This is a genomic window from Streptomyces sp. CNX435 (genome assembly GCF_059570575.1).
Genome location: NZ_JCANTA010000010.1, coordinates 114,318 through 171,217 on the forward strand (window position 1 = coordinate 114,318; position 56,900 = coordinate 171,217).

Annotated in this window: 52 protein-coding genes, 4 tRNA genes and 3 pseudogenes (2 of these 59 cut by a window edge); 27 read left to right on the forward strand and 32 right to left on the reverse strand. The window is 71.0% G+C overall.

Going from position 1 to position 56,900, the window contains the following annotated elements:
• Positions 1-892: the end of a 4-hydroxy-3-methylbut-2-enyl diphosphate reductase gene (locus tag T328_RS18425; RefSeq protein WP_496497169.1), read on the forward strand. Its footprint begins 1,157 nt before the window's first position; only the last 892 of its 2,049 coding nucleotides appear in the window; its start codon lies beyond the left edge, outside the window; it ends in the stop codon at positions 890-892.
• Between the two features lie 172 nt (positions 893-1,064).
• Here T328_RS18425 and T328_RS18430 read toward each other — a convergent pair whose 3' ends face one another.
• From T328_RS18430 to T328_RS18445, 4 genes are all read right to left on the reverse strand, one after another.
• Positions 1,065-1,577, reverse strand: coding sequence for a DinB family protein (locus T328_RS18430; protein ID WP_496497170.1), 513 nt, complete (start codon positions 1,575-1,577; stop codon positions 1,065-1,067).
• 77 nt (positions 1,578-1,654) lie between these two features.
• On the reverse strand, positions 1,655-2,359 hold the full coding sequence (locus T328_RS18435; RefSeq protein WP_496497171.1) for a class I SAM-dependent methyltransferase: 705 nt from the start codon (positions 2,357-2,359) through the stop codon (positions 1,655-1,657).
• Between the two features lie 61 nt (positions 2,360-2,420).
• Positions 2,421-3,215, reverse strand: a complete 795-nt coding sequence (locus T328_RS18440) for an SAM-dependent methyltransferase (RefSeq protein WP_496497172.1) — start codon at positions 3,213-3,215, stop codon at positions 2,421-2,423.
• Positions 3,216-3,251: 36 nt separating this feature from the next.
• Entirely contained in the window at positions 3,252-4,124 is an 873-nt protein-coding gene (locus T328_RS18445; RefSeq protein WP_496497173.1) for an SAM-dependent methyltransferase, read from the reverse strand.
• A 128-nt stretch (positions 4,125-4,252) separates the two neighbouring features.
• Here T328_RS18445 and T328_RS18450 point away from each other — a divergent pair, with 128 nt between their 5' ends.
• The gene (locus T328_RS18450) at positions 4,253-5,599 is read left to right on the forward strand and encodes a cytochrome P450 (RefSeq protein ID WP_496497174.1); all 1,347 of its coding nucleotides are present in this window, start codon (positions 4,253-4,255) and stop codon (positions 5,597-5,599) included.
• A 50-nt stretch (positions 5,600-5,649) separates the two neighbouring features.
• Here T328_RS18450 and T328_RS18455 read toward each other — a convergent pair whose 3' ends face one another.
• Positions 5,650-6,054, reverse strand: a complete 405-nt coding sequence (locus T328_RS18455; RefSeq protein ID WP_496497175.1) for a hypothetical protein — start codon at positions 6,052-6,054, stop codon at positions 5,650-5,652.
• Positions 6,051-6,332 (reverse strand): CopG family transcriptional regulator, encoded by a 282-nt coding sequence (locus tag T328_RS18460; protein ID WP_496497176.1) that lies wholly within the window; start codon positions 6,330-6,332, stop codon positions 6,051-6,053. The genes T328_RS18455 and T328_RS18460 overlap by 4 nt, the downstream gene beginning before the upstream one ends.
• A gap of 80 nt (positions 6,333-6,412) precedes the next feature.
• On the opposite strand from T328_RS18460, the gene T328_RS18465 reads away from it, so the two are divergent.
• Both T328_RS18465 and T328_RS18470 read left to right on the forward strand, forming a co-directional pair.
• Positions 6,413-6,634, forward strand: coding sequence for a type II toxin-antitoxin system VapB family antitoxin (locus tag T328_RS18465; protein ID WP_496497177.1), 222 nt, complete (start codon positions 6,413-6,415; stop codon positions 6,632-6,634).
• Positions 6,631-7,041 carry a PIN domain-containing protein gene (locus tag T328_RS18470; protein WP_496497178.1) on the forward strand — a complete coding sequence of 137 codons (411 nt, stop codon included), beginning with the start codon at positions 6,631-6,633 and terminating at the stop codon, positions 7,039-7,041. Before T328_RS18465 ends, T328_RS18470 begins: the two co-directional genes overlap by 4 nt.
• A 16-nt stretch (positions 7,042-7,057) precedes the next feature.
• Here the strand turns inward: T328_RS18470 and T328_RS18475 are convergent, their stop codons facing one another.
• Positions 7,058-7,609 (reverse strand): Uma2 family endonuclease, encoded by a 552-nt coding sequence (locus T328_RS18475; RefSeq protein ID WP_496497179.1) that lies wholly within the window; start codon positions 7,607-7,609, stop codon positions 7,058-7,060.
• Positions 7,610-7,928: 319 nt separating this feature from the next.
• Between T328_RS18475 and T328_RS18480 the strand changes: the two genes are divergently transcribed.
• Positions 7,929-9,512: an ATP-binding protein gene (locus T328_RS18480; protein WP_496497180.1), complete on the forward strand. Its 1,584-nt coding sequence runs from the start codon at positions 7,929-7,931 to the stop codon at positions 9,510-9,512.
• Between the two features lie 103 nt (positions 9,513-9,615).
• Here T328_RS18480 and T328_RS18485 read toward each other — a convergent pair whose 3' ends face one another.
• From T328_RS18485 to T328_RS18510, 6 genes are all read right to left on the reverse strand, one after another.
• The gene (locus T328_RS18485; RefSeq protein ID WP_496497181.1) at positions 9,616-9,882 is read right to left on the reverse strand and encodes a Txe/YoeB family addiction module toxin; all 267 of its coding nucleotides are present in this window, start codon (positions 9,880-9,882) and stop codon (positions 9,616-9,618) included.
• Positions 9,879-10,238, reverse strand: a complete 360-nt coding sequence (locus tag T328_RS18490) for a type II toxin-antitoxin system Phd/YefM family antitoxin (protein WP_496497182.1) — start codon at positions 10,236-10,238, stop codon at positions 9,879-9,881. The genes T328_RS18485 and T328_RS18490 overlap by 4 nt, the downstream gene beginning before the upstream one ends.
• A gap of 116 nt (positions 10,239-10,354) precedes the next feature.
• On the reverse strand, positions 10,355-11,788 hold the full coding sequence (locus T328_RS18495; RefSeq protein WP_496497183.1) for an ATP-binding protein: 1,434 nt from the start codon (positions 11,786-11,788) through the stop codon (positions 10,355-10,357).
• Positions 11,789-12,091: 303 nt separating this feature from the next.
• Positions 12,092-12,164: transfer RNA gene (locus T328_RS18500), tRNA-Glu, on the reverse strand.
• Positions 12,165-12,349: 185 nt separating this feature from the next.
• Complete coding sequence (locus tag T328_RS18505) at positions 12,350-13,756, reverse strand: GntP family permease (RefSeq protein WP_496497184.1); 1,407 nt, start codon at positions 13,754-13,756, stop codon at positions 12,350-12,352.
• Between the two features lie 214 nt (positions 13,757-13,970).
• Positions 13,971-14,465 (reverse strand): gluconokinase, encoded by a 495-nt coding sequence (locus tag T328_RS18510; RefSeq protein WP_496497185.1) that lies wholly within the window; start codon positions 14,463-14,465, stop codon positions 13,971-13,973.
• A gap of 159 nt (positions 14,466-14,624) precedes the next feature.
• Here T328_RS18510 and T328_RS18515 point away from each other — a divergent pair, with 159 nt between their 5' ends.
• Positions 14,625-15,437 (forward strand): FadR/GntR family transcriptional regulator, encoded by an 813-nt coding sequence (locus tag T328_RS18515; protein WP_496497186.1) that lies wholly within the window; start codon positions 14,625-14,627, stop codon positions 15,435-15,437.
• Between the two features lie 123 nt (positions 15,438-15,560).
• Here the strand turns inward: T328_RS18515 and T328_RS18520 are convergent, their stop codons facing one another.
• Positions 15,561-17,735 (reverse strand): MMPL family transporter, encoded by a 2,175-nt coding sequence (locus T328_RS18520; protein ID WP_496497187.1) that lies wholly within the window; start codon positions 17,733-17,735, stop codon positions 15,561-15,563.
• Between the two features lie 156 nt (positions 17,736-17,891).
• Between T328_RS18520 and sigJ the strand changes: the two genes are divergently transcribed.
• Entirely contained in the window at positions 17,892-18,839 is a 948-nt protein-coding gene (gene sigJ / locus T328_RS18525) for an RNA polymerase sigma factor SigJ (protein ID WP_496497188.1), read from the forward strand.
• A 240-nt stretch (positions 18,840-19,079) separates the two neighbouring features.
• On the opposite strand, the gene T328_RS18530 is transcribed toward sigJ, so the two are convergent.
• Positions 19,080-19,289, reverse strand: coding sequence for a hypothetical protein (locus tag T328_RS18530; RefSeq protein ID WP_496497189.1), 210 nt, complete (start codon positions 19,287-19,289; stop codon positions 19,080-19,082).
• A 234-nt stretch (positions 19,290-19,523) separates the two neighbouring features.
• Here T328_RS18530 and T328_RS18535 point away from each other — a divergent pair, with 234 nt between their 5' ends.
• Together T328_RS18535 and T328_RS18540 are read left to right on the forward strand one after the other, a co-directional pair.
• On the forward strand, positions 19,524-20,918 hold the full coding sequence (locus tag T328_RS18535; protein WP_496497190.1) for a sulfotransferase family protein: 1,395 nt from the start codon (positions 19,524-19,526) through the stop codon (positions 20,916-20,918).
• Positions 20,915-22,111 (forward strand): glycosyltransferase family 4 protein, encoded by a 1,197-nt coding sequence (locus tag T328_RS18540; RefSeq protein ID WP_496497191.1) that lies wholly within the window; start codon positions 20,915-20,917, stop codon positions 22,109-22,111. The genes T328_RS18535 and T328_RS18540 overlap by 4 nt, the downstream gene beginning before the upstream one ends.
• A 163-nt stretch (positions 22,112-22,274) precedes the next feature.
• Here the strand turns inward: T328_RS18540 and T328_RS18545 are convergent, their stop codons facing one another.
• On the reverse strand, positions 22,275-25,622 hold the full coding sequence (locus T328_RS18545) for a S8 family peptidase (protein ID WP_496497192.1): 3,348 nt from the start codon (positions 25,620-25,622) through the stop codon (positions 22,275-22,277).
• 176 nt (positions 25,623-25,798) lie between these two features.
• The gene (locus T328_RS18550) at positions 25,799-27,880 is read right to left on the reverse strand and encodes an ATP-binding SpoIIE family protein phosphatase (RefSeq protein WP_496497193.1); all 2,082 of its coding nucleotides are present in this window, start codon (positions 27,878-27,880) and stop codon (positions 25,799-25,801) included.
• Positions 27,881-28,041: 161 nt separating this feature from the next.
• On the opposite strand from T328_RS18550, the gene T328_RS18555 reads away from it, so the two are divergent.
• From T328_RS18555 to T328_RS18565, 3 genes are all read left to right on the forward strand, one after another.
• Positions 28,042-28,941, forward strand: coding sequence for an amidohydrolase family protein (locus tag T328_RS18555; RefSeq protein WP_496497194.1), 900 nt, complete (start codon positions 28,042-28,044; stop codon positions 28,939-28,941).
• 119 nt (positions 28,942-29,060) lie between these two features.
• Positions 29,061-29,138 (forward strand) — tRNA-Asp (locus T328_RS18560).
• A gap of 55 nt (positions 29,139-29,193) precedes the next feature.
• Positions 29,194-29,267: transfer RNA gene (locus T328_RS18565), tRNA-Phe, on the forward strand.
• 253 nt (positions 29,268-29,520) lie between these two features.
• Here T328_RS18565 and T328_RS18570 read toward each other — a convergent pair.
• Positions 29,521-29,721 carry a hypothetical protein gene (locus T328_RS18570; protein WP_496497195.1) on the reverse strand — a complete coding sequence of 67 codons (201 nt, stop codon included), beginning with the start codon at positions 29,719-29,721 and terminating at the stop codon, positions 29,521-29,523.
• Between the two features lie 59 nt (positions 29,722-29,780).
• Positions 29,781-30,557: pseudogene (locus tag T328_RS18575) on the reverse strand (ISAs1 family transposase); the annotation flags it as partial.
• 123 nt (positions 30,558-30,680) lie between these two features.
• Here T328_RS18575 and T328_RS18580 point away from each other — a divergent pair.
• The 3 genes from T328_RS18580 (at position 30,681) to T328_RS18590 (ending at position 32,375) form a co-directional block, all read left to right on the forward strand.
• Positions 30,681-31,091 carry a hypothetical protein gene (locus T328_RS18580; RefSeq protein ID WP_496497196.1) on the forward strand — a complete coding sequence of 137 codons (411 nt, stop codon included), beginning with the start codon at positions 30,681-30,683 and terminating at the stop codon, positions 31,089-31,091.
• Between the two features lie 233 nt (positions 31,092-31,324).
• Positions 31,325-31,990, forward strand: coding sequence for a hemerythrin domain-containing protein (locus tag T328_RS18585; RefSeq protein ID WP_496497197.1), 666 nt, complete (start codon positions 31,325-31,327; stop codon positions 31,988-31,990).
• Between the two features lie 256 nt (positions 31,991-32,246).
• Complete coding sequence (locus T328_RS18590) at positions 32,247-32,375, forward strand: hypothetical protein (RefSeq protein WP_496497198.1); 129 nt, start codon at positions 32,247-32,249, stop codon at positions 32,373-32,375.
• Positions 32,376-32,520: 145 nt separating this feature from the next.
• On the opposite strand, the gene T328_RS18595 is transcribed toward T328_RS18590, so the two are convergent.
• From T328_RS18595 to ureA, 6 genes and pseudogenes are all read right to left on the reverse strand, one after another.
• On the reverse strand, positions 32,521-33,309 hold the full coding sequence (locus T328_RS18595) for an urease accessory protein UreD (RefSeq protein ID WP_496497199.1): 789 nt from the start codon (positions 33,307-33,309) through the stop codon (positions 32,521-32,523).
• Between the two features lie 113 nt (positions 33,310-33,422).
• Positions 33,423-34,118: an urease accessory protein UreG gene (ureG, locus tag T328_RS18600; protein WP_496497200.1), complete on the reverse strand. Its 696-nt coding sequence runs from the start codon at positions 34,116-34,118 to the stop codon at positions 33,423-33,425.
• A 24-nt stretch (positions 34,119-34,142) separates the two neighbouring features.
• Complete coding sequence (locus tag T328_RS18605) at positions 34,143-34,820, reverse strand: urease accessory protein UreF (protein WP_496497201.1); 678 nt, start codon at positions 34,818-34,820, stop codon at positions 34,143-34,145.
• Between the two features lie 99 nt (positions 34,821-34,919).
• Positions 34,920-36,905, reverse strand: a complete 1,986-nt coding sequence (ureC, locus tag T328_RS18610; RefSeq protein ID WP_496497202.1) for an urease subunit alpha — start codon at positions 36,903-36,905, stop codon at positions 34,920-34,922.
• Positions 36,902-37,315, reverse strand: coding sequence for an urease subunit beta (locus tag T328_RS18615; protein WP_496497291.1), 414 nt, complete (start codon positions 37,313-37,315; stop codon positions 36,902-36,904). The genes ureC and T328_RS18615 overlap by 4 nt, the downstream gene beginning before the upstream one ends.
• Positions 37,295-37,645 (reverse strand): annotated as a pseudogene (gene ureA / locus T328_RS18620) (urease subunit gamma); the annotation flags it as partial. The pseudogene ureA and the gene T328_RS18615, both read right to left, overlap by 21 nt.
• Before the next feature lie 655 nt (positions 37,646-38,300).
• Between ureA and T328_RS18625 the strand changes: the two are divergent.
• Positions 38,301-38,510 (forward strand): annotated as a pseudogene (locus tag T328_RS18625) (transposase family protein); the annotation flags it as partial.
• Between the two features lie 64 nt (positions 38,511-38,574).
• On the opposite strand, the gene T328_RS18630 reads toward T328_RS18625, so the two are convergent.
• A complete protein-coding gene (locus T328_RS18630) occupies positions 38,575-38,724 on the reverse strand; it encodes a hypothetical protein (protein ID WP_496497203.1) in 150 nt (49 codons plus the stop codon).
• A 100-nt stretch (positions 38,725-38,824) separates the two neighbouring features.
• Here T328_RS18630 and hrpA point away from each other — a divergent pair, with 100 nt between their 5' ends.
• The 3 genes from hrpA to T328_RS18645 all read left to right on the forward strand — a co-directional run bounded on the left by hrpA (position 38,825) and on the right by T328_RS18645 (position 43,393).
• Entirely contained in the window at positions 38,825-42,850 is a 4,026-nt protein-coding gene (gene hrpA, locus T328_RS18635; protein WP_496497204.1) for an ATP-dependent RNA helicase HrpA, read from the forward strand.
• Positions 42,851-42,919: 69 nt separating this feature from the next.
• Positions 42,920-42,994: transfer RNA gene (locus T328_RS18640), tRNA-Asp, on the forward strand.
• A gap of 162 nt (positions 42,995-43,156) precedes the next feature.
• On the forward strand, positions 43,157-43,393 hold the full coding sequence (locus T328_RS18645; RefSeq protein ID WP_496497205.1) for a DUF6274 family protein: 237 nt from the start codon (positions 43,157-43,159) through the stop codon (positions 43,391-43,393).
• 384 nt (positions 43,394-43,777) lie between these two features.
• On the opposite strand, the gene bldC is transcribed toward T328_RS18645, so the two are convergent.
• Both bldC and T328_RS18655 read right to left on the reverse strand, forming a co-directional pair.
• Positions 43,778-43,984: a developmental transcriptional regulator BldC gene (bldC, locus tag T328_RS18650; protein WP_003949541.1), complete on the reverse strand. Its 207-nt coding sequence runs from the start codon at positions 43,982-43,984 to the stop codon at positions 43,778-43,780.
• A 594-nt stretch (positions 43,985-44,578) separates the two neighbouring features.
• Positions 44,579-45,412 (reverse strand): DUF8083 family protein, encoded by an 834-nt coding sequence (locus T328_RS18655; protein WP_496497206.1) that lies wholly within the window; start codon positions 45,410-45,412, stop codon positions 44,579-44,581.
• A gap of 193 nt (positions 45,413-45,605) precedes the next feature.
• Here T328_RS18655 and T328_RS18660 point away from each other — a divergent pair, with 193 nt between their 5' ends.
• A complete protein-coding gene (locus T328_RS18660; protein WP_496497207.1) occupies positions 45,606-46,688 on the forward strand; it encodes a Leu/Phe/Val dehydrogenase in 1,083 nt (360 codons plus the stop codon).
• A gap of 334 nt (positions 46,689-47,022) precedes the next feature.
• Complete coding sequence (locus tag T328_RS18665) at positions 47,023-47,289, forward strand: DUF3073 domain-containing protein (protein WP_496497208.1); 267 nt, start codon at positions 47,023-47,025, stop codon at positions 47,287-47,289.
• Between the two features lie 129 nt (positions 47,290-47,418).
• Here the strand turns inward: T328_RS18665 and purM are convergent, their stop codons facing one another.
• The 4 genes from purM to T328_RS18685 all read right to left on the reverse strand — a co-directional run bounded on the left by purM (position 47,419) and on the right by T328_RS18685 (position 52,978).
• Positions 47,419-48,513, reverse strand: a complete 1,095-nt coding sequence (purM, locus tag T328_RS18670) for a phosphoribosylformylglycinamidine cyclo-ligase (RefSeq protein ID WP_496497209.1) — start codon at positions 48,511-48,513, stop codon at positions 47,419-47,421.
• 66 nt (positions 48,514-48,579) lie between these two features.
• Positions 48,580-50,100, reverse strand: coding sequence for an amidophosphoribosyltransferase (gene purF / locus T328_RS18675; RefSeq protein WP_496497210.1), 1,521 nt, complete (start codon positions 50,098-50,100; stop codon positions 48,580-48,582).
• A 58-nt stretch (positions 50,101-50,158) separates the two neighbouring features.
• Positions 50,159-52,222 carry an ATP-binding protein gene (locus T328_RS18680; protein WP_496497211.1) on the reverse strand — a complete coding sequence of 688 codons (2,064 nt, stop codon included), beginning with the start codon at positions 52,220-52,222 and terminating at the stop codon, positions 50,159-50,161.
• Positions 52,223-52,474: 252 nt separating this feature from the next.
• Positions 52,475-52,978 carry a MarR family winged helix-turn-helix transcriptional regulator gene (locus T328_RS18685; RefSeq protein WP_496497212.1) on the reverse strand — a complete coding sequence of 168 codons (504 nt, stop codon included), beginning with the start codon at positions 52,976-52,978 and terminating at the stop codon, positions 52,475-52,477.
• A 294-nt stretch (positions 52,979-53,272) separates the two neighbouring features.
• Here T328_RS18685 and T328_RS18690 point away from each other — a divergent pair, with 294 nt between their 5' ends.
• From T328_RS18690 to T328_RS18715, 6 genes are all read left to right on the forward strand, one after another.
• The gene (locus T328_RS18690) at positions 53,273-53,575 is read left to right on the forward strand and encodes a hypothetical protein (protein ID WP_496497213.1); all 303 of its coding nucleotides are present in this window, start codon (positions 53,273-53,275) and stop codon (positions 53,573-53,575) included.
• A 98-nt stretch (positions 53,576-53,673) separates the two neighbouring features.
• Positions 53,674-54,618 (forward strand): NADP-dependent oxidoreductase, encoded by a 945-nt coding sequence (locus T328_RS18695; protein ID WP_496497214.1) that lies wholly within the window; start codon positions 53,674-53,676, stop codon positions 54,616-54,618.
• A gap of 29 nt (positions 54,619-54,647) precedes the next feature.
• A complete protein-coding gene (locus T328_RS18700) occupies positions 54,648-55,598 on the forward strand; it encodes an alpha/beta hydrolase (protein WP_496497215.1) in 951 nt (316 codons plus the stop codon).
• Positions 55,599-55,697: 99 nt separating this feature from the next.
• A complete protein-coding gene (locus tag T328_RS18705; RefSeq protein ID WP_496497216.1) occupies positions 55,698-56,198 on the forward strand; it encodes a cupin domain-containing protein in 501 nt (166 codons plus the stop codon).
• Positions 56,199-56,263: 65 nt separating this feature from the next.
• A complete protein-coding gene (locus T328_RS18710) occupies positions 56,264-56,485 on the forward strand; it encodes a hypothetical protein (RefSeq protein ID WP_496497217.1) in 222 nt (73 codons plus the stop codon).
• Positions 56,486-56,832: 347 nt separating this feature from the next.
• Positions 56,833-56,900: the 5' end (the start) of a hypothetical protein gene (locus tag T328_RS18715; protein ID WP_496497218.1), read on the forward strand. Its footprint extends 331 nt past the window's final position; 68 of the gene's 399 nt are visible here — the first part of the coding sequence; the start codon lies at positions 56,833-56,835; its stop codon lies beyond the right edge, outside the window.

Genomic DNA, 56,900 nt, shown 5'->3' on the forward strand with positions numbered 1-56,900 from the left:
CGGCAAGCGGCTGCGGCCGACGTTCTGCATCAGCGGCTACCTCGCCGCCGGCGGCGAACTCGACGGCTCGGAGGCGGAGGACGCGGTCGCCTCCGCGGGTGCCGCGCTGGAGCTGCTGCACGCCTTCGCCCTGATCCACGACGACGTGATGGACAACTCACCCACCCGCCGCGGCCGGCCGACCACCCACATGCAGCACGCCGGCATCCACGCGGAACACGGCTGGGCGGGCGAGGCCCGCCGCTACGGCGAGGGCGTGGCGGTCATCGCCGGCGACCTGGCGTTCGGCTACGCCCACACCGTCACCGAGAACCTGCCGGGCCCGGCACGGAAGGTGTGGAACCACCTCGGCACGGAGATGATCGTCGGCCAGCAGCTCGACATGGCCCTCGCCGCCGAACTCGCCCCGGACCCGGACCTGGCCCGCTACGTCGCGGTCTGCAAGTCCGGCCAGTACACGATCCACCGCCCCCTGGCCCTCGGCGCGACGATCGCGGGCCGCGACGACCTGCACACGGCCTTCGAGACGTACGGCGTGGCGGCGGGCGAGGCGTTCCAGCTCCGCGACGACCTCCTCGACGCCTTCGGCGACCCCGCGATCACGGGCAAGCCGGCGGGCCTCGACCTCAGCGAGCACAAGATGAACCTGCTGCTCGCCCTGGCCGCGACGAAGGACGCGGAGGTGGCGCGCCTGGTCGCGGACGGGCAGAACTGGGACGCGGAGCGCCTCCGCGAGGCGATGCTGGCGTCGGGGGTGCGGGAGGAAGTGGAGAAGCGGATCGACCAGCTGGTGGAGACGGCCCACAAGGCGCTGGAGAAGGCCCCGCTGGCGCCGGGCTGGCGGGAGCGGCTGGGAGAGATGGCGGTGAAGGTGTCGTACCGGGACCGCTGACGCACACCGCCTCGCTCCCGAGTCGATCGGGGGCGGGGCGGCTACGCCGGGATCGGTGCCGGCGTGGCCGGTGTCGCGCTCTTCGTCGGTCATGTGGCCGCCGGGCGACGGAGGTCCGGCTGAACCGCGCCGGCGCCCTCCGTACCGTCGGCATCCGTCTCCCGGATTCCGGCTAGTAATAGCCCTTCGTGCCGTCGATGATCTCCCGGACGATGTCCGCGTGCCCCGCGTGCCGCCCGGTCTCCTCGACGAGGTGGAGGAGGATCCAGCGGAGGTTCGCCTGGTTCCGGCCGGGGCGGCGCGCGACGTCGTCCAGGGACGCCGCGGCCACGATCTCGTCGCTGCGGGCGCACTGGGCCTCGTAGTCCGCGAGCAGCTGCGCCAGGGTCGCGCCCTCGGTGAGCCAGTCGGCGTCCTCGTCCGTGGACTCGTCGAACGCCGGGTTCGGCGCACTGTCCCCGCCGAGGAAGATGACGTCGAGCCAGGAGTGCTCGGTCCACCGCATATGGACGATGAGCCCGGCCATGGTCATCAGCGGCGAGGTGGGGACGACGGAGCGGCGGGCGTCCTCCTCGCTCAGGCCCTCGCACTTCCAGCGCAGGATCTTGCGCTGGAGTTCCAGCCAGCCGGTGAGGGCGGCGCGTTCGTCGGCCAGGAGCGGAGGACGTGCGAAGACATGCGACATGTCTGCCGACGCTAGCGCGCCCGGCCGCCGGGTGTCGCCGGTTTTTCGCGAGGGCGGGGGGGCGGGGTGGTGCGTCGTCACTCCGCCGGCTTCTGCGCCATCACCACCACGCCCGGCCCCGTCTGCCCGTCCCCCGGCAGCCGCAGCTCCGCCACCGGCCGCAGCCCGGCCCGCTCGATCAGGGCCACGTACGTCTCCGGCCGCCACCGGTGCGTCGTCCACCGGACGCCCGTGCTGCCGTACGCCTCCGTACGCACCACGTTCACGTCCTCGTCCGCCACGTGCGTCCCCGTCAGAAAGTGCCCGCCCGGCTTCAGGGCACGTGCGAACAGGGCCAGCACCTGGGGCAGTACGTCGCGCGGGAGGTTGAACAGCGACCACCACCCCAGCACCCCGCCCAGCGACCCGTCGGCGAGTTCGAGGTCGGTCGCGGAGGAGACGCTGAAGCGGCACCGCGGGTACAGGCGGCGGGCGTTCTCGATCATGCGCGGGGAGAGGTCCACGCCGGAGGCGTCGAGGCCGCGTTCGGCGAGGTACGCCGTCACCGTGCCCGGGCCGCAGCCGACGTCGAGGACGGGGCCGGAGTCGCCCACGGTGTCGGCGAAGGCGTCGACCGCGGCCTTGAGCCACGGGTGCCGGCGGATGTCGCCCATGCCCGTCGTCTGCACCAGGTGGGCGTAGTTGTCGGCGACCTGGTCGTAGGAGTCGCGGACGACGTCGAGGTCGGCCGGGCGGTCGATACGGGGCGCGGATGCGTCGTGAGGTTGAGCGTGAGCGTGCATCGGGCCAACATAGAACAGCCCTACGACAGTGCCCCGGCGTCTCAGCCGGCCCCCGCCCGCGTCAGTCCTTGCGGCCCACGCCCGCGTAGATGGCGATCTCCTTGTACCGCTCCGGCGGCGGCGTGTCCGGCCGCCAGAACGGGACCTGCACCAGCCCGGGTTCGGCCAGGGTGAACCCGTCGAAGAACGGCTCGATCTCCGCGTGCGGGCGCAGGGTCAGGCCGGCGGTCGCCTTGGAGTAGACGGCCTGGGCGTCCGTACGGTCGGCGAGGTCGCTGGTGGCGTGCGAGAGCACCAGGTAGCTGCCGGAGGGCAGCGCGTCGCGCATCGTGGCCACGATCTGCCGGGGCTGGTCCGCGTCCGTGAGGAAGTGCAGGACGGCCACCAGGAACACCGCCACCGGCTCGTCGAAGTCGAGCACGCGGCGGACGTCGGGGTGGTCCAGGATGGACTGCACGTCGCGCACGTCGGCGAGCACGACGCTGGTCGCGCCGGTGTCGGAGAGCAGCGCGTCGGCGTGGGCACGGACGATCGGGTCGTTGTCGACGTAGACGACGCGCGTGTCCGGCGCCGTCTCCTGGGCCGTCTCGTGCACGTTCGGGGAGGTGGGCAGGCCGGTGCCGATGTCCAGGATCTGGCGGATGCCGTTGCCGACGACGTGGCGTACCGCGCGCTGGAGGAAGGCGCGGTTGGCCCGCACGCCGATCCGCGCCTCGGGGGCGGCCACGACGAGATCCTCGCCGGCCTGGCGGTCGACCTCGTAGTTGTCCTTGCCGCCCAGCAGATAGTCGTAGATCCGCGCCGGATGCGGCTTGCTGACGTCTATCTCCTCGAAGCGGAAGCCCTCTGGCGTCACGCCGCACTCCTCTCGACTACCGCCAACTCTAGTCGCCTAGCCCGGCTTACGGCCGACTCCCGCCAAGATCCACTGGCGTTCGGCGCCGGGCCGCGCGGTCGTGTCCGGTGCCGCGGACCCCGGTGGGACGGACGCCAGGTCGGGGCGCCACAGCGACAGGGTGGTCAGGCCCGGGTCGAGCAGGTCGAAGCCGTCGAACAGCCGCAGGATCTGCGCGCGGTCGCGCAGCGTGAGGGGGGAGTTGGCCTTGCGGTAGACGTCGGCGGCCCGCTGGACCCGGCCGTCGGTGTCGAACTCGGAGGTCGAGTGCGAGACGACCAGGTGGCTGCCGGGCGCCATCGCGGCCCGCAGCCGGGCCACGATCCCCGGCGGGTCGTCCTCGTCCTCGATGAAGTGCAGCATGGCCAGCATGATCACGGCGACCGGCTCGTCGAGGTCGATGACGCCGCGCAGCTCGGGATCGGCCAGGATGTCCTCGGGCTGCCGGGCGTCGCCCTGGAGGACGGCCACCCCGGGCGACTTGCCGAGCAGCGCCCGGCCGTGGGCGGCCACGACCGGGTCGATGTCGACGTACGCCACGCGCGCCGGCGCGATGTGCTGGGCGATCTCGTGCACGTTCTCGTGCGCGCCGCCCTCGATGACGGGCATGCCCGAGCCGATGTCGATGAACTGCCGGATACCGGATGCGGCCAGGACCCGTACGGCGCGGCGCAGGAACGCGCGGTTCTCCCGCGCCATGTGGGGCGCGTCCGGAACGTGCCGCCGGACCTCCTCCATGATCTCCCGGTCGTGGGCGAAGTTGTCCTTGCCGCCGAGGAAGTAGTCGTAGATCCGCGGGACGTTCGGTTTCCAGAGGTTGAGTGAGTCCGCCGTCTCACGTTCGCCACCGTCCTTTGACGGCTCACTCATCGAAGCCTCCTGCCGGGTCGCGCAATGCATGGAACCATACGACCCTACTGATCGGCAGACGGAACCGCCCGGCCACGGCCGTGATCGGCAACGGACGCCGCCGGAACGTGACTTACGGAAGGAGTGCCATGCCGGACGACGGCATCGACCGGATTCCCGGCCCGCCCGCGGAGAGCGACGGCGTCAAGGCGATCACCGCGGCGGGAGGGCTGCACAACTATCAGTTGAAGCTGCACGCCGAGTACGGTCCGGTGGTGCGGTTCCCGTTGCCGGGGGCGGACGTGGCGGTGTCGGTCGCCGACCCGGTGCTGCTGGAGGCCACCGCGAAGATCAACAAGCGGCCGGAGCAGCTGTTCGCGTTCCTGGAGCCCCTCCAGGAGTCGGGCAACGTGCAGACGCTCCCGGCCGCCGAACATGTGCCCTGGCGGCGCGTGATGCTGTCGGTGCTCGCCGGCCGGCCCGCGCACGAGGCGCACTTCGCGCAGTTCGCCGCGCTGACGGCCGCGATGGCCGACCGGTGGGCGGAGCACGCGGTGCACGGCCCCGTCGAGCTGCAGAAGGACCTCAGCAAGCTGTCGCTGCAGATGGTCTGCGAATTCGCGCTGGGCAGCGGTCTGGCGTCAGAGGAGTCCGCGGGACGGGTCGTGTCGGCGTTCGAGGACCTGCTCACCGACCAACTGGCGCGGCTCTACCAGGTGGACGTGGGGGGTACGGAGGAGGAGCGCCGCACGCGCTCCGACGAGGCCCTGACCTACCTGCGCGGCACCGTCGACCAGGTGCTCGCCGCACACCGGACGCGCGGCACCGCCGAGCAGGCCGACGACAGCGACCTGATCGCGGCCCTGGTCGCCGCGGGCGAGTCGCCGGCGCGGATCCGCGACACGGTGCTGATGACCATGATGGCGGCCCACCACACCACCGGCGTCGCCATCTCCTGGGCGCTCTACCTGCTGTCCCGCCACGCCGAGGCGGCCGACCGGGTCGCCGGGGAACTCGACCGGGTACTCGGCGACCGCGCCGCGCCCGGCTACGGCGACCTCAGGCAACTCCCCTACCTGGACATGGTGCTCCGGGAGGCGATGCGCCTCTACCCGCCGGGCCCGTACGGCGCACGCGAGGCCACCGAAGAACTCCGGCTCGGCGACTACACCGTCCCCGCGGGCACGACCGTCTTCTACCCGTTCTGGGCCGTACACATGAACCCCGCCCACTGGCCCGACCCGGAGACGTTCAACCCGGACCGCTTCACGCCGGAGGCCACCGCCCGGCGGCACCGGCTCGCCTACATCCCGTTCGGCATCGGCCCGCGGAGCTGCGAAGGCGCCACGCTCGCGATGGTCGAGGCCAAACTCGTCCTGGCGGTCCTGCTGAAGCGCTTCCGGTTCGAGCTGGCCCCCGGCCAGACGGTCACGCCCATCGAACGCTTCGTACTCTGGGCCGCCGAGGACATCCGCATGAACCTCACCCCAAGGTGACCCGGCCGGGTCGGCGGGGAGTCGCATCCGGCCGGACCCGGAGGCCGGTGTCACACGCTGCGGACGACGATGCGGGGGTGGTCGGTGAGCAGGCGGGAGAGGTCGTCGGTGTCCGAGGTGAACACGGTGACGTTGCCTGGCTGTTCGGTGGCGGTGACGGCGAGGAAGGTGTCGGTGACGTACCTGTGGCCGTGCATGCCGGTGTCGCGGCGTAGCCGCTGTGCGGCGCGGCCCTGATCGGCCCCGATGGCGGCGGTGCGCAGTCGGGACAGCAGCCAGTCCCAGCGCGCCGCGTGCACCTTGCCGTCGTCGGCTTCGACCATGGTCATGGGGGTGATGGCGACGGGGATGCCCTCGGTGCGGGCGAGGTCGAGCAGTGCGAGCAGCTCGCGGTCGCCGCGCACCGCCTTCGACAGGGCCTCGCTGTCGAAGACGAAGACCTGCGGACCTGTCATGCGGCGGCCGGGCCAGCGCCGGGGCGGTGGCGGGCGGTCTGCTCGGCGCGGGTGCGTTCGATCTCGTCCAACTGCTGGCGGGCGCGCTCGCGTTCGGTGTCGGTGACGGGGCCGTGCTCCTCCTGGAGCCAGTCGACGAGCTCGGAGAGCCGGTCCATCTCGTCCTTGCGGGCCAGGGCCTCGGTGACGTAGGCGGACATCTCGCGGTCGCCGACGCGCTCACGGATGGCGTCGAGCAGCTCGGCCGGGACGGAGACGGTGATGCGCCGCGTTGTCATACTGGCAATCATACAGACGCGGGCGGTAGTATGTTGGTAGCAAACATCACGATGTACATGACCAACAGGGAGGTGTTCTGATGGCCGTCACGCAGATCAATCTCGACGAGGAGGCCTTGGAGAAGGTCATGGCCCTCTCCCACGTCAAGACCAAGCGGGAAGCAGTGAACCTGGCGCTGTCCTTCTACGCCTCGCAGCAGGAGCGTGCCGCACGGATCACCCGGCACTTCGAGCGTGCTCAGCAATGGGGCGCCGTCGCTGACGCGGAACGGCGCCATCGCGCCGAGAAGGAGAATCGGTGATCTACCTGCTCGACACGTCAGCGCTCGTCCGGCTTGTCCAGGACGAAGGGCTGCGTGCCGACTGGTCCGACGCGCTGCATGCCGAGGCCATCGCGTCCTGCTGGCCCCAGCGCGCCGAGTTCTTGTATTCCGCCAGGTCCAGCCGCGAGTTCGACGAGATCACCGAGATGTTCGCCGACCTCTACCCGGATGCGTCCGTCCCCAAGAGCGCCGGCCGCTGGGTGGAATCCGTACAGCACCGCATGGCCAGAGCCGGTGAGCACCGCAGCGCCTCGGCGATCGACCTGACCATCGCCGCGACGGCCGCCCACCACGGACTGACCGTGCTGCATGACGACAACGACTATCAGGCAGTGGCCCATCACGCCTCGGACCTCACGGAGTGCAACGTCCACTCCGTCGGCTGACCGGCAGAACTCCGGGTCAGCGGGTACCGGTCTCCTGCTCGGGCCTGGGCAGTTCGTCCAGGTCCAGGGTGAAGGTGCGCCCGTCGTCCAGCTCGACCGGGAGCTTGCCGGTGCCGTACTTGTGGGTGTGCGCCGCGATGTAGCCGGTCCCGGTGGGCTGGGTGTGGACGACGACCTCCGCTGCGTACGGGTCCACGACCAGGTAGACGGGGATGGCGTAGCGGCCGTACGTGGCGGTGCAGTCGTCGTAGTCCTTCCGCGCGGAGGAGACCGACACCACCTCCGCGATCAGCAGGACGTCCTCGAAGCTGTAGCGCCTGCCCTCCTTGCGCGCGTCCTCGCGCAGGATCGCGAAGTCGGGGGCAGAGTTCTCGTCGGCGGGGAAGTCGATGTAGACGTCGGAAGTCACCTTCGCGTGACGGCCGAGAGCGGGAGAGTCGATCTGCATCGAGCGGATCGTGCTGGAGTGCTCCTCGCTCCGCGGGGTCATGATCACCTTCCCGTCGGCACCGAAGGAGACCGTGTATCCCTCGGGGAACTCGGTGTGCGTGATCGCGTCAACGCTCATCAACAACCCCTTTCCGGTCACCTCACAGAATACGGTCAGACTCGGGGGCACCGCGACGAGACAGCCTTCGGGCGGCGCAGCCCCCTCCCGTACCCCCCGTCGCCGGGGCAGGCCGTACACCCCGGTACTCGTGCCGGGCGGGGCGAAGGGCCGAAGGGCGGTGGCCGGGGTGTCGGGGCCGGTCTTGCCGCGGCGCCCACTGCGTGTGGTGCGCGCGGTCACCGCGGCTATCGCTTCTCATGCCCGCACGGGCGGCGTGGCCGGTAGGTGGGTCCACGGTCGCCTCCGGCTGTCGGCGCTGTGGGCTAGCGTGCGCGGTATGCGCTACTTCAACACGGCCGGGCCGTGTGCCCCCACGCGCCACTACATGCTGCCGGCCCAGGCACGGCTTCCGGAGGCCCGCGAGTTCGTGGACGACGGCCAGTACTTCGTGGTGCATGCGCCACGGCAGACCGGGAAGACGACCGCGCTGGCGGCGCTGGCCCGGGATCTGACGGCCTCGGGCCGGTACGCGGCACTGCACTTCTCCTGCGAGAGCGCGGAGCCCGCCGCAGAGGACTACGGCCAGGCCGAGCTGCTGGTACTGGAAGCGATCCGGCGGTCCGCAGAGTCCGCCGGGCTTCCCGATGAGCTCGCGCCCCCCGCCTCCTGGCCCGACGCGGTACCCGGGTCCCGGCTCACGCGGGGGCTGACGCAGTGGAAGCGGAGCTGTCCGCGTCCGCTGGTGCTGTTCTTCGACGAGATCGACGCGCTGCAGGGGGAGAGCCTGCGGAGTGTGCTGCGTCAGTTGCGCGATGGCTTCACCGTCAGCCGTGACAGCTTCCCGCATGCGGTGGTGCTGTGCGGGCTGCGGGATGTGCGTGACTACAAGGCGGCCTCGGGCGGGGATCCGGGACGCCTTGGTACGTCGAGTCCGTTCAACATCAACGTCGCGTCGCTGCGGTTGGGTGACTTCACCGAGGCCGAGGTCGTCGAGCTGTACGGGCAGCACACCACGGAGACGGGGCAGCAGTTCACGGCGGACGCGCTGGAGCGCGCCTTCAGCTCCACCCAGGGACAGCCATGGCTGGTCAACGCATTGGCGTACGAGATCACCAGGCGAATGCGGATCCCACCGGACACGCCAATCACGGTCGAGCATGTAGATGAGGCGAAGGAGCGGCTGATCCTGGCGCGTGCGACGCATCTGGATTCGCTGGCTGCCAGGCTGGGCGAGGACCGGGTGCGGCGGGTGATCCAGCCGCTGATCGCGGGCGAGTTGCCGCAGGAGGCGAGCACCTACGACGACGATCTGGCCTATGTCCGTGACCTGGGTCTGATCGCTTCCGATTCACCGGTGCGGATGGCCAATCCGATCTACAAAGAGGTCGTCGTCCGCGTCCTGGGCAGCAGGACGGAATCGGTCATCACCGCGGCCCCGAGCAGTTTCCGGCTACCGGACGGCCGTATCGACATGGGCATGCTGCTGCGTTCCTTCGCCGAGTTCTGGCGGGAGAACGGGGAAATCCTGGCCACCACCTCGACCTATCCCGAGGCGGCGCCCCAGTTGGTGATGATGGCGTACCTGCACCGGATCGTGAACGGGGCGGGCTTCGTCGACCGGGAGTACGGGGTCGGCCGCCGCCGGGTCGACCTGCTGATTCGCCAGCCGTACTCCGCCGCTGACGGTTCGCGGGCGGTGCAGCGCGAGGCGTTGGAGCTGAAGGTGTGGCGCCAGGGCCGCACCGACCCTCTGTCTGAGGGGCTGGCGCAGCTGGACGACTACCTGGACCGCATGGAGCTGTCCACGGGTACCCTCGTCGTCTTCGACACCCGCCCCCAGGCCGCCTCGGTCCACGAGCGCACCGCCTTCTCACAGCAGAGGACACCCTCCGGGCGCACCGTCACGCTGCTGCGCGCCTGACGGCGGGGCAGGGGCCCAGGGGCGGCGAGCACTCCAGACCACTCGACAGGACCAAGCTGCTGCATGCGGAAATCACACACCTGACGGTATGGGGCGGCGCGTCTCATCCGCGTTCGTAGTGGAAGCGGCATGCTGCGACGTGGATGATGTCGTCCTCGTCGATGCGGTACACCAGTCGGTGCTCGGAGTTGATGCGCCGTGACCAGTAGCCGGAGAGGTCGCTCCGCAGTGGTTCGGGCTTGCCGATCCCCTCGTGGCCGTTGCGGTCGATGTCGGCGATGAGCTGGTTGATCCGTTTCAGGAGTTTGCGATCGTTCGCCTGCCACCACAGGTAGTCGTTCCAGCCGTCGTCGAGGAAGAGGACCTTCACACGGCGCCCTGTCCGGCCTCGTCGTCGGGGTCGACCAGCTCGCGGACCGTACCGTGGCCCGCGCGATCCTGCTCGATCGACCTGCGCAGGCGCTCGGCCATCGCGGGCGACCGCAGCAGGTAGTCGGTCTCCTTCAGCGCCTCGTACTCTGCGAGCGAGACAACGACCATCGGCTCGTGTCCGGCCCGGGTGATGACCAGTTCCTCGGCGTCGTTCTCGACCGCATCGAGGGCGTCGGCGATGCCGGCGCGCAGCTCAGTGACACTCATCGTCTTCACGATGTACATGATAACGTACAGGCGCAGAGCAGCGAAGGCGACGGATGCCGTCGGTGCCACACGGTCGACGAGGATCATGGTTGAACGGTTTGCATGGTTCGCCTGTCCCGACAGGACGTCACAACGAACTTCTCCGGGAGCCGGACTCCAGCACGGGTGAGGCACCCCGAGGTGACCCGGGTCGGCCGGAGGCGCTACCGCCATGCGTCGACGAGATCTCGGGGGCCCCATGTCTGGGCCAGGGGAAGGGGGCCGCGGGTACCGCTGCGGGAGACGGCGACGAGGCGGGTGGCGGCCGAGGTGCCGGGGACGGCGGCGGTATCGCGGGCGAGGGTGTCGTAGTCGTGGCGGTCGAAGGGGCGGTCGTCGAGCCACTTGATGGAGCCGGCGAAGTGGAGGTGTCTGGCGACCGGCGCGCGGTCGGCGCCGACGATGTCGACCTCGGGGTTGTTCTGCCGGTTCCACCAGCCGCCGACGGCCTCGGTGTCGGGCCAGGTGTCGTCGGGCAGCAGTCGCATCAGGCTGTCGCGGACGACGGGTTCGACGGCGCGTCCCCGCCAGGACGTCCACGAGCGTTCGATGCGCTCCAGCAGCAGGTCGCCGCGGCCACGTTCGACCAGGGGGATGCCGCGGTCGAGGAAGGCGAGCCAGAAGCGGAGGTACGGGTCGGCGATGCGGTAGCGGCGATTCTTGGTGTCGGGCTTGGTGGAGAGGGGGTCGTCGCCGGCCAGGACGCGCTTGTCGAGCAGACTGGCAAGGATCGGGGAGAGGGTGCCGGACGGCAGGGCGGAGGAGCCGCCGGCCCGCGCGGCGATGGTGGAGAAGGTGCGTTCGCCGCTGCCGACGGCCTCGAGCACGGCCCGGGAGCGGGTGGATTCGGGGAATTCGCCGAGCAGCGACAGCTCGCCGGAGACGAGGAGTGGCGAGAGCGGGTCTGTGAGCGCCTGAGCGAAGAACTCCGCGCGCGGCGTGCCGTGGGGCCAGGAGGCGAGCACTTCGGGGAAGCCGCCGGTGATCAGCAGGGCGTCGAAGGCCGCGGCGGCGTCCAGGCCGGTCATGGTCTGCACGTCGGCCAGATGGAGAGGGTGGACGGTCATAGTGGCGGCGCGGCCGAAGAAGGGTCGGCCATAGGTCTGCAGCGCCTGCATGACGGACAGGTCGCTGCCGACCAGGATCAACAGCACGGGCTTGTGGGACAGGTGCCGGTCCCAGACGGTCTGCAGGGCGCCCTCGAACTCGGTGTCCTGCTCGATCAGCCAAGGAACTTCGTCGAGGACGGCGATGCTGGGGGTGTCATCCGGGACCGCGAGGGCCAGGGTGCGCAGGGCCTGGTTCCAGTCGCCCGCCTGCAGGCCGCCGACCAGCTCGGCGCCCGGCAGCTCGGAGTGCGTGACGGCGGCGGTGAAATCGGTGCGCTCGGCGGCCGGGTTTCGTCCACGGGTGGCCTGAAAGACCAGGTACGGGGTGTCTGATCGGTCGCAGAACTCCTGGACCAGCCGGGACTTGCCGACCCGGCGGCGCCCGGTGACCGTGACCGCTCGTCCGCGGGTGGCTCCCCGGCCCTCGGCGACAGTATGTAGCTGCTGCTGCAGCAGTTGGAGGTCGGTGGCGCGTCCCTGGAACTCCACAGCCGCTCCATAATGCTAGATCCCATCTTACGTAGATTGAATCTAGCATTAGCGACTCGCAGGGGGCGGGAAGGTGACCGGAACGCCGTCCCGAAGCAGCGCGCGGCGCCGTTCCGCTGCTACGGCGTCAGGCCCGCTGGAGATCCTCTGGCACGGGACCGGGACCATCACAGGAGCGGGAGGGCGGCCCTGGCCCGGAATTCCGGGGATCACGTTGCCCGTGTCAACACGACCGTGTTGACACGGGCACCACGCAATTCGGCCCCCCGGTAGGGTTTTTGCAGGTCAGACGGGGTGCCAAGGTGCCCCCAACGGGATTCGAACCCGTGCTACCGCCTTGAAAGGGCGGCGTCCTGGGCCACTAGACGATGAGGGCCGACGGCCCGCCGGGGCGCTGGACCGGCTGCGCTCGGGGGCCCCAGCAGGATATGGGATGGCGGGTGAGATCGCCAAAACGATTCCTTCCGGCGCCCGGTGCCCGGCGCCCGGCGGACCGTCGCGGACCGTCGCCGTGGCCGCCGGGAGGCCCCGGCGGGCCGTGGCGGGCCACGGGGGTGGGGGTCAGGCGATGACGAAGAGGAGGGAGGCGAGGCCGAAGGCGGAGAGGCCGATCGTCGTCTCCATCACCGTCCAGGTCTTCAGCGTCGTCTTCACGTCCATGTTGAAGAACCGGCCCACCAGCCAGAACCCCGAGTCGTTCACATGGCTGGCCGTGACCGAGCCCGCCGCCGTGGCGAGGACGATCGCGGCGAGCTGGACCGCGTTGTAGTCCGCGTCCAGGACGACCGGCTGGATCAGTCCGGCGGCCGTCGTGAGGGCGACGGTGGCGGAGCCCTGGGCGATGCGGAGCGCGGTGGCGACGACGTACGCGACGACGATCACGGGCAGGCCGAGGTCGCTCATCGCGTCGGCCAGGGCGTCGCCGATGCCGCTGGCGCGCAGGACGCCGCCGAACATGCCGCCGGCACCGGTGATGAGGATGATCGCGCAGACCGGGCCGAGCGCGGAGTCGACGAGCTTCTCGATCGTCTCCAGGCCCCTGCCGCGGCGGGTGCCCAGGACGTACGACGCGACGAAGGCGGTCAGCAGCAGCGCCACGGGCGTGGAGCCGAGGGCGCGGGCGACGTTGTACCAGGACTCCGTGTCGTCCACCCAGCCCGCCGCGCGGGCGGTGTCGAGGCCGGTGTTGGTGAAGATCAGCACCAGCGGGAGCAGGAGCAGCCCGATCACGGTGGCCGCGCTCGGCGGGGCGTCCTGCTTCTCCTCCTGCGGGCCGCCGGTGAGGATGTCCGGGACCTCCAGGACGATCTTCTCGCCGATCCACAGGCCGTAGAGGTAGCTGGTGACGTACCAGATCGGGACGGCCATGACCACGCCGATCAGCACGACGAGCCCGACGTCCGCACCCAGCAGCTCGGTCGCGGCGACGGGGCCGGGGTGCGGCGGTACGAAGACGTGCATGACGGAGAACGCGCCCGCGGCCGGCAGCCCGTAGCGCAGCACTCCGCCGCCGAGGCGGCGGGCGACGGTGAAGACGATCGGCAGCATCACGACGAGGCCGGCGTCGAAGAAGATCGGGAAGCCGAACATCAGCGACGCGAGGCCGAGCGCGAACGGCGCACGGTCCTCGCCGAACTTGCGGATCATGGCGTCCGCGAGGCTCTGCGCGCCGCCGCTGACCTCCACCAGCCGGCCCAGCATCGCGCCGAGGCCGACGAGCAGCGCGACGCTGGCCAGCGTCGAGCCGAAGCCTTCGGTCGCCACGGGGACCACCTGGGCGGCTGGGATGCCGGCGGCGAAGGCGGTGAGCAGGCTGATGGTGACCAGCGCGAGGAAGGCGTGGACGCGCAGGTAGATCACCATGAACAGGAGCACGGCGACGGCCGCGCCGGCTATCGCGAGCAGCGGGCCCGCGTCCATCGTCTGGGTCCAGTCTTCGACCTCTTGGGCCAGGTGCACCGTCGTCATCGGAAAAGCTCCATTGCTTCTCGGGTACGGGGACGGGTAGTTCGGGGTGGTCGGAGGGAGCGGGGGCGGGGGCCGGTGCGGCTGCCGTTACGGGACAGGGGACGGGACGGGCAGCCGGGGAGGGTCGGCGGCGGCTTTCCCGGCGGGCCGGGTGGGCCGGGCGGGTCGGACGGGCCGGGTAGGCGCCTTCGTACGGGGCCGGGGACTGCGGGGGTCAGCCCGCCGGGGCCGCCAGCCCGAGCTGGCGCAGCGCCTCCGCCGCCACCTCCTCCGGCGGCGCCGCGATGTCCACCACCACCCCGTCCTCGTCCGCCTCCAGCGGCTCCAGGTCCGCCAGCTGCGAGCCGAGCAGCGCCGGCGGCATGAAGTGGCCGGACCTGCCGCCGATTCGGCGGGCCAGGGTGTCGCGGTCGCCGTTCAGGTGGACGAAGCGGATGCGGGGGCCGGCTTCGCGGAGGACGTCGCGGTAGGCGCGTTTGAGCGCCGAGCACGTGACGACCGCGTTCTCGCCGGCGTCCGCCCAACCGGCCAGCCACGCGGCGATGGCCCGCAGCCAGGGCCGGCGGTCGGCGTCGGTGAGGGGGGTGCCGGCGCGCATCTTCTCGATGTTCGTACGGGGGTGGAAGTCGTCGGCCTCCGCGAACGCCCAGCCGAGCCGGTCGGCGAGGAGCCGGGCGACGGTGGTCTTGCCGGCCCCGGACACTCCCATGACCACCACTCCGGTGTGGATTTCCGGCGGGGCCGACGGGTGCGGAGAAGGCGAGGACATGACGACGACGACCTCCTAGAATGGTGTTACCAATCGCCGGGAAAGGTAGCACCAATGCCGGACGCAGGGGAAGAGGCATGCCCGGGATACTCTTCAGCGGTGGAGCTGCGGGGTGTTGGCCGGGGAGAGCGGGAGAGCACGACGACGACGCCCGCGTCCGCCTCCTCCCCGCCGATCGCCACCCCCGCCCCCGGCGGCACCCCCGACGCCGTCGTCCTGCACAGCTCCGTCCTCGACACCATCGGCGAGGAGATCACCGGCGGCGCCGCCCCCGAGGGGCACGTACTCACGCTGGAGCAGATCCGCGAGCGCTTCGGCGTCTCCCGCACCGTCGCCCGCGAGACCATGCGGATCCTGGAGTCGATGGGCCTGGTCCGCTCCCGCCGCCGCGTCGGCATCACCGTCCAGCCCCGCGCCTCGTGGAACGTCTACGACCCCCGCGTCATCTGGTGGCGCCTCTCCGGCCCCGGCCGCAACGCCCAGCTCCGCTCGCTGACCGAACTGCGCATCGCCGTCGAGCCGCTCGCCGCCGGGGCCGCCGCCCGCAGCGCCTCCGCCGCCGAACGGGAACGGGCCACCGAGATCGCCGCCACCCTGCGCACCCTCGGCGAAGCCGGCGACCTCGACAACTTCCTGGCGGCCGACATCGCCTTCCACACCCTGCTGCTCCAGGCCAGCGGCAACGAGATGTTCGGCGCGCTCGCGGACGTCGTGGCCGTCGTGCTCCAGGGCCGCACCCAGCTCGGGCTGATGCCGCACCACCCCGAGCCGGAGGCCCTCGACCTGCACGAGGCCGTCGCGGACGCCGTCGCGGGCGGGCGGTCGGGGGACGCGGAGACCGCGATGCGCGAGCTGCTGGCGGAGGTGCGCCACGCGATGCTCCCGCTCTGGGAGCCGCGTTCGCGCACGTGAGGCGTACGCACCGCAGCGCCCCCGGACACGTACGCGTACGCACGTAAAGAGCCCCGCCGGCCGTCCTCCGACGACCGACGGGGCCCCTCGCGGGCTATCCGGCTCCTCCGAGCCGCAAGCCGCTCAGTGCTTCTCCAGCTCCACCTTCGGCAGGATCTTCTCCAGCGGCGCCGGCAGCCACCAGGCGCGCCGGCCCATCAGCTCCATCGCCGCCGGCACGATCATGCATCGGATGATGACCGCGTCGACGAAGATCGCCACCGCGAAGGCGAAGCCCGTCTGTTGCAGCAGCCGGTCCGAGCTGAGCATGAAGGCCGCGAAGATCACGATCATGATCGAGCCCGCCGCCGTGATCACCGAGCCGGTGTGGGCCAGCCCCTCCCGCACGGCGCGCGAGGGGTCGCCGTCCTTGGAGGTGACCCATTCCTCGTGCATCCGGGAGATCAGGAAGATCTCGTAGTCCATCGAGAGGCCGAAGACGATCGCGAAGATCATCACCGGCACGTACGCCTCGATCGGTCCGCTCTCGTAGCCGAGCGCGCCGTCCTGGAACACCAGCTTCATCGCGCCGAGCGCGGCGCCGATGCTGAGGATGTTCAGGACCGCGGCCTTCAGCGGGATGAGGACCGACCGGAACACCGCCATCAGCAGCACGATCGCGAGCCCGACGACGATGATCATGAACACCGGCATCCGGTCGGCCATCTTGCCGGCGTAGTCCTCGGACGCGGCCGTGGCCCCGCCGACGAAGTACTCCGCTCCGTTGTCCGCCGACAGCCCCGGCAGCACGTCGTCGCGCAGGGTGCTGACGAGTTCCGTGGTCGCCTCGTCCTGCGGCGAGGTGGTGGGGTAGACGAGGACGGTCGCGGCCTCGCCGTCCGGCGTGGGGATCGGGGGCGCGGTGGCCGCCACGCCCTCGGTGTCGGCCACCGCCTGCGTCACCGCGGCCCCGGCGTCTTCGGCGCTGCCGTCGCCGCCGTCGGTCACGACCAGCAGCGGACCGTTGAACCCGGGGCCGAAGCCGTCGGAGAGCAGGTCGTACGCCTGTCGGCTGGTGGAGTCGCTCGGGTCGTTGCCCGCGTCGTTGAAGCCGAGCCGGATGTTCAGCGCCGGGGCGGCGAGGGCGCCGAGGATGACCACCGCCGCCAGCAGGGCGGCCAGCGGGCGCTTCTGCACCGCCGTCGCGAGCTTGCGCCAGCCCTCGCCGTCCTCGGCCTTGCCCTTGGCCTTGCGCTTCTCGGCCCGCGCGAGGAACTGGCGGGCGAAGCGGTTGCCGAAGATGCTGAGCAGCGCGGGCAGCAGCGTCAGCGAGGCGATCATCGTCATCAGCACGGTCAGCGCCACGGACAGCGACATGCCCTGGATCGAGCCGAGGCCGAGGGCGGTGAGGCCGAGCAGCGCCAGGATGACGGTGCAGCCGGCGAAGAATACCGAGCGGCCCGCGGCGTCCATGGCCGTGATGGTGGCCCGTTCCGGTGCGACGCCGCGCACCAGCTCGGCCCGGTAGCGGGCGAAGATCAGCAGCGCGTAGTCGATGCCGACGCCGAGGCCGACGAGGAACATGACCGGTGGCGTCCAGGACGCGATGGTGAAGAGGTGCGACGCCAGGATGATGATCCCGGTCGTCGAGCCGACTGCGAAGAGGGCGATCAGGATGGGCAGGCCGGCGGCGATGAACGTGCCGAACATCAGCACCAGGATCACCAGCGCGGCCACCAGGCCGACCGACTCGCCGATGCCGGTCTCGCCCGCCGCGATCAGCCGGACGGCCTCGCCGCCCATCTCGACCCGGAGTCCCTCGCCCTCGATGTCCTGCGCGACCTCGAGGATGCGTTCGGTGTCCTCCTTCGGCATGTCCTCCGACGCGACCTCCAGCTGCACGGTGGCGTAGCCGATCGTGCCGTCCTCGGAGATGGCGGTCGGGTTGTCGTAGACGCTCTGGACGGTGCCGACGTTGGCCAGCTTCTCGACCTCCGCGAGCATCGGATCGACGCGATCACGCACGCCGGTCAGCCCGCCCTCGTTCTGGAAGACGATGTCGATGGTGTCCCCGGCGCGCTCCGCGCCGTGATCTTTCAGCAGGTCGGCGGCGGCCTGCGCCTCGGTGCCGGGGAGCGAGGTGTCGTCCTTGTAGGCGTCGCCCGCGGCGCCGGCGATTCCCCACACACCGACCAGGACCGCCACCCACAGGATCACGGCGAGCCATTTACGCCGATAGGCGAAGCCCCCGACCCGGACGAACACCCCCTTCTGAAGGGGCGGTTCTGAACTTTGTTCTCGGTTCTCGGTAATCGTCATGATCTCTTCCCCGGAGGGTCGTCAAACGTCCCCGGGGTGGGCCCCGGGCTTCCGTAGCCTGTTGACGACGTAGCCCTTCGAGGTGTGACATGGACACTCGTCGGATAGGGGCTGTGTCACAACGTGACCGGCCATGGGGCAGTACGGGACAGGGGCATGACGAAGCGGGACGCACGGGACACCGGACGAAACACCCCACGGGACACCGCGCGGGACGCCGCCCGGGACACCGAAGAGCTGCTCGCGCGGTCCTTCGAGGCCAACCGCCCGCGGCTGCTGCGCGTGGCGTACACGATGACCGGCTCCCTGGTGGAGGCCGAGGACTGCGTGCAGGAGGCCTGGCTGCGGCTGCGGCGGCTCGACGACCCGGGCACCGTCCGTGACCTCACCGCCTGGCTGACCACGACGGTCAGCCGGCTGGCGCTGGACGCCCTGAGCAGCGCGCGGGCGCGGCGGGAGCAGTACGTGGGCACGTGGCTGCCCGAGCCGCTGGTCGCCGACCGCTCGCACGACCCGGTCGACCGGGTGACGCTGGACGAGTCGGTGAGCATGGCGCTGCTGGTGGTGCTGGAGCGGCTGTCGCCGGCCGAGCGCACCGCGTTCGTGCTGCACGACGTCTTCAGCGTCCCGTTCCCCGAGATCGCCGAGGTCGTCGGCCGCTCCGCGGCGGCGGTGCGGCAGCTCGCGTCGCGGGCGCGGCGGCAGGTGGAGGACGGCCGGCCGCGGACGCCGGCGACGGAGGCGGAGCAGCGGGAGCTGGTCGACGCGTTCACGGCGGCGTGCCAGGACGGCGACCTGCCGGCGCTGATCGCGCTGCTCGACCCGGACGTGGTGCTGCGCGGCGACGGCGGCGGCAAGGTCGCCACGCTGCAGCACATCGAGCGCGAGGCGGAGCGGGTGGCGTCGATGATCGTCGCGCACGCCGGCACCGTGGGGCCGCTGGACATCCGCCCGATCGAGGTCAACGGCGCGGCCGGGCTGGCGATCCACGGGGCCGACGGGCAGCTTTCGGTCATGTCGTTCACGGTGGACGCGGGGCGGATCAGCGCGATCAACATCATGCGCAACCCCGACAAGCTGGCGATGGTCCCGGACCTGGACTGAGGGCGGGGACCCGGGCCTGACCGGCCGCCGGGCGGGCCGCCGCGACGGCCACGGGAACAGTCAACTACGGATGCTGCCCTGCTCGTTGACGCCGAGGCACCTGACAACACCGCGCAACGGTCCGCGGGCCCGCCGGCACCGCCGGCAAGACGCCCCCACCCCGGTGGTGGGCCGGGTGGGGGCGTCGGGCCCGGACGCGAGGGTCCGGGGTGAGCGGGCGGGGGAGGGTCCGCCCGCTCGTCAGGGGGCGGTGCCCCAGGTGAGCGAGCCGGCGGAGGAAACGCCGACGCGCCGGTTGTCGGTCCAGACAGCGGGACCGGTGGCGGAATGCAGCGGGAAGGCGTCCCGCCACCGGGGCTTTGCGAGCGTGCTCTCGATCGACGTGCGGGGGGCGTACGGCGTACGTACGGCATAGCTGCGCCATACGTCCCAGGTGCGTACCGCGTGCAAGGCTTGAAGGTATGGGAGCGCTCCCACCGTCGGGCACACCCGCGCGACTGTCAACCCCTCGCGCGCACACCCGTTCCGGCACACCCCCTCCACCGGCGCAGTTCTCCCGTACGCAGATCTGAAGAATCCGGACGAGCGCAACCCCCCGCCCGCCGCGTCGTTTTCCGGGCCGGAACACCTCTCGCATGGGACCGGTGGAGAATGCTGCGGCACCTGAACAGAACCCTTGGCCGGTTGACCGGCCTCCAGATCCAGCGCACCGCCCAGCCGCGCCGGAAGAAGACCCGGGCCGCAGCCCCCGCCGCCCGCCCCGGCCGCCTGCCCGACTACCGCCCGCCGCCGGACCCACGGGTCGACCGGCTGCTCAGGCGGCCGGTCTTCGTCATCACGCCGGTACGCTCCGGCGCCACGCTGCTGCGCATGCTGCTCGGCGGCCACTCCCGTATGCACGCGCCGCACGAGCTGCACGTGCGCCGGCTCGAAGTCAGCGCCGGCACCGACCTGGCGGTCGAGGCCATGAGCGAGCTCGACCTGCACCGCAGCGACCTGGAGCACCTGCTGTGGGACCGGGTGCTCCACCGCGAGCTGGTCCGCTCCGGCAAGGACATCCTGGTCGAGAAGACGCCGAACAACGTATTCGCGTACCAGCGCATCGCCGCCTGCTGGCCCGACGCCCGGTACGTCTTCCTGCTGCGCCACCCCGCCTCGATCGCGCAGTCCTGGTACGAGGCCGACCCCTCCCGGCGCACGCCGGAGGACGCCGCGGTGCAGGCACTGCACTACGTGCGCGCCACCGAGCGCGCCCGCCGGGAACTCCCCGGCCACCTGGTGCGCTACGAGGACCTGACCACCGACCCCGAGGGCGTCCTGCGGAGCATCTGCGGCTTCCTCGACGTCGAGTACGAGCCCGGGATGCTCGACTACGGGGCCCGCGAGGAGGGCGAGCTGCCGAAGGGGCTCGGCGACTGGAAGGAGAAGATCCGCAGCGGGCGCGTCCAGCAGGGCCGTGCGCTGCCGGAGCCCGGGGAGGTGCCGGAGCCGCTGCGCGAGATCAGCGTGGCGTGGGGGTACCTGCCGGATCACGCCGGCCCGGCGGATCCGGCCGCCAAGGGCCCTCGTGCCGAGGTCACCGAGGTCTGGCCGCGCGACGGTCTCATCCGCATCGTCGGCCGCCTCCACGGCGCCCCGGCCGCCCTCACCCCTCAGGAGGCCCCGGCCGCCCAGGACGCCCCGGCAGCACCGGGCGCCCCGCGGTGGCAGCTCGCCGTCTCGCTGACCGGCTCACCAGAACACCGGCTCGCCTATCCCGCGACGCTCAACGGCGACAGCTTCGAAGTCAGCGTTCCCGTCGCCGACTTGGCGCCCTCCGGGATCGCGCTGCCCGCGAAGTGGGACCTGCACCTCACCGCGAACGCGGACACGGACGCGGACGCGGACGTTTGGCGCGTACGGCTGCAGGCCACCCGGGACCTTCGAGACGTCGAACCGAAGAAGAACATCGTGCTGTTCCCCACGCAGTCCTTCTCGTCCGGCACCGACACGGTCCAGGTCAAGCCCTACTACACCGTCCGCGACAACCTCTCCATCTCGTGCCAGCTCCGCGACGACCTCTCCCGGACGATCTCGTGAAGATCCGCTATCTGCTCCTCAACGCATACGGCAAGGGCGGCACCATCCGCACGGTGTTCAACCAGGCCGCCTCCATGGCCGCCGCCGGCCACGACGTCGAGGTCGTCAGCGTCGTGCGCCGCCGCAAGGCGCCCCGGTTCCCGCTGGACCGCCGGGTGCGGGTGACCGCGCTCGTCGACACCTACGGCGCGCCGCCCACCCCCGCACCGTCCGCGTGGACGACCCGGTTCAGTGCGAGCGGGCGGCCCTCCCGGTACGTACCGCACGGCGAGGTCGCGCGCGAGCACTTCACCCGGGACGTCGAGGGCCGGGTGATCCGCTGGATGGGGCGGCTGCGCGGCGGGGCGCTCGTCACCACCCGCCCCGCGCTCAACATCCTCGCCGCGCAGCACGCCGACCCGAGCGTCGTCCGCGTCGGCCAGGAGCACATGAACCTCGGCACCCACCCGCGGGACGTGCGCGCCGCCATCATCCGCCTCTACTCGCGCTTCGACGCGGTCGCCGTGCTCACCGAACGCGACCGCGACGAGTACGCGCGGCTGCTCCCCGGCACCCACGTCGTGTGCATCCCCAACGCCGTCCACGCCGGCCGCAAGCGGCAGTCCTCCTACGCGAACCGCATCGCCGTCGCGGCCGGCCGGCTGAGGGGCCAGAAGGGCTTCGACCTGCTCATCCCGGCGTTCGCGCAGGCGGCCGACGGCCGCCCCGGCTGGCAGCTGCGGATCTTCGGCAACGGCGACAAGGAGCAGGAGCTGCGCGCGCTCATCGACAAGCACCACGCGTACAACAGCGTCTTCCTCATGGACTTCACGCCGCGGCTCGACGACGAGCTGGCCAAGGCGTCGATGTTCGTGCTCAGTTCGCGGTTCGAGGGCCTGCCCATGGTGATGATCGAGTCGATGACGCACGGGCTGCCGGTGGTCAGCTACGACTGCCCGACGGGCCCGGCGGACGTCATCACCGACGGCCGGGAAGGGCTGCTCGTGCCGCCGCGGGACATCGACGCGCTCGCGGTGGCCATGGGGCAGGTGATGGACGACGAGGGGCTGCGCGTGGACATGGGCACGGCGTCGCTCGCCAAGTCGCGGATGTACTTGCCGGAGGCCGTGCACCCGCGGTGGGAGGAGCTGTTCGCGACGCTGGCGGCGGAGCGGTCGACGCGGCGGCGGAAGCTCGTACGGGCGGCGGCATAGCGGCGGCATCGCGGCGGCGCGGGGGCCGGGAGCGGCCGGGGTGCGTACTCCTTAGGAGAGACGCGGCCCGTACGGAGAACAGCCCCCGGTCCGTCGCGCCGCCGCGCCGGACCGGGGGCCGTCCCCGTACTACGGGCCGCTCAGCGCCCCGTTCACGTACACCTCACCGGGTCCGGTAGGCGTCGAAGATGCGCTGCGTGACGGTGTTGCCCTGCTTGTCCACCGCCTTCGCCCGGAACGACACGGTCTTGCCCGCGGCCGGGTTGACCACGGTCACCTTGCCGTCCCGCACCGGCAGCTCCTTCCAGGTCGCGCCCCCGTCGGTGGAGGCCCACACGGTCAGCGACTTGAGGTTGTCCCCCGCCGCCGAGCCCTGCACCGTGACCGGCACCTTCTTCGTCAGCCCCGCGTCGGAGGCGCTCCCGGCCGAGAGCGTCGGCGAGTAGCGCACGACGGACAGCGGCAGCGCCTTCGGGCCGTCGGTCCGGGCGGAGGAGAAGGTCCAGGTCGCGGTCACCTTCGTGGACGTCCGGGCGACCGTGGCCGGCCGGGTGGAGGAGGTGGTGAGCTTGTACTCGGCGTCGCCCTCCGGCACCGTGAACTGCGCGTCGATCGGCAGGTCGGCCACCGACCCCACCTTCTCGCCGTTGCGGTACAGGGAGGTGTCGGCGTTCTCGTACGCCGAGTAGCCCCAGTGCGCGGGGTTGTCGAGGTAGACCGGTATCAGCGTGTCGATCGTGTTGCCGTCGCGGGTGGCACCGAGGTCCGGGGTGAGGATCGGGCCGACCACGGCGGCGTTGAAGGACTCCTTGTACGTGCTGCCGCCGGCGTAGGTGCGGCCGCCCGTGCCGTACGCGATGTCCTCGAACTCCTCGCCGAGCTGCCAGTACTCCAGCTCCCAGTTGATGCGGTCGCCGCCGCGCACGTACAGCGTGCCCTGGTAGGGCAGGTCGCACGCGGTGGCCGAGGAGCCCGTGCTGCCGAGGATGAACGGCGTCGCGAAGAGCAGGCCCTGCCGGCCCTCCGCCGAGCTGCCCAGCGTGACGTCGAGCTTGGCCAGCTCGCTCTGCGGGGTGGCCCGGACGAGACCGGTCCACATGGTGGTGCGGTCGGCCTGGCTGTAGACCGTCTGGTAGTCGGTGCGCTCGTCGCCCGCGAAGCTCACCTGCACCTGCTGGTACAGCTCGCCGGCCGCGGTCGCCGGCCCGAGGTGCGCGGTGCGCACGTCGGTGCCGCCGTCCACGAAGCTGCCGATGCCCGCGCCCACCTCGACGGTGTTCACGTCCATGCCCATGTCGACGGTCGTGCGTACGGCGTCCGCGTCCGGCACGGTGACGTCGATCGGCTTCGCGGTGCGGGCGTCCACGGTGACGGTCGTGTCCCCGGTGACGTCCAGGCGCGGCTGGTTGATCCAGTCGTACTCGGTCAGCTCCTCGCCTTCGAACGTCGCGATGTCGCCGCTGACCAGGTAACGGCCCTTGGGCACGCGCACGGTGGCGGTGTCGCCGTCGAGGAACTCGAAGACCTCCCAGTTGCTCTCCTCCATGCCGGCCAGCAGCGCGGTGCCGTCCGCGGACGACTGCCCGTCACGGCCGAGGAACTCGACGGTGACGTCGTACGACTCCTCCTCCCGCTCCACACCGCCCGGGGTGACGACGCGCTGGCCGCCGCCCGTCGCCGTGACGTACACCGAGAACACGCCGTCGCCGTCCCCGGCGCGGGTGTCGGCGGTCACCGGCACCTCGGCGGTGCCGCCGGCCGGGACCGTGACCTCCTCGGCGCCGAGGGTGAACATCCCCTCGGGCGCGGCGCCGCCGCCGGGCTGCACGGTGGACGTGGACAGCGACAGCGTGACGTCCTCGGCGCCCAGGTTCCGGTACGTGATCTGCTTCGTCACCGGCTCGTCGTCCTGGTGCGGCCACTCCTGCCGGCCGAAGCTCAGCGACGTCGGCTCGGTCACCACCGACTGCCCCACGGCCTGGTCCGAGGCGATGAGCCCGGCACCCTGGCCGAACGCGCCGCGCTTGGCGGCGGGCTTGGCCGACGCGGACAGCGCGGCCTTCAGCTGCTGGCCGGTCCAGTCCGGGTGCTGCTGCGCGAGGAGCGCGGCGGCGCCCGCGACGTGCGGGGTCGCCATGGACGTACCGTCGATCGTCAGGTACCCCTCGGGGTTCTGGCCGACCTCCTGCTCGATGACGCTGCCGGGCGCGGCGGCGGCCGTGATCGCCACGCCGGGGGCGGTGACGTCGGGCTTGACCGCGCTGTCGCCGATCCGCGGGCCGCGCGAGGAGAAGTCCGCCAGCCCGCCGTTCGGGCCGACGGCGCCGACGGTCAGCGCGGCGTCGGCGGAGCCGGGCGAGGAGACGGTGTGGCTGCCCAGCTGGCCGTCGTTGCCGGCGGCGACGGCGAACAGCACGCCCTCGTCGGCGGAGATCCGGTTGATCGCCTCCTCCAGCGGGTCGACCTCGGGGGTGTCGCCGCCGCCGAGGCTGAGGTTGACGATGTCGGCGCCCTGGCCGGCCGCCCACTCGAAGCCGGCGAGGATGCCGGAGTCGTCGCCGTAGCCGTCGTCGTCGAGGACCTTGCCCGCGAGCAGCTTTGCGCCGGGGGCGACGCCGGTGAGCCTGCCGTCCGACTTCGCGCCCGTGCCGGCCGCGATGGAGGCGACGTGGGTGCCGTGGCCGTAGCGGTCCTCGGCGTCGGCGGCGGGCGTGAAGTTCTCGCTGGCGACGACCTGGCCGGCGAGGTCCGGGTGGGTCTCGTCGACGCCGGTGTCGAGCACGGCGATCTTCACGCCGTCGCCCTTGTAGCCGGCGTCCCAGGCGGCCGGGGCGCCGATCTGCGGCACGCTGACGTCCAGGCTGGCGCGGCGTACGCCGTCCAGCCAGACGCGCTTGACGCCGGCCTCGGCGGCCAGCGGCTCGCCGGCGCCCGCGCCGCCGTCGGCGCGGGTCAGCGCCTTCCAGGCTGCGGCGGCGTCGCCCTTGGCGGTGGTGACGGCCTCGGCGCCCAGCCGCGGGAAGCGGTGCCCGACGTCGGTGCCGTCGGCGGCACGCAGCCGGTCCCGCGCCTCGGGGCGCTCGCCGCGGTAGTCGACGATGAGCTTCAGGCCGTCGCGCTGCTGGCGTACGTACTCGGGGCGGGCCTGCAGCGTGACGTCGAAGAGCCGGCGGTCCAGCGTGCCGTCGCCGACGAGCGCGGTGGCGTCGCGCGGGACGACGTAGGTGTGGCCCTTCGACTCGAAGGTGCGCACGGGTATGCCGGCGCGGCCCGGCCCGCGGTCGATCCCCACGACGTCGCCGGCGGCGCCGACCCGTACCCGGTCACCGGTGATCAGCGTCACCCATGTGCCGTCCTGCTTCTCGTACTTCGCGGAGCGGTTCCCCCCGGAGTCCCCGGTCCCCTCGGTCGTCGACGAGGCGGCCGGGGCGGCCGTGAGGCCCGCCGTGAGCGCCGTCGCCGCGGCTGCGGCTAACGCGGTGAATCCCGCCCTCTTGATGTGTCTGCGCACTAACCCCTCCCGATGCCTTGGGGGTCAGGAGTCTCTGGTGTGCCCCCACCCCCCCTTGCCCCATCATCCGCCGATCGGCACGAAGTGGTTCCCTCCCTGTGACGGCTCTTCCGGCGGGGCGGGCGGAAGCACAGGTCAGGGACGTACGGTCGGAGTTGTTCAGAGTGGGGTTTTGTTCAGCACTCGCGGAACTCGACCCAGATCGCCTTGCCGTCCCCCCGCGGCTCCACGCCCCAGCTGTCCGCCAGTTCCTGCAGCAGCAGCACCCCGCGGCCCGACGACGCCATCTCGCCCGGGTGCCGGCGGTGCGGGAGGTTGCCGTCCGCGTCGGCGACCGTCATGCGCAGGACCCGCCGGCCGGGCGGGCCGGTGACATCGGCCAGGACGTTGGCGGTGCTGTCCGTGTGGATCATGACGTTCCCGATCATCTCGGAGAGCGCCAGCTCCGCCGCGTCGATCTGGTCCGCGGTCGCCCAGTCGTAGAGCAGGCTGCGCAGCTGGTGCCGGGCGTCAGCGACGCGCTGCGGCTCGGCCTGCGGCACGGGCAGGTACATGTGCCGCTGCGACTTCGGCCGCGCGCGCCGGGTCACGCCGGCGGTGCGCAGCAGGACGAACGCGATGTCGTCCTGGCTGCGCCCGGAGTGCGGCCCGCGGGTGGCGTACGAACCGGGGCCGGTGACCGCGTCCACGAGCGCGTCCGCCACCGTCTCCAGCCCCGCGCCGAGCGTCGCCCCGAACGCGGCGCCGAGCCGCGCCTGCCCGCTGTACAGGTCGTGGCCGCCGGTCTCCACCAGGCCGTCGGTGCACAGGAGCATGGTCTCGTCCGGGTCGATCGTGTGCTCGGAGACCGGGTAGTGCGGGTCGGGCTCGACGCCGAGCGGCAGGCCGCCCGCGCTGGGACGGATGACCATCGCGCCGTCGGGCAGCGCCACCGCGGGGTCGAGGTGGCCGGCCCGGGCCACGGCCAGCGTGCCCGTCACCGGGTCGGCCTGGAGGTAGAGGCAGGTGGCGAAGCGGGCGTCGGCGGGGTCGCCGGTCTGCCGCTCGCCCAGCCGGGCGAGGAAGCCGGAGGCGCGGGTCAGCACGGCGTCCGGGCGGTGGCCCTCGGAGGCGTACGCGCGGATCGCGATGCGCAACTGGCTCATCAGCCCCGCGGCCCGTACGTCGTGCCCCTGGACGTCCCCGATGACCAGGGCCGTCTGCCCGGAGGGCAGCGCGAAGACGTCGTACCAGTCGCCGCCGATCTGCAGCCCGCCGCCGGAGGGGACGTACCGCGCCGCCACGTCGAAGCCGGGGACGCGCGCGACCGCCGGCATCATGCTGCGCTGCAACCCCTCGGCCAGCTCCCGCTCCGACTCGTGGACGTACGCGTCCGACAGCGCCTGCGCCAGCATCCGCGCCACCGTCGTGAGCACCGACCGCTCGTCCGGCGTGAACGACACCTCGTCCTCGAACGCCGCCATCCACACCCCGGCCGTCCGCCTGTCCGCCACCAGCGGCAGGAACGCCCACGACCGGCGCGGCGTGCCGGTGCAGTACCGCCACGCCTCGGGGTAGCGGCGCGCCAGCTCGTCGCGGCCGGAGACGTACACGGCGCGGCCGGTGCGCGCGGCCTCCTGGGCGGGGAAGGCGGCGTCCAGCGGGAGGCCGCCGAAGGGCTCGGCCTCCTCGGGCCGGTAGCCGTGGTGGCCGACGAGGAGCAGGGCGTCGCCCTCGACCGCGAAGACCGCCATGGCGTCCGGCGAGAAGCCCGGCATCGACAGCGACCCCGCCACCCGCAGCACCTGGTCGGTGGAGCGGGCCTCGGCGAGCGCGCGGCCGGCGGAGAGCAGGAACGCCTCGCGGGACAGCCGCCAATCGCTGGTCCCCAGCGGGCGGTCGCCGCCCGCGGGCGGGCGCGGCGGCGGGGCGACGAGCTCCTGGACGGTACCGACGATCTCGGTCTGCTCCTCCCGCGCCGTCTCCAGCGCGCGCATCCGGCAGCGCACCACCCGTACGACGTCGCCCTCGGCGTCGACGACGCGCAGCCGGCCCTCGGCCAGGGTGCCCTCGGCCAGGGCGAGGTCGAGAATGCCGGCCAGCTCGATGTAGTCCACGCCGTGCAGCCGGGCGCGTACCGCGGAGGCGTGGACGGTGACCCGCGCGGCCGGCAGCCCGAGGAGCCGGGCGGCCTGCGCGTCCAGCACCACCCCGTCGGTGTGCGTCGCCCAGCGCCAGACGCCCGTACCCAGCCCGGACAGCACCTCTTCGGTACGCATTGTCCACATTTTATGCTTCAGAGCGCGCGGCGCGGCGGTTGACGCCTTCTCCGCACCCGGGACTTCTGCGGACCCTCCCCCCTGGTAGACGATCAGCACGGGCACCCGCGGCACCCGCCCGACCTGCCCGACCCGCCGGCCCGACGAACGAGGGAGACCCGGTGCAGGAAGCCGAGCAGCACCGGGTGGCGGCGTTCCGCCGCCGGCTGGGGCTGGAGCATCTGATCGACGTCCACACCCACTTCATGCCGCAGCAGGTGCTGGCGAAGGTCTGGGCCTACTTCGACGCCGCCGGCCCGCTGGTCGGCCGCCCGTGGCCGATCGCGTACCGGCAGGAGGAGGCCGAGCGGGTGAAGCTGCTCCGCGGCTTCGGGGTGCGCGCCTTCACGTCGATGCTGTACCCGCACAAGCCGGGCATGGCGCGCTGGCTCAACGACTGGTCCGCCGGCTTCGCCGCGCGCACGCCGGACTGCCTGCACACGGCGACGTTCTTCGCCGAGCCGGGCGCGGCGGACAACGTACGGCGGGCGATCGCCCAGGGGGCGCGGGTGTTCAAGTGCCACCTGCAAGTCGGCGCGTACGACCCGAACACCCCCGTACTCGACGAGGTCTGGTCCCTGCTCGCGGACGCCGCCCTCCCGGTCGTCACCCATTGCGGCTCCGGCCCGGTCCCGGGCGCCCACACCGGCCCGGCCCCGATCGCGGCGCTGCTGCGGCGCCACCCGCGGCTGCGGCTGGTCGTCGCGCACCTGGGCATGCCGGAGTACGAGGACTTCCTGACGCTGGCGGAACGCCACGAGCAGGTCATGCTCGACACGACGATGGCCTTCACCCCCTTCGCCGAGTCCGCCGCCCCGTTCCCACCCCGCGCCCGCCCCCGCCTCGCGGCCCTACGGGACCGCATCCTGCTGGGCACGGACTTCCCCAACATCCCGTACCCGTACGCGGACGCCCTGGACGCCCTGGCGTCACAGAGCCCGGACGAGGACTGGCTTCGCGCGGTCTGCCACGACAACGCGGCCCGCCTCTTCGGCCTGCCGGCGCCCCCGCCGCTCGTTTAGGGGCCCCGCCCGCGGTTCTGCTACGCTGATCCAGCGACGTCACGGCCCGTAGCCGGCGGCGGAGAATCCCGCTAGGGATCACGCATCACTCTGTGCGAGACTAGTGCTCGCGCAAGCCTGGTCCTGTGGAGCAGTTTGGAGTGCTCGCCACCCTGTCAAGGTGGAGGCCGCGGGTTCAAATCCCGTCAGGACCGCCACCCTCAGGCACGCCTGAGGGGCCACCCGACTGGGGACCCCGGTCCCCGGCCGTCGGGCTGGGTAGCTCAGTTGGTACGAGCGTCCGCCTGAAAAGCGGAAGGTCGCCGGTTCGACCCCGGCCCCAGCCACACAGCCTGACCAGCAAAAATGCCCCCTCCGGGAATCTTGGAGGGGGCATTCTCGTGGCCGTTTACGCCAACCCGTACGCCAACGGCTCCCGAGGAGTGCCCCGGGCACCTCGGTATCTCCGGATCGCCGACCAAGCCAGCGGGCGCCCTACAGACTTGTTTCATGACAATCGACCCCAAGATCAATCCTGTCGTGGCTGCCCTACCCGGCCAGGGCTGATTCAAAGTCTGGTTGGTCATGTGGCGGGGCTGGTCAAGGCAGGCCGAGCAGGTCGAGTGGGCGGGTGAAGGGCTGGTAGGAGACCTCGCGTAGTCCGGCTGCGATGCCGTGGTGTCCGGCGGCGCGCAGGGTGGTGATCGCGAAGCTGCGCAGGGTGGCCATGTTCTCCGGACGGTGGCCGGTGCGGATCTTCGAGGCGTCCTCGCCGAAGGTGGTGTCGCGCATGTGGTGCACGGCTTCGACTCCCCAGTCGAGCGCGCGAAGTGGCTGATGGCCTGGGGTGATGCTGCTCGGGTGGTCAGGTCGGTGATGGTGTAGGCGGTTTCCCGGGTGACCTTGCCGGTCTTCAGATCGGTGCGGTGCCGATGGATCTTCGCGGCCTGCGCCATGTACGGGAAGTCCAGGTCCAGGCCGGTGACGGTCAGGGTGCGCACGCTGCGGGTCTCGGCCCGTCCGTGCCCGAGGTCGCGGTCGTAGTGCCGGGTGGTCACCTTCCGCCACGGCAGGGTGCGCAGCGTCTCGTAGAGCGTCGGCTGGTTCCGCTTGACGACCAGCAGGTAGTGCGCCCGCTTGTTGTCCACCAGCCACTTCGCGTGTTCGCGGTGGGTGTGCAGCGCGTCAGCGGTCACCGTCACCCCGGTCAGGTCGAACGGCGCCAGCAGCCGGGTGAAGCCGGTGACCTCGGTAGTCTTGTCCGGCACCCGCAGTTGGGAGACGGTGCGTCCGCCGTCCAGCACCGCGGAGAGCAGATGCGCGGCCGGCGCGGTATCGGTACGTGAGCCGCGGGCCGCCTTGCCGTCCACTGCCAGCTGCGCGGCATGTTGTGGATCGCATCCCAGCAGGTCGGCGAGCCCGCCGGGACACACCAGCGTCAGCACGCGGCGGATCGTGGAGGCAGACGGCGCACGCCGCAGCCCGAGCGGACCGACCGCCCGCGCGCCGAGCCGGGCGAGAGGTGTCCTGCGGCGCATGTCCTGCCCACTGAGTGGTGTGCATCGTGAAGTCGCAGGTCGCGGGTCTGGTGTGAATGGCGGGTTGGGTACTCGTGCCGGTCGGCGGCCGATGACCATGGCGTAGATCGTCGGGCAGGTCCGGCTCCGGCGGGATGCCGGTTCGGCTGCGTCCACGACCGGCCCCCGCCTACGATCCGTCAGCAGGTCGGCACGCCGTACAAACGCGGGAGGGCGCGGGTGATGCAGGAGCGGCAGTGGATCACCGCTCGCCGGAGCGAACTGGACGCCCTCGCCGAGGAGTTGGCCAAGCAGCTTCAGGAGGTCCAGGTCGAGCAGGACGAACTGGCGATCGCGGAGCGGGTGTTGAACCGCCTGGCCGAGCAGCTCCAGGCCGACGCCGAGGCTGTCGCTCCGGTATCGGCGCAGGTGGCCGGGCGGGCAGTGCTGCTCATCCCGCACCGCAGCGACGCGGCCGATGAGGGCGCGCTGCCAGGTGACTACCGCAAGATTCTGGCGGTTGTGCGGGAGGCCGACGGCCCGGTGCAGGTGAGGGCGGTCGGCGAGCGGCTGGGTCTGGACAGGACGCGCCACCGCGAGCCGATCCTCTTGAGGTGGCCGCAAGCCGTTCTCACCCTGGAGCGACACCGCTGAAGAAGCTCCCTGACACGGGGCCGGGGCCAAGCTTGCGCAGTCCGCCTGGCGATTGAACCCCTGGACCCGGCGGCTCGTAGTACAACCGCTGACGCTACGCGATGGAGGCGACCACATCCCCTTCGCCAGGAGCCGCAAAGAACGTGACTGCGACCTCATCACAGGTCTTTCACACGGTGACTCCGCCCAGGTCAGCACCATTCGAGTGCGCACCGCAAGGGAAGACGAAGACTATGGCAAAGCAGAACCCGCAACCTGCGGACAGCAGGGACATGTACGCGGTTCACATCATGTTCCGGCGTGAGTTCGAGGCGCTGCCGGCGCTGATCCGTGGTGTTGCGGCACATGACCGGGCGCGGACACAGATCGTCGCTGATCACGTCGCTCTGATGGTCGACTTTCTGCACGTGCATCACCGCGGCGAGGACGACCATTGCTGGCCCAAGCTGGCAAGCCGAGGGCCACAGGACGTGGCGCCCATCGTCGAACTGATGCAGTCACAACACAAGATCGTTGACGCGGTGCTCCAGGACGCGGAACGGCAGACTGCCACGTGGCGGGCGTCGGGGACAGTGGGGGACCGCGACGCACTCGCTGCCACGATCGACGGACTTCTTTCACCGCTCTTCGAGCACCTCGACACCGAGGAGAAGAACATACTCCCGCTCATAGACCGACACCTGACCGCCGATGAGTGGGCCGACGTCGGCAACAAGAGTCTCGTCAATGTTCCCCGCTCGAAGGTTCCCGTGTTGTTCGGAATGCTGCTGCAGGATGCCTCCAGCGAGCACCGTGCTCTGTTCAAGGAAGCCATCCCCACTCCGGTGTTCGCGATGATGTCCAGGGTTGGCCCGATCGCCTTGAAGCGTTACCGGCGTAAGGTGTTCGCCTCTACGTGACATCGGCGTCGAGGGACACGCGTAGGTGTCCCGGCGAGGCGCAATGAGCCTGTGCATCGTGAAAACCTGCTGGTCAGATGGGCTGGTGTGCGCGGATACCGGCGTGCTCGTGCTGGTCGGCGGCGGGTGTCCATGGTGAAGATCGTCTGACTGGGCGGCTTGGGCGGTTCGCGGGTTCTGCTGCGCCTGCCACGAGGGGCTGCTTACGATCCGTCGCTGTGCGGGGAGGCCGCCGGATCGCGGGGAGGGTGCGGGGATGTCGGAGCTGGAGCGGATCACGGCTCGCCGGAGTGAACTGGACGCGCTCGCCGAGGAACTGGGCAAGCGGCTCCAGGAGGTCCAGGCGGGGCGGGAGGAGCTGGCGATCGCTGAACGGGTCCTGTAGCGGCTGGCCGAGCAGGATCGGGCCGAGGCGGAAGCCGCCGCCGCAACGGCTCCGGTGAAAGCGCGGGTGGCGGGGCGTGCGGCTGGCCGGGCATTCGTGCTTCCCTTCAAGTGCGGGGCGTGGCAATGATGTGGATCCCGCGGTGCTACATGTTCCGGATATGTTCGAGTGCGGTGTCGAGGAGTTCAGTCACCTGGTGGAGGGCGGTGGCGGTGGCAGTGGCGAGGAGAGCGGGGTGCCGGGCGAGCGGGGTGAGCACGGCGTGGCCCTGCTCGGGGTCCTCGCCGATGAGGATCGTGGGGTGGTCGGTGGTGAGGTGGGGGTCCACGACGAGGAGTTGGCCGGCGGCGCGGTGTCCGCCCAGCACGGCCGGGCCGTCCCAGGCCGGTGCGGTGCCGCCGTAGGCGGTGTGCTGGTCGACGACGGGGCGTCCGCCGCGGTGCACGATGAGGTGGGTGGTGAGGTGGCCCGGGGGCTCGGGCGTGCGGCCGAGGAGTTGCTCCTCGCGCAGCAGGACGGCGGCGGTGGGTGCGAGGTCGACGGTGCAGGCCTGGTGGAGGGTGCTGCCCGCGGCGCTGATCAGGGGCTTGGGCAGCCAGGTCAGCATGGCGTGGTCGGCGACGGTGAGGCGGACGTCGTAGGTGGCGGGAGCGGTGGTGGCGCCGGGCAGCGCGATGGTGGCGGCTGCCGTGGTCACCTCCAGCTTGGCGTGTTCCTCGGCGGTGACGTCGAGGGCGAGTCGGTCCCCGCCGAGCGGTGCGCACATGGAACTGATCACGCTGACCCGGGCCCACCCCTCCTGGGGTTGGGTCTGGTGCAGGTGGAAGGGGCCGCTGTTGCGCATGAGGGGGACGGTCGTGGTGGCGCCGTCGCGCGCGGCCCTGATGACGGCGGTGGCCCGGACTCCGGAGAGTTCGGGGTCCGTCGGGTGCACCCTCCCGGCCGCGGACCCCTCGCCCGCGCAACGGTTGTCCGTCTCGCTTCGCGCGGCGGCCCGTGCGGGGGGTGTGGTGGTGGGTGGAGTGCCCGGGTGCGGTGCGGCGGCTGTCATACGGGGGCCTCGGCGCGCCAGGTGGACAGACAGCCGTTGACCCAGTCGGCGACGGGCCGGACACCGTCGTCCGAGGCGAGGCTGGTGAACGCGACGGGGAGGTGGCCGCGCTGCTTGTGCGCGTCGGCGGTCATGGTGTCCAGGTCGGCGCCGACGTACGGGGCGAGGTCGGTCTTGTTGATGACGAGGAGGTCGGCGGTGGTGACGCCGGGGCCGCCCTTGCGGGGGATGTCGTCCCCGCTGGAGACGTCGATGACGAACACCTGGTTGTCGACGAGGCCCTTGGAGAAGGTGGCGGTGAGGTTGTCGCCGCCGGACTCGATGAGGATCAGGTCCAGCGGGGGCAGGGTCTCCTCCAGTTGCTCGACGGCTTCGAGGTTGGCGGAGATGTCGTCGCGGATCGCTGTGTGCGGGCAGGCGCCGGTCTCGACGGCGGTGATGCGCTCCGGCGGCAGTACGGCTTCGCGGAGCAGGAACTCGGCGTCCTCGCGGGTGTAGATGTCGTTGGTGACGACGGCGATGGACAGCCGGTCGCGCAGGGCGCGGCACAGTGCGGCGACGGCGGCGGTCTTGCCGGATCCGACGGGCCCGCCGAGGCCGATACGCAGGGCGCGGCGGCTGCCGTCGGGGCGCAGCGCCGCGGCGCCGGGGGTGTGGGGGTGCGGCAGCATCGTGTCGTGGTCGACGTGCATGGCGTACTCCGAGCGGTGTGGGGGTCAGGAGGCGAAGAGCCGCATGGGCCAGGCGGCGTGCTGTTCGCCGGTGATGTCGAGAAGCGGTGAGGACGCGGCGGGCAGGACGCCGGCACCGTCGGTGGCGAGTTGGGCTGCCGCTTCGGCGGCGGTGGCGGCGACGTCGTCGAGTTCGCCGGCGAGGCGGGCCAGGAGGGCGGTCGCGTCGAACGGGTCGAGGCTCAGCAGCCGCACCGCCGCCGTCGCGGGGCCGCCGATGCTCTCGTACGCGGCGCACTGGGCGGCGTCCAACGGCGTCAGGCCGGCGGCGCGGGCGGCGACGCCGAGGACCACGGGCTGGTGCGCGCCCTTCGGCAGGAGGCGGGCGATCTGGTCGAGTTCGGGGCAGGGCCAGGCGGCGCGGGCCGCGCGCAGCATCTGCCGGCCGAGCTTGCGGGCGACCTGCCGCAGTGCCGGTGCGGGGGTGCGCGCGTCGGCGGCCTCGTCCAGCGCCACCGGGTCGTACCCGGTGGCGGCCGCGGCGGCGAGTCCGGCCGCGGTCAGTCCGGCGGTGTGCAGGCGGCCCCGGCAGAACGCCGCCAGGCTTGCGGCGTCGTGGACGCCGTGCGAGGCGACCGCGGCCTCCACACCGCCGGAGTGGGCGTGCCCGCCGGCGGGGAAACGACCGTCGGCCAGGACGAGCAGGGAGGCGGCATGGCTCATGGGCGCGGTGGCCTGCCTTTCGCGGGTACGGAGGTTCAGGAGGAGGGACCTTCCGCGACGTGGTCCGGCGGCGGGACGCCGTCGGACCACTCGCCGTGCTCAGAACAAGAAGTACCGCTGTGCCATGGGCAGTTCCGTTTCGTAGAGCTTCGGGTTCGGCGGCTTGTTCTTTTCGAACATCCGCCCCTTGTTCGGGGCGTCCGCCACCTTCGTGACGCTGTCCGTGGTCGTGCCCCGCTCGTGTCCCGGGGCATTCGCCACCGCAGGCGTGCCCCGGCCCTTGGTCTCGCCGATGGTGACCTCGAAGGTGTCGGGGCCGATCTCCAGCTCCGGCGACGCATTGTTGAGCTGCATGCTCAGCTTGGTCACCTTGCGGGTGGATTTCGTCTTCTTCACTCCCTTGGTCAGCTTGTACTTCGTCTTGATGTCGTCGGCGTTGGGCACCACGAAGTTGAAGGAGTTGCCCCCCGGGGCCCGGCCGCATGCCCCCCACACCGGGCGGGGCAGGTACGGCTGCGGTGTCGGGATGGAGGCGTTGGCGTCACCGACCTGTGCGTAGGCGATCTGTCCGCCCTTGATGACCATGTGCGGCTTGACGCCGAAGAACTTCGGCTCCCACAGCACCAGATCCGCAATCTTGGTGCCGGTCTCGACGGAGCCGACGTGGTCGTCGATGCCGTGGGCGATGGCCGGGTTGATCGTGTACTTCGCGATGTAGCGCCTGACGCGGTAGTTGTCGTGCTCGTCGGTGTCCTCCGGCAGGTGGTCGCGGCGCTTCTTCATGACGTGTGCGGTCTGCCAGGTCCGCGTGATCATCTCGCCGATGCGGCCCATGGCCTGCGAGTCGGAGGACATCATCGAGATGGCGCCGGTGTCGTGCAGCCAGTCCTCGGCGGCCATGGTGGAGGGCCGGATACGCGAGTCGGCGTATGACTCGTCCGTGGGGACGTCGAGGTTGAGGTGGTGGCAGATGACCATCATGTACATGTGCTCGGCGACGGTGTTGACCGTCAGGGGCCGGGTCGGGTTGGTCGACGCGGGCAGGACGCTCTCGTAGCCCTTGCCGGCCATCTTCATGATGTCCGGCGCGTGGCCGCCGCCGGCACCTTCGACGTGGAAGACGTGGATGCCTCGGTACTCGTCCGTCCCCTGCTTCCTCGTTGCGTCGAAGGTGTGCTCGACGAACCCGGACTCGTTCATCGAGTCGGCGTGCAGGGCGACCTGGGCGTAGTAGTCGTCGCAGACCTTCAGCGCCGCGTCGATGGTCGCGGGTGTGGCCCCCCAGTCCTCGTGGACCTTCAGGCCGATAGCGCCGGCCTTGATCTGGTCCACCAACGCCTTCCTGGAGACCGTGCCGCCCTTGCCGAACAGACCGATGTTGACCGGGTAGGCGTCCAGAGCCTCGAACGTCCGCTGAAGGTGCCACTTGCCCGGGGTCACGGTCGTCGCCCGGCTGCCTTCCGCGGGGCCGGTTCCGCCACCGATGAGCGTCGTCACTCCCGACGCGAGCGCTTCGTGGATCTGCCCCGGGCCGACGAAGTGCACATGGGTGTCGATGCCGCCCGCGGTCAGGATCCGCCCGTTGCCGGAGATCACCTCGGTTTCCGGCCCCACCACGAAATGCGAGGCACGCCCGTCCGGGTTCTCCTTGGTCGTGTAGCGCTTCGGCGACATCGTCTCCGGGTTGTACGCCTGGCCGATCGCCTGGATCTTGCCGTCCCGAAGGCCGACGTCGGCCTTCACCACACCCCAGTAGTCAATGATCAGCGCACCGGTGATCACCGTGTCCACCGGATTGTGCGTGGTGTTGCCCCTCGCGAAATGCGACTGGCCCATCGACTCACGGATGACCTTGCCGCCGCCGAAAAGCATCTCGTCGCCGCTACGGCCCGGCCCGCCGCACCAGTCGTGCTCGATCCTGACGACGAGGTTGGTGTCGGCAAGCCTGACCCGGTCATCCTTCGTCGGGCCGTACAGCGTGGCGTAGTCCTGCCGCCACAGCGGCTCCGGAGGGCGCTTGGTGAAGCTGAGATCACGCGGCTTCGACTTCGCAATACCACCGGTCTTCTTTGCGCTACCGCTCATCGGGCCACCGACCAATTCCCCGAGTTCTTACCGCGCTGAAGGCCCTTCACCACTTGAGCCCCCTTGATGGGCACCACCCACACCTTGCACTTTTTGCCGGGCTCGATCCGCTCCGACGTACCGGCCGCAATGTGCAGCCGCTTCCCCGTCACGTCGGCCGGGGTTTTACAACCCTTGTCCGTGAAGAACTGGAGGCACTCGTTGACGTCACCCAGGTGGAAATGGGACCCGACCTGGATGGGCCGCTTCGCGGTGTTCTTCGCCCACAGCGGCCCCTCCGCCAGGGAGCGGTCGTGATCGTCCGCGTTGTACGTCACCGCGTGCTTATCGTCGTACGCGAGGAGATCGTACTTTCCCGGGTAGACCGGAGCGCCACGGACCGGCTTGCCGAGCGGGTCCGGGATGGTCACCAGCTTCGTCCCGTCCTTGAACGTCGCCTCGACCTGCACGTCAGTCATCATCTCCCGGACGCCGTCCATGACCTTGAAGTCCGTCACGTTGCCGCTGCCGGTGCGCTTGGGAATCTTGAGCGACTTCGCCACATCGCTCAGCTTGGTGTCCATCAGCTCAGCGACCGTCTTTGTGTCGTGGCGCGCCTCCTCCAGCACATAGGCCGCGAACAGCGCCATGACCTCCGGGTAGTTCAGCGCGAGATCAGGATTCCGCCTGAGGCGCCGTTCGGCCAGATCCGCCGCAACACGGATCATCAGCCGCTCCTGCTCATGTGGCGTCAGATGCACGCGGGTACTCCCTCCTGTGGTTCGGCCAGTCGTGCGCGGCGAAGACGCACGAGGAGAAGCCGGTGCGGACGCCACTCACAGGCCCAACGACTCTGGCGGGATTAGAAACGGATGCGGCTCCCCCGTTCATGCTTTCGGATGTACTTCGATCAGTGTGTCTCCGGCGTCATCCCCTGATCGAGTAGCGCGGGTAGCGGTACCTGCTACGCCACTGGACACTTGGCTGGCCCGTACACGCCGGCTCTGTGGTGCCCAGACGCTGGGCGGGATGCTCACGAATTCAAGGAATGGCAGCCGCACAGTCTGCAGAGATGCTGGAACCGCGGGGTTCACGCAGACCGTCACCACCTCATCCAGCCCACTACGCCTTGCCACGTGACGCTTGATCGATGGAGCTGAGCGGTGCCGTCCCGGCACCGGCCGCGTGGGATTTAATTCGCAGCGCCGAGACGCACCTGCCCCAAGCCGCCTTCCTGGTGCGAGTGACCCCCCGACAGGATCCGGACCTGGAGACGCCTGTCCACGTCCACAGCTCCGACCAACACGTATCCCCGTGAGATCATGCGCTGGTTCGTGGAGCAGGCGGCCGAGCAGGTGGACCGCTGCAACCTCGCGTTCGAACAGGGAGAATCGTCGACAGTGGAATGATCAGGAAGTGGCTGGTGTGATCACGGCGTCGGAGCCGTCATGGATAGTCCCGTTCACAGGGCTTAGCCCTCGCTGCTTCGACAAGCTAATGACCGTGGTACGCCGCGAGGTTGCGGACGAAGCACGGCCCGGTCGGCCATGGAGTCTGTCGCTGGAAGACCGCGTTCTCCTGGTTGTGGCGTACTGGCGCACGAACCTGACACTGCGCCAGATCGCACGGGACTGACGAACCGGGTCTTCACCCGACCGAGGATGGCCACACGCACCGCCCGTCGTCCCAGTCACCCGCGGCCCAGCGTCCACAGCCAGCCCAGCGTGACAAGGTGCAGGGCGCGGGCCACCGCGCGGGAGGCGTGGTTGGTGGCCGTGGTGCCGTAGCAGAGGACGTGGGGGGGATGACGTAGCCGGCGCCGCCCCTCCTCCTCCGTCACGGACGACCTGCTTAGCGTGATATACGGCTTACGTCTCGCTCGGTCCCTCCGCCGAAATCGTTCGCCGCCGCCCCCGCCCGGGTGAGATCCTTGACTCCGTATGTCCACTTCCGCCGCCCCCAGCTTCGCCGACCTCGGCGCCCGCCTCTCCGCCCTCACGCTCCGCGACGAGCAGCGGCTCGGCCGCCGCCTCGACGGCGCCCGCCGCGTCCGCAAGCCGGAGGCGCGGGCCGCCGTGCTCGCCGAGATCGCCACCGCCGTCGACGCCGCGGAGCTGACCGCCGCGCGCCGCCGCGCCGCGGTGCCCCCCGTGTCGTATCCGCAAGAGCTGCCGGTCAGCCAGCGGAAGGACGACATCCTCGCGGCCATACGCGACCACCAGGTCGTGATCGTCGCGGGCGAGACCGGGTCCGGCAAGACGACCCAGATCCCGAAGATCTGCCTGGAGCTGGGCCGCGGCGTACGGGGCCTCATCGGCCACACGCAGCCCCGCCGCATCGCCGCCCGCACGGTGGCCGAGCGCGTCGCCGAGGAGCTGCGCACCCCGCTCGGCGAGGCGGTGGGGTGGAAGGTGCGGTTCACCGACCAGGTGGGCGGCGACACCCTCGTCAAGCTCATGACCGACGGCATCCTGCTCGCCGAGATCCAGACGGACCGGGAGCTGCGCCAGTACGACACGATCATCATCGACGAGGCGCACGAGCGCAGCCTGAACATCGACTTCCTCCTCGGCTACCTCGCCCGGCTCCTCCCCCGCCGCCCCGACCTCAAGGTCGTCATCACCTCCGCGACCATCGACCCGGAGCGCTTCTCCCGGCATTTCGGCGACGCGCCGATCGTCGAGGTCAGCGGGCGTACGTATCCCGTCGAGGTGCGCTACCGCCCGCTCCTCGACGAGGGCGCGGAAGACGCCGACCGGGACCAGATCACCGCCATCTGCGACGCCGTCGACGAGTTGCAGGCCGAGGGCGACGGCTCCGGCGACATCCTCGTCTTCCTCTCCGGCGAGCGCGAGATCCGCGACACCGCGGACGCGCTCGCCAAGCAGAAGCTCCGCAACACCGAGGTCCTCCCCCTCTACGCCCGCCTCTCGCACACCGAGCAGCACCGCGTCTTCCAGAGACACGGCAGCAGGCGCGTCGTGCTGGCGACGAACGTCGCGGAGACCTCGCTGACCGTCCCCGGCATCCGGTACGTCATCGACACCGGCTTCGCCCGCATCTCCCGCTACAGCCACCGCACCAAGGTCCAGCGCCTGCCCATCGAGCCGATCTCGCAGGCCAGCGCCAACCAGCGCAAGGGCCGCTGCGGCCGGCTCGCCGACGGCATCTGCGTCCGGCTGTACTCGGAGGAGGACTTCCTCGCCCGCCCCGAGTTCACCGACGCCGAGATCCTCCGTACGAACCTGGCGTCCGTCATCCTCCAGATGACCGCCGCCGGCCTCGGCGACATCGAGAAGTTCCCCTTCATCGACCCGCCGGACAGCCGCAACATCAAGGCCGGCGTCCAGCTCCTGGAAGAGCTGCACGCGCTCGATACGGACCGGAAAGCCCCCGGAGGGAGCAAGGGGCAGCGCCTCACCGAGACCGGCCGCAAGCTCGCCCAGCTGCCCGTCGACCCGCGGCTGGCGCGCATGGTGCTGGAGGCCGAGCGCAATGGCTGCGTACGCGAGGTCATGGTCATCGCCTCCGCCCTGTCCATCCAGGACCCGCGCGAGCGCCCCGCCGACAAGCAGCAGCAGGCCGACCAGCACCACGCCCGCTTCCGCGACGAGTCCAGCGATTTCGTGACGTTCCTCAACCTGTGGACGTACGTGCGCGAGCAGCAGAAGGCGCTGTCCTCGTCCGCGTTCCGCCGGATGTGCAAGCGCGAGTTCCTCAACTACCTGCGCATACGCGAGTGGCAGGACATCTACTCGCAGCTGCGCACGATCGCCCGGGGCATGGACATCCACTCGGCGGACCGGGACGCGGCGCCCGAGCTGGTCCACCGTTCGCTGCTGGCGGGGCTGCTGAGCCACATCGGGCTGAAGGACACGGACGCGAAGAACGAGTATCTGGGCGCGCGCAGCGCGAAGTTCGCCGTCTTCCCCGGCTCCGCGCTCTTCAAGAAGCCGCCGCGCTGGATCACGTCGGCCGAGCTGGTCGAGACCTCCCGCCTGTGGGCGCGGGTGAACGCGAAGGTCGAGCCCGAGTGGGTCGAGCCGCTGGCGGAGCACCTGGTCAAGCGCACGTACAGCGAGCCGCACTGGGAGAAGGACCAGGCCGCGGTCATGGCGTACGAGCGCGTCACCCTCTACGGCGTCCCGCTGGTGGCCCGGCGCAAGGTCAACTACGGCCGCATCGACGCCGAGACGTGCCGCGACCTGTTCATCCGGCACGCGCTGGTCGAGGGCGACTGGCGTACGCACCACAAGTTCTTCGCCGCCAACCGTCGCCTCCTCACCGAGGTCGAGGAGCTGGAGCACCGGGCCCGCCGCCGCGACATCCTCGTGGACGACGAGACGCTCTTCGACTTCTACGACCAGCGCCTCCCCGCGGACGTCGTGTCCGGGGCGCACTTCGACTCCTGGTGGAAGAAGCTGCGACGCGAAGAGGGCGCGGAGCCGGAGCTGCTCAACTTCGAGAAGTCGATGCTGATCAACGAGCGGGCGGAGGGCGTCACCAAGGACGACTACCCCGACTCCTGGCGGCAGGGGAAGTTGAAGCTGCGGGTCACGTACCAGTTCGAGCCGGGCACGGACGCGGACGGCGTCACCGTGCACGTACCGCTGCAGATCCTCAACCAGGTGGTCCCGGACGGCTTCGACTGGCAGATCCCGGGGCTGCGCGAGGACGTGGTCACCGAGCTGATCCGCTCGCTGCCGAAGCCGATCCGGCGCAACTACGTGCCCGCGCCGAACTACGCCAAGGCGTTCCTGGAACGCTCCGTGCCGGTGCAGGAGCCGCTGACGACGGCGCTGGCGCGGGAGCTGCAGCGGATGGTGGGGGTGCCGGTCGCGGCGGATGACTTCGACTGGACCAAGGTGCCGGAGCATCTGAAGGTCACGTTCCGGGTGACCGACGAACGGCGGCGGCAGCTGGCGGAGTCGAAGGACCTGGAGGAGCTGCGGCTGAGGCTGAAGCCCAAGACGCAGGCGGCGATCACGCGGGCGTTCGACGAGGCGGCGGCGGGCGGCAGGAGCGGCGGGAAGGGGGCCCGTAGCGCCCCCGCGGAGAGCGCGGACGACGGCGGACCCGCGCTCGACAGGCGCACCGGCCTCACCTCCTGGACCGTCGGCGCCCTCCCCCGCACCTTCGAGACCCGCCGCGGCGGCCACACCGTCAAGGCGTATCCGGCGCTGGTCGACGAGGGCGAGACCGTCGCCGTGCGGCTGTACGACACGGAGGCGGAGCAGTCCGCCGCCATGTGGGCGGGCACCCGCCGCCTGATCCTGCTCCAACTGCCGTCCAATCCCGCGAAGTTCGCCAACAGCACGCTCTCCAACCAGGCCAAGCTGGCCCTCTCCCGCACCCCGCACGGCAGCGTGCAGGCCCTCTTCGAGGACTGCGTCACCGCCTCCGCGGACCGGCTGATCGCCGCCCGCGGCGGCCCCGCGTGGGACGAGGAGGGCTTCCGCAAGCTCTTCGACGCCGTACGGGCCGACATCGTGGACGCGACGATGCGGACCATCCGGCAGGTGCAGGAGGTGCTGGCGGCCTGGCACTCCTGCGAGGGACGGCTGCGGGCCGTCAAGAGCCCGGTGCTGGTGGAGTCCGCGGCGGACGTACGCGAGCAGCTGGCGTGGCTGGTGAAGCCGGGCTTCGTCACCGAGCACGGCGCGGGCCGGCTGCCGGACCTGCTGCGGTACCTCGTCGCGGCGGACCGCCGGCTGCAGCAGCTCCCCACGAACGCGGAGCGGGACCGGGCGCGGATGGCGAAGGTCAAGGAGATGCAGGACGAGTACGCGTGGCTGCTGGAGCAGCAGCCACGGGGGCGGCCGGTGCCGAAGGCGGTGCGGGACGTGCGGTGGATGATCGAGGAGCTGCGGGTCAGCTACTTCGCGCACGCGCTGGGGACGGCGTATCCGATCTCCGACAAGCGGATCGTGAAGGCGGTCGACGCCCTGGTGCCGCCCGCGCGGTGAGCCGCCGCAACCGGTTCGACCGGGGGCCCTGAGCTGCTGTAGAGTCGAGCACGCGCGTTCGCGCACGAAGGTCCTGTGGAGCAGTTTGGAGTGCTCGCCACCCTGTCAAGGTGGAGGCCGCGGGTTCAAATCCCGTCAGGACCGCACAGTTTCCGTAGGCCGGTCAGGACCGCCTCTCACCTCATGAGCCTCTGCCGTCCCGGCAGAGGCTCTCTGCATCTCCCATGCAGCGTTACCCCTGGTACGCGGTCTAGACCGGCTGCTCGTTTCCTTGACGGGCGTCCGGCCACCCGTTAATCAAGGGCTATGACGACGCCCGTGCGACACGAGACGAAGGCCCTTCTGCGCGCCCACCTGTCCGCCGCGTCGTCGTACGGCCACCTCACCCCCCACTGCGCCGTCTGCAGCCGGCTGCTGCGGCTGGCGATGGAGTCGGCGCCGCCCGAGATCGCGGACGCGAACGACGCGAACGACGCGGACGCGGACGACGCGGAGCCGACCGACGACACCGCGGCGACGGGCGAGTCGACGCTGCCGCGTTAGGCCGGGCTTAGGCCAGGAGTTGACGGGGGGTCACTATCGCAGCGGACATAGGGCCCGCAAGCCGACAACGCTGTGACGGGGATCACTGATTCGGTTTCGAAAGAGGGCGGTTTACGCCCCCCTTAGGTTGGGTCAATTTTGTATATGCCATTGCACCCGCGCCCGGACGGGCATCGGCGCCGCGCGCCGTCACGCACCCGCCGACCGTCGCGAACGCGAACGACCCCCGGCAACCACCCCGGGAGGGGCGGCCACTGGGGGCCGTGCGGCAAACCGCGCTGGACCCGGCGGAGTCCAGCGCGATCGACGACGCTGCGTCGCCTGTGTGTCGAGGGCGGCGAGCCGGGCTAGGGGTCCCGGCGCGAGCCCTGGCGACGCGGTGGGTCAAGCCTCGCTGCGCTGCTGCGGAATGCCCGCCAGCAGTGCACGGACCTCCGCCTCGCGATAGCGGCGATGCCCGCCGAGCGTGCGGATCGACGTGAGCTTGCCGGCCTTCGCCCAGCGCGTGACCGTCTTCGGGTCAACGCGGAACATCGTGGCTACCTCGGCGGGGGTCAGCAGCGGCTCGGCGTCAGGGGTGCGAGCGGTCATGAGCGGCCTCCTCGGGAGAACCGAACCTTCTCGGTTCTTTCCTCTAAATTCTGCACCTTGACCCTCGTTGACCGATATGGCCGACGGGGGTCGAGTCGGTAATAGGACGAACGGCTTGTCCTCGGCACTACAACTACACCATCTGTCCAGCGGCGTCGGCCAAACCGATGGAATTGCCCTCTGAGGTGTTCAACCTCGACGGATCCCGCTGGAAGCGGGCCATAGCGGACAGTCACGCCATCGTGACGATCAGTCACAGCACCACCAGGGGCCACAAGGTCTCCCACGAGAGGATCAATGCTCGGCATTCCACCCTAAGTTGGACGGAACATACCCCATCTGGACTCCTTGCCCTATATCGTCACCCAGGCTACGCGGTGACGGCAAGACCCGGGTACGTGCTTTCCATCACGCTTGACCAAATAGCCTGGTTCGGGACCTTCGTCCGGGACCAAGGTCCCGGGGTGCAGGGGCCGAACGGCCCCTTCCGCGCCGGGGCCTGGCGGGACACTAGTCCGGATTTGTTCGTCGCACTAGTGAGCGCTTGCTAAGCGGCGGCCCCACCGCCCGGCCCCACCGCCCGGCCGTACGCGCCTAGCTGGCGAACTGCCGCTCGCGCACCGCGCCCCAACGGTCCGTCAGCCGCTGGTACGCCCGCCCGGCCCGCTCCTCGTCCCCCGCCGCCAGCGCCGCAAGGCCCTCCGCGACCTCCGCCGCCGACCGGTCCTCCGCCAGGTGCTCCTTCGGCAGTACGTGCACGAGCCCGCCGTAGTCCAGCTCCACCAGCGACCGCGGATGGAACTCCTCCAGCCACTTGCCGACGTCCACCAGCCCCTCCACCAGCGGCGCCTGCCCCACCGCGTCGCGCAGCGCCTTCAGACCGCGCGCCACCCGCCGCCGGGCCTGCACCATCGGCGTGCGGTAGCGCAGCAGCGTGCGCGCGCCCGTCTCGTACTCCCGCTCCTCGTCGGAGAAGAGCACGAACCAGCGCATCGGCACCGTCCACACCGCGGACCTGATCCACGGCCGGGCGTCCGGGTTGTCCACCCGCCAGCGCGCGAGGTCGGCGAGCGCCTGCTCGCGTACGACCTCGGGCAGCGCCGCCTCCAGCACCGGCCGGGGCAGCTCGTCGACCAGTTCCTCCAGCGCCAGCCAGCTGCGCAGCCGGGTGCGCCAGGGGCAGACGCACGTCACGCCGTCGACGTCGGCGACGAACGCGTCGCCGCTCTCGTGCGCCGGGGCGGCCGTCGGCGGGGTGCCGGCCAGCCCGGCCAGGGCGCGGAGCAGCTCGTCCTGGCTGGTGGGGGTGGCCTCGCGGGCGGCGTAGCGGTACCAGTGGGTGCGTTCGGGCTCGGGGAAGGCGGCCAGCGGTTCGTACACGCGCAGGTACGTCGCATACGGGATCACCAGTGACGACACCACGGCCACGCCCACTCCCCTCTCCCACGTACGTATCCGAGTCTCCTGCAGACTATGGTGCTGAGTCCTCCCGGGGGACGCTCCCGGGACCCAAGACCCCGCCGGGGGTCCCGGGAGGCGGGCACCGTTCTACGCTTATGCCACCACCTGCCCTCCCCACCCCTGGAGGGCAGCAGCCCGCGACCCAACCGGAGTCACCACCGTGACCGACGTTCTCTCCACGCTCTTCCGCTCCGACCAGGGCGGCCATGAACAGGTGGTCCTGTGCCAGGACCGCGAGACCGGCCTCAAGGCGGTCATCGCCATCCACTCCACCGCCCTTGGCCCGGCCCTCGGCGGCACCCGCTTCCACGCCTACGCCTCGGCGGACGACCCCGAGCAGGCCGCGGTGCTGGACGCGCTGAACCTCTCCCGCGGCATGTCGTACAAGAACGCCATGGCCGGCCTCGACCACGGCGGCGGCAAGGCCGTCATCATCGGCGACCCCGAGACCGCGAAGACCGAGGACCTGCTGCTGGCCTACGGCCGCTTCGTCGACTCGCTCGGCGGACGCTACGTCACGGCGTGCGATGTCGGCACGTACGTCCACGACATGGACGTGGTCTCCCGTACGAGCCGGTGGACCACCGGCCGCTCGCCGTCGCACGGCGGCTGCGGCGACTCCTCCGTACTGACGGCGTTCGGCGTCTTCCAGGGCATGCGCGCGGTGGCCGAGCACCTGTGGGGCACGCCGTCGCTGCGCGGCCGGCGGGTCGGCATCGCCGGGGTCGGCAAGGTGGGGCACCTCCTCGTGGACCACCTGGTCGAGGACGGCGCGGAGGTCGTGATCACGGACGTGCGGGCGGCGCCGGTGGACCGGGTGCGGGCGGCGCACCCCGGGGTGGCGGTCGTGGCGGACACGGACGCGCTGATCCGCGAGCCGCTGGACGTGTACGCGCCGTGCGCGCTGGGCGGTGCGCTGAGCGACGACACGGTGCCGGTCCTCGCCGCGAAGGCGGTCTGCGGCGGGGCGAACAACCAGCTCGCGCACCCCGGCGTGGAGAAGGACCTGGCCGACCGCGGCATCCTCTACGCCCCGGACTACGTGGTGAACGCCGGCGGCGTCATCCAGGTCGCCGACGAGCTGCACGGCTTCGACATGGACCGGGCGCGGGCGAAGGCCGCGCGGATCTTCGACACGACGCTGGAGATATTCGGCCGGGCGGCATCCGACGGCGTGCCGCCGGCGGTGGCGGCGGACCGGATCGCGGAGCAGCGCATGGCGGACGCCAGGCGCCGCGGCTGAGCGCCGCGCGCGCCCCCGGGGCGGGCCGGGGGCCGCGTACGAACCTTGTACGAACCTTCACCAAGGCAAAGGAGCGGCGCCGGGTAACGCATGCCACCACCGTGCGGCGGGTCGCTCCTCGTCAGACGATACAATCGGGGCTTGACCAGCGGGGACGCAGGCTTCACCGGGATCGGCGGCGGGGCCCGTACTGCCAGCGACGTACCGTCAGGGTGCAGAAACAGGTACCGTTGAACCCCGATGGACGGTCCCTCTCACGGAGGGTCCGCTTCCGATCATGAACGCGTGTCAGACTCTGGGGCCATCGAGCCCCGTCGTTTGAGGGGGTCGACCCATGGGGCGCGGCCGGGCCAAGGCCAAGCAGACGAAGGTCGCCCGCCAGCTGAAGTACAACAGCGGTGGGACTGACCTCTCACGCCTTGCCGAAGAGCTGGGCGCATCGACGGCGAAGCCGCCGTCGAACGGACAGCAGCAGCAGCAAGTCGAGGAAGAGTCGCCGGACGACGACCTGTACTCGCGCTACGCGGAGCTGTACGAGGACGAGGACGACGAGGACGGCGACGACTCGGCCGGCTCGTCGGAGCAGCGTCGCGGGGCCTGAACCGCAGGCAGCAAATCGGAGCTCGCTCGGGGCGATCCCCGGACGGGCCCTTTTTGCTGTCTGGAAACCGGCGGCGTACGGCTCCGCAGGCCCACCCCGGGACGCCGCGGGACGCCGCGGGCGACGGCCTCAGGAGGCATAGTCCCCCGTCAGCTCCACGCCACCGGTGTCCTCCTCCTGCCCGTCCCGCACCTCGCCGGCGACCCAGGCGTCGACCCCGCGGTCCGCGAGCAGCGCGAGCGCGACGTCGACCGACTCCTGCGGCACGACGGCGACCATGCCGACGCCCATGTTCAGCGTCCGCTCCAGCTCCGCCCGCTCGACCCGGCCCACCTCCCCGACCACGTCGAAGACCGCGCCCGGCGCCCACGTCGCGCGGTCGACCACGGCCCGTAGCCCGTCCGGCACGACGCGGGCCAGGTTGCTGGCGAGGCCGCCGCCCGTGACGTGCGAGAAGGCGTGTACCTCGGTCGCGCGCAGCAGCGCGAGGCAGTCCAGCGAGTAGATCTTCGTCGGCTCCAGCAGCTCCTCGCCGAGCGTGCGGCCGAACTCCGGCACCGCCCGGTCCAGCGCCCAGCCGGCGCGGTCCAGTAGGACGTGCCGCACCAGCGAATACCCGTTGGAGTGAAGGCCGGAGGACGCCATCGCGACGACCGCGTCACCCGTACGGACGCGCTCGGCGCCCAGCACCCGGTCCGCCTCGACCACGCCGGTGCCGGCGCCGGCCACGTCGTACTCGTCCGGGCCGAGCAGCCCCGGGTGCTCCGCCGTCTCGCCGCCGACCAGCGCACAGCCGGCCAGCACGCAGCCCTCGGCGATACCCTTGACGATCGCCGCCACCCGCTCCGGGACCACCTTGCCGACGCAGATGTAGTCCGTCATGAACAGCGGCTCGGCGCCCGTGACCACCAGGTCGTCGACGACCATGGCGACCAGGTCGTGCCCGATCGTGTCGTGCACGTCCAGGCGCTGCGCGACCGCGACCTTCGTCCCCACGCCGTCGGTCGCGGAGGCGAGCAGGGGGCGCTCGTAGCGCTTGAGGACGGAGGCGTCGAAGAGGCCGGCGAAGCCGCCGAGCGCGCCGACCGACTCCGGCCGCCGGGCCTTCTTCACCCACTCCTTCATCAGCTCGACGGCGCGGTCACCGGCCTCGATGTCGACGCCCGCGGCCGCATAGGAGGCGGTGGCGGGGGTCGGGGCGGGGGGCTGGCTGGCACCAGACATGGCGTTGGGGTCCTCCGGGTAGTTCAGCACTTCGTACGCGTCCGGCAGCCGGCGCCGAGGCGGGCCCTACGGGCGGCGCAGGGGGTCGGCGGCGTCGCGCCCGCCGGCGACCTCGTTCTCCAGCAGGTGCTTGCCCAGCAGCTCGGGATCGGGCAGCTCCATCGGGTACTCGCCGTCGAAGCAGGCGCGGCAGAGGTTGTTCTTGGCGATGCCGGTGGCCTCGATCATCCCGTCGATGGAGATGTACGCGAGCGAGTCCGCACCCAGCGACTGCCCGATCTCCTCCACCGACAGGCCGTTGGCGATCAGCTCGGCGCGGGTGGGGAAGTCGATGCCGAAGAAGCACGGCCACTTGATCGGCGGCGCCGAGATGCGCACGTGTACCTCGGCGGCGCCGGCCTCGCGGAGCATCCGTACCAGCGCGCGCTGCGTGTTGCCGCGGACGATGGAGTCGTCCACGACGACGAGGCGCTTGCCGGCGATGACCTCTTTAAGAGGGTTCAGCTTCAACCGGATACCGAGCTGCCGGATGGTCTGGGACGGCTGGATGAAGGTCCGGCCGACGTAGCTGTTCTTGACCAGCCCGGCCCCGTACGGGATGCCGCTGGCCTCCGCGTACCCGATGGCGGCGGGGGTGCCGGACTCGGGCGTGGGTATGACGAGGTCGGCGTCGGCGGGGGCCTCGGCGGCGAGCCGGCGGCCCATCTCGACGCGGGAGAGGTACACGTTCCGGCCGGCGATCTCGGTGTCGGGGCGGGCCAGGTACACGTACTCGAAGACACACCCCTTGGGCTTTGCTTCGGCAAAACGACTGGAGCGCAGCCCGTTCTCGTCGATCGCGATCAGCTCGCCGGGCTCCACCTCGCGGATGAAGCTCGCCCCGACGATGTCCAGCCCGGCGGTCTCCGACGCCACCACCCAGCCCCGCTCCAGCCGCCCGAGCACCAGCGGCCGGACGCCCTGCGGGTCGCGGGCGGCGTAGAGCGTCTGCTCGTCCATGAAGACCAGGCTGAACGCGCCCTTGACCCGCGGCAGCACCAGCGGCGCGGCGTCCTCCACGGTCAGCGGCTTGCCGTCGCCGTCGACCTGCCCGGCGAGCAGCGCGGTCACGAGGTCGGTGTCATTGGTCGCCACCGCCCGCCCGCCGCGCGACCCGCTCTCCTGGGGCAGCGCGGCGACCATCTCGGACAGCTCGGCGGTGTTGACCAGGTTGCCGTTGTGACCGAGCGCGAGCGACCCGTGCGGGGTGGCCCGGAAGGTGGGCTGCGCGTTCTCCCACACGGAGGCACCGGTGGTCGAGTAGCGGGCGTGGCCCACGGCTATGTGGCCCTGGAGGGAGCCGAGGGAGGTTTCGTCGAAGACCTGCGAGACCAGACCCATGTCCTTGAAGACGAGGATCTGCGAACCGTTGCTCACCGCGATGCCCGCGGACTCCTGTCCCCGGTGCTGCAGTGCGTACAGTCCGAAGTAGGTGAGCTTGGCGACCTCCTCGCCCGGGGCCCAGACGCCGAAGACGCCGCAGGCGTCCTGGGGGCCCTTCTCGCCGGGAAGCAGGTCGTGGCTGAGTCGTCCGTCACCACGTGGCACGTATTCGAGTCTAAGGCAGGATGGCCCGGCACCCCGAACGGCGAGAACGTGGCCCGGATCACGTCCCGGCCTCCGGCCCGGGGTGTGGCGGGGTCGGTGTGGATGTCGTGGCCGGTTGACGCAGCAGTTGTTCGATGAGGCGTTCCTTGGCCAGGGCAAGGTGGCGCCGGTAGGTGCCGTAGGGCACCCCCAGTCGCCGGGCGGCGGCCTTGTGGGTGCGCAAGGCCGTGATGTAGGTGGCGGTGAGAGCCTCGTGGGCTTTGACGCCCGCGGGGTCGAGCTGTATCGCGTCGAGGGCGGTGGTGATGGCGCCGCGCAGGTCCGCGACCGGGTCGGGTGAGCCCGACGGCACGAGCTGGGAGTGCAGCAGGACGCTGGTCGCGAATTCGCGTGGGGTCTGCCAGGTGCGCAGCGCCTCGAGCACGCCTTCCTCGAACGCGGCGCGCGGCAGCTGGTCGCCTGGGCCGCTCGTGGAGGCGGTTGCAGGCCATGTCGCTACGGGCGTGACCGCGGTGCGAGCCCGGTGTTGCACCCACTGTTCCACTGTTTGCCGTCGCCAGTCTCGGCCGAAGACGTGCTGTCGCAGGCCGCCGACGTCCACGGCCGCGACCTCCGGCATCCCGGCCTTGGCGAGGTAGCGTCCCCACCGGTCGGCGTCTTCGAAGACGGTGAAGGTCACCGCGCGTCCGTGGCTCGTCATCTCCTCGGCGATGGTGCGCCGGCTGATGAGTTCCATCAGGGGTGAGGGCCGCTGGTGCCCGCCGGGTAGCACCGCGAAGCGGCGGATGCCCAGGTGCTCGCCCGGTCCCAGGGGAGCGTCCGCCTCCACGAGGTCCCAGACCGCTGCGATCACCGGGTCTTCGGCGCGGTCCTCAGGCAGCGGTGCGTCCAGCCGCAGGATGGCCATGAACGAAACGGGTGCGGATGAGCCCGCGTAGCGGTGGACGCGGAAGGCCTCCGGCTGGCGGCGCAGCCAGTGTGCAACCGCGGCTGCCGATGCCGGGCCCTCGGCCTCCTCGGCCATGCGCAGCACGCCGGGCACGTCTTCGGACCGGAGCGGAGCGTCCTCGATGTGGGGGTGCGTCCGGTAGTTGTACAGATTGTCCGGGCCGCCCTGGTCGCGGAAGAGGAACATCCATTCCGCGACGCGCAAGAGCGCGTCGTCGGCGGTGGCGGAGCGCACGGCGTGCAGGCCGGCGAGCGAGATGCGGGCGCGGACGTCGTCGTAGCGCTCGGGGTCCCGCCAGCGCAGGTCGGCCTCGAGGGTCGCCCGCACCGCGTCGTGCGGGTGCAGCCCTTCAGGCGTGGCCTCGATGTAGGGCAACTGGCGCAGCCAGGAGAACACCGCGTTGGTGTCCTGGTCACCCAGCACTTTGCGGAGCAGGGGCTCGCGGGTGACGTAGGCCTGCGCGACGACTTCGAGGGCGCGTCGGTGGACGGCGCCGGGCAGGTCGCCGACCAGCCGCTCGACCAGGGTCGTCAGGATGTCGCCGGTGGGGTACCACGGTGCGCCGGGTGCCGCGGCGGGCACAGAGGCGGCCAGCGAGAGGGCGAGCGGGCTGCCTCCGGCGAAGGCGACGAAGGCGCCGCGCTGCTCGGCGGGGACACCCCGGGCGGCGAGCAGGGCGCCGGACTGGGCGGCGTCGAGCGGCTGCACGGCCAGTGCGGTGAACAGTTGCGCCCATCCAGGGTCCAGCGACCATTCGGCGTCGGGGGCGGTCCTGCTGGCCACCACCACGATCGCATGGTCGGCGAGCCGGAGCAGGAAGGTTTCGCGCAGCCACGTCTCGAGGGGCTGGCACTGCTCGAAGGTGTCGATGAGCAGCACCGTGCCGGGTTCGGTGCACGCCGGGGCGGCGGCCTCCTCGAGTCGGCGCGGATCGGCGTCGAGGAACCGTGCGTCCACGTGCACCACGCGGCGGCCGACGAGTTCCGCCTGCCGGGCGGCGTAGCGCACCAGCGAGGACTTGCCGATGCCACCGGGGCCGTGCAGGTACGCCACAAACGGCGCTTGCGCCGCGCCCGAGAGCATCCGGTCGAGCACCGCCCGCTCCGGCTCCCTGCCCACCAGCGCACCGGCTCGTGCCGCGGCCAGCCGGCCCGCCAGGCCCCTCGTACCCAATCCGGGCTCCTCTCGTCAGGCCCATATTGCTGTCGAAGATCCGATTGATGAAGCGCTTTCGACGTGAGTAGCACCGAGCGCGGAGCAGCACCCGGGACTGAGAGTGCTGCTCGCATGCATGCAGCACCGACTCGACGTCGTCCGGGTGCTACGCCACAGTCCCTGTCCTCGGCGTGGCTCGTCGCTTCTTCCACCGGCCCCACGTCGAGCGGGACGTGTCGTGGTCCCATCTGCGTGGCCTGGGTCGGATCCTTATGCGCCGCCTTTGCGGCGGCGAGGTGCGGCCGAGCGAGACGGCGTCGAGCGCATGTGGTCGCGCACCGGCGCCAGCAGGCCGCCGAGAGCCTTGACGTCGTCGCGCGAAAGCGGCTCGAACAGGAGGCCGCTGACTACCTCGACGTGACCCGGCAGCACCTTCACAAGCAGCGTACGCCCGGCATCGGTGATGGTGACGGTGATGCTCCGCTCGTCGTCCAGCGAGGGAGCGCGGATGACCAGGCCCTTCTTCTCGAGCAGATCCACCTGGTATGTCAGGCCGCTGCGGCTGTAGACGACGCCGTCGGCCAGGTCGGTCATGCGATGACTGCCCGTCGGCGAGTCCCCGAGGCGGGCCAGCAGCTGGAACTGCACATAACTGAGATCGCCGACCTCGCGCAGCTGCTGCTCGACGGCATGCCGGAGCAGGCTGGTCACCTCGATGAGGTCGAAGTAAGTGCCGAGCTGCACAGCGTCGAGCGACGGCGGTGAATCAGGCATGACCGAAGTCTACTGCTTCGAATTCGAAGAGTGTGGGGTGCCGACTTCCAGCTACCGCAGGCGGCGCTGGAACCGAACTTCTCCGCGTGTTTCGATGCCATCCCGGCCGGGTGTATTGAGCCGGACGCGGGGGTCTCACGGGTCTGATGTCGTGACCTCGTGCGCGCACGGTGTGGGCAGTGTTGGGCCCGGCTGAGCACCGCAGAACATGGAGATCGGGCAGTGGTGCGGCGCAGGGTTGCGAGCAGAAGGACGGCGCCGCCGCCCACAGATCTCGAGGACCGGGCGACCCCGGTGCTCGCCGCCTCCCCGAGCGAGGTGCTCGACTTGTTCTTCGCCGTCCTCGGGGACGGTGTCCTCTCCGGCATGCCGGTGCTGCTGGCGCTCAACAGCGGCTCCCGCTGGCGGCCGCCGGACCTCGCGCAGGTGCTACGCAGGCGCCTGGCCAGCGTGCACGCCGACCCCGTGCCCACGGTCGTCGTCGCCGACCCCGCCGACTGGCCGGCCACGGCTCACAGCGACGCGGCACGACTGCGCGCCTGCATCGACCAAGCCGGCGCCGAACTCGCCGTGGCGATGCGCTCGCACCGGCAGTGACCGGCAACACTTGCTTCGAATTCGAAGCAGAGGTATCGTCATCAGCAGTTGCTTCGAATTCGAAGCAACATCGACTCGCAGTGAAGGTGAGAACCGAAATGAAGGCAGTACGTTTCCACGAGTACGGCGACCCCGACGTCCTGCGCTACGAGGACGTGGAGCAGCCCGCCCCGGGGGCCGGTGAGGTCCGTATCCACGTCGCCGCGACGTCGTTCAACTCCGTCGACGGCAACATCCGCGGCGGCTTCATGCAGGGCCCCATCCCGGTGGTGCTGCCGCACACTCCCGGCATCGACGTCGCCGGCACCATCGACGCGCTGGGCGAGGGCGTGGCCGGCATCGCGGTCGGCGACGACGTCATCGGCTTCCTGCCGATGGACGGGAACGGCGCCGCCGCGGAGTACGTCCTCGCGCCCGCCGAGGTCCTGACGCCGGCACCCAAGAGCGTCCCGCTGCCCGACGCCGCCGCACTGCCAATCGTGGGTCTCACCGCGTGGCAGGCGCTGTTCGACCACGGCAAGCTGACAGCCGGGCAACGCGTGCTGATCAACGGCGCCGGCGGAGCGGTCGGCGGCTACGCCGTGCAGCTGGCCAAGGGAGCCGATGCCCACGTGATCGCCACAGCCAGCCCGCGCAGCAGCGAGGCGGTCACGTCGGCCGGCGCCGATGAGGTCATCGACCACACCACCACCGGCGTGAGCGCGGCGGTGACCGAGCCGGTCGACGTCGTGCTCAACCTCGCGCCGGTCGACCCGGCCGAGCTGGCCACGCTCGTCACGCTGGTCCGTCCAGGCGGGGTCGTGGTGAACACGACGGTATGGATGCCCGCGCCCTCCGACCAGGAGCGCGGTGTGCGCGGCATCGACCTGTTCGTCCGCAGCGACGCCGACCAGCTGTCGCGGCTGGTAGCGCTGATCGACCGCGGCGAGCTGCGCGTCGACGTCGCCGAGCGAGTGCCGCTGTCCGAGCTGCCGGCGCTCCACGCCCGGGCCGCCGAAGGCGCGGTGCACGGCAAGGTCATCGTCGTCCCGCCCGTCGCCTGACGCCGATCCTGCACCGAAAGGAAAAGGCCATGGCACTCAGTTTGGATCCCGAAATCGCCGAGGCGCTGGCCCCGATGGCTGGCGCGATGGCGGACGCCACACCACCGGTAGTGGGGGACATCGCGGCGCGGCGCGCCATGTGGGAGCCGATCATCGGCGCCGCGGGAACGGCCCAACCGATCCCGGCCGACGTGAAGACCAGCGAGCACTACACGACCGCCGGCGATGGCGCGCGGATCACCATGCGCTGGTACACCAAGGACGGCGAGGCGCCCGGCCCGGCCGTGCTGTTCTTCCACGGCGGCGGATACATCCTCGGCCACATCGACCTGTTCGACGGGCCGCTCACCCGCTACGTCTCCGCCAGCGGCGTGCCGATGCTGTCAGTCGAATACCGCCGCGCCCCCGAGCACCCCTTCCCGACACCGCTCAAGGACGCCTACACCGCACTGCGCTGGCTGCACGAACACGCCGCCGAACTCGGCGTCGACACCGACCGGATCGGCGTGATGGGTGACAGCGCCGGCGGCGGAATCGCCGCAGCCGTGTCGATCCTCGCCCGCGAGCGCGGCGGCCCGAAGATCGCCCGGCAGATCCTTCTCATGCCGATGCTCGACGACCGCACCACCACCCGCGATCCACACATCGCGCCCTACCTGCTGTGGTCCTACGACGACAGCCTCACCGCATGGCCGGCCCTGCTCGGCGAGGCCGCCGGCGGGCCCGACGTCCCGGCCACGGCGGCCCCGGCCCGGCTCGAGGACGCGACCGGCCTGCCGCCGGCCTACATCGAGGTCGGCCAGCTCGACGTCTTCCGCGACGAAGACACCGCCTACGCCACCAAACTCAGCCGCGCCGGCGTGCCGGTCGAATTCCACCTGCACCCCGGCGCCCCGCACGAGTTCGACTCCATCGCCTTCACCTCCGACGTCGCCCGCCGCGCCATCGCCGACCGCATCCGCGTCCTCAAGTCGATCTGAGCCGGCACCGAGCGCGCGACGGCCGGGAGACTGCCGGACTGCATGAGACCCGCCCGCACCTGATCCTCACCTGACTGACCTTTGAAGGAGACGATTCCGATGATCCCCGACGACGACCCGTCCCGCTCGCTGACCGTGGCGAACCCCGACGATCCCGGCACGACGTACATCTCTCTGGTGGGCAACACGTACGCCATGCTGGTCACCGGCGAGCAGACCGACGGCCGGTACTGCCTGATCGACATGCGCGTCCCCGACGGCGGCGGCCCGCCGCCGCACCGGCACGACTTCGAGGAGATGTTCACCATCCTCGAGGGCGAGATCGAGTTCACCTTCCGCGGCGAGAAGCACACCGTAGGGGCCGGGTCCACGGTCAACATCCCGGCCAACGCCCCGCACAACTTCCGCAACGCTTCGGGTGCGCCGGCCCGCATGCTGTGCATGTGCACCCCCGCCGGCCAGGACGAGTACTTCACGCGCATCGGCGATGTCGTCGCGGGCATGGACGCGCCGCCGCCACAACTGTCGGAGGACGAGCTCGCGGAACGCCGCCGCCGTGCGGCCGAGTTGGCCTCGACCTACCGGAGCGAGTTCCTGTGACTCACGGAGCCGACAAACCCGGCACCGGTCGACAGGGTGAAGTTCCCCTTGCCGAGCGGCCCCTGTTGACCGCCTGCCAGCCCGACAACGCCGTGCCCGAATTCCGGTTCGGCATGCTGCGCGCCGTCAACTTCTGGCGAGAGCTGGACGGCTCGACCGAGGCGAAGGTGTGGCGGTACATCGAGCGTCACGAGCCGGGCCGCATCCGGCCGGTGTCGAGCTGGTCGCCGTATCCGACGCGCCGCGCGAGTGCCCACTGTGCTGCCCGTGGGAAGGCCGCGTACTGACCATCACGGGCCCGGCCGGCGCCCGCACGGCATCGTCGAGCACGCCGCCGAGGACGACCGCCTGATCCCGTTCGCGTCGCCGCCGGCAACCAGACGGATCGTGCCGTGATCATCCTCGACGACAAGCTGGTCACCGCTGCCGCCCGCACGGCCTGTGGGCATCCGGCTACGATCTGCCGCCTACTACGTCGCCGGACAGTCGATCGTCGCCTGGGAGGACTCGCCGCGCATGGACTCGGGCTCCTCGAATCGACGCGCAATACCAGGAGTCCCAACTGCGCGTGAACAGGATCCTGGCATGCGCTAAAGCGGGAGCCTGCTTTGCGTGAGAGCGGGATCGTGAGGTCATGGAATCCATCTACCGGCCTCGCCTGGTCGATGCGCTCGTCGCCGAACTCATCGCCGAGGTACCCGC

Bases quoted from the DNA above. Each gene is read 5' to 3' on its own strand.
- T328_RS18645 (WP_496497205.1), top strand. From the start codon at position 43,157: ATGACGACGCCCGTGCGACACGAGACGAAGGCCCTTCTGCGCGCCCAC.
- T328_RS18685 (WP_496497212.1), bottom strand. From the start codon at position 52,978: ATGCCTGATTCACCGCCGTCGCTCGACGCTGTGCAGCTCGGCACTTAC.
- T328_RS18430 (WP_496497170.1), bottom strand. From the start codon at position 1,577: ATGTCGCATGTCTTCGCACGTCCTCCGCTCCTGGCCGACGAACGCGCC.
- T328_RS18490 (WP_496497182.1), bottom strand. From the start codon at position 10,238: ATGATCCTCGTCGACCGTGTGGCACCGACGGCATCCGTCGCCTTCGCT.
- T328_RS18505 (WP_496497184.1), bottom strand. From the start codon at position 13,756: ATGACGACGGTGCACCTGGCCCAAGAGGTCGAAGACTGGACCCAGACG.
- T328_RS18475 (WP_496497179.1), bottom strand. From the start codon at position 7,609: ATGAGCGTTGACGCGATCACGCACACCGAGTTCCCCGAGGGATACACG.
- T328_RS18435 (WP_496497171.1), bottom strand. From the start codon at position 2,359: ATGCACGCTCACGCTCAACCTCACGACGCATCCGCGCCCCGTATCGAC.
- purM (WP_496497209.1), bottom strand. From the start codon at position 48,513: ATGTCTGGTGCCAGCCAGCCCCCCGCCCCGACCCCCGCCACCGCCTCC.
- T328_RS18590 (WP_496497198.1), top strand. From the start codon at position 32,247: ATGTCGGAGCTGGAGCGGATCACGGCTCGCCGGAGTGAACTGGACGCG.
- ureC (WP_496497202.1), bottom strand. From the start codon at position 36,905: ATGAGCGGTAGCGCAAAGAAGACCGGTGGTATTGCGAAGTCGAAGCCG.
- sigJ (WP_496497188.1), top strand. From the start codon at position 17,892: ATGACGAAGCGGGACGCACGGGACACCGGACGAAACACCCCACGGGAC.
- T328_RS18465 (WP_496497177.1), top strand. From the start codon at position 6,413: ATGGCCGTCACGCAGATCAATCTCGACGAGGAGGCCTTGGAGAAGGTC.
- T328_RS18580 (WP_496497196.1), top strand. From the start codon at position 30,681: ATGCAGGAGCGGCAGTGGATCACCGCTCGCCGGAGCGAACTGGACGCC.
- T328_RS18480 (WP_496497180.1), top strand. From the start codon at position 7,929: ATGCGCTACTTCAACACGGCCGGGCCGTGTGCCCCCACGCGCCACTAC.
- T328_RS18450 (WP_496497174.1), top strand. From the start codon at position 4,253: ATGCCGGACGACGGCATCGACCGGATTCCCGGCCCGCCCGCGGAGAGC.
- T328_RS18455 (WP_496497175.1), bottom strand. From the start codon at position 6,054: ATGACAGGTCCGCAGGTCTTCGTCTTCGACAGCGAGGCCCTGTCGAAG.
- T328_RS18700 (WP_496497215.1), top strand. From the start codon at position 54,648: ATGGCACTCAGTTTGGATCCCGAAATCGCCGAGGCGCTGGCCCCGATG.
- T328_RS18665 (WP_496497208.1), top strand. From the start codon at position 47,023: ATGGGGCGCGGCCGGGCCAAGGCCAAGCAGACGAAGGTCGCCCGCCAG.
- T328_RS18705 (WP_496497216.1), top strand. From the start codon at position 55,698: ATGATCCCCGACGACGACCCGTCCCGCTCGCTGACCGTGGCGAACCCC.
- T328_RS18510 (WP_496497185.1), bottom strand. From the start codon at position 14,465: ATGGGAGTGTCCGGGGCCGGCAAGACCACCGTCGCCCGGCTCCTCGCC.
- ureG (WP_496497200.1), bottom strand. From the start codon at position 34,118: ATGCACGTCGACCACGACACGATGCTGCCGCACCCCCACACCCCCGGC.
- T328_RS18585 (WP_496497197.1), top strand. From the start codon at position 31,325: ATGGCAAAGCAGAACCCGCAACCTGCGGACAGCAGGGACATGTACGCG.
- T328_RS18460 (WP_496497176.1), bottom strand. From the start codon at position 6,332: ATGACAACGCGGCGCATCACCGTCTCCGTCCCGGCCGAGCTGCTCGAC.
- hrpA (WP_496497204.1), top strand. From the start codon at position 38,825: ATGTCCACTTCCGCCGCCCCCAGCTTCGCCGACCTCGGCGCCCGCCTC.
- bldC (WP_003949541.1), bottom strand. From the start codon at position 43,984: ATGACCGCTCGCACCCCTGACGCCGAGCCGCTGCTGACCCCCGCCGAG.
- T328_RS18605 (WP_496497201.1), bottom strand. From the start codon at position 34,820: ATGAGCCATGCCGCCTCCCTGCTCGTCCTGGCCGACGGTCGTTTCCCC.
- T328_RS18520 (WP_496497187.1), bottom strand. From the start codon at position 17,735: ATGACGATTACCGAGAACCGAGAACAAAGTTCAGAACCGCCCCTTCAG.
- T328_RS18695 (WP_496497214.1), top strand. From the start codon at position 53,674: ATGAAGGCAGTACGTTTCCACGAGTACGGCGACCCCGACGTCCTGCGC.
- T328_RS18445 (WP_496497173.1), bottom strand. From the start codon at position 4,124: ATGAGTGAGCCGTCAAAGGACGGTGGCGAACGTGAGACGGCGGACTCA.
- T328_RS18550 (WP_496497193.1), bottom strand. From the start codon at position 27,880: ATGCGTACCGAAGAGGTGCTGTCCGGGCTGGGTACGGGCGTCTGGCGC.